Source organism: Nitrincola nitratireducens, assembly GCF_000585235.1.
In the GTDB taxonomy this organism is placed as follows: domain Bacteria; phylum Pseudomonadota; class Gammaproteobacteria; order Pseudomonadales; family Balneatricaceae; genus Nitrincola; species Nitrincola alkalisediminis.
On record NZ_AONB01000027.1, the window covers coordinates 1 to 49650 of the forward strand.

Annotated in this window: 40 protein-coding genes, 2 tRNA genes and 3 pseudogenes; 24 read left to right on the top strand and 21 right to left on the bottom strand. The window is 46.2% G+C overall.

From position 1 onward, the window contains the following. The first annotated feature begins 238 nt into the window (after window positions 1-238). The 3 genes and pseudogenes from carA (at window position 239) to greA (ending at window position 5104) form a co-directional block, all read left to right on the top strand. Window positions 239-1377, top strand: a pseudogene (gene carA, locus D791_RS17050) (glutamine-hydrolyzing carbamoyl-phosphate synthase small subunit). A gap of 29 nt (window positions 1378-1406) precedes the next feature. Beyond that, the gene (carB, locus tag D791_RS17055; RefSeq protein ID WP_036514226.1) at window positions 1407-4628 is read left to right on the top strand and encodes a carbamoyl-phosphate synthase large subunit; all 3222 of its coding nucleotides are present in this window, start codon (window positions 1407-1409) and stop codon (window positions 4626-4628) included. Beyond that, window positions 4625-5104, top strand: coding sequence for a transcription elongation factor GreA (gene greA, locus D791_RS17060; RefSeq protein ID WP_036514228.1), 480 nt, complete (start codon window positions 4625-4627; stop codon window positions 5102-5104). The genes carB and greA overlap by 4 nt, the downstream gene beginning before the upstream one ends. A gap of 58 nt (window positions 5105-5162) precedes the next feature. On the opposite strand, the gene D791_RS17065 is transcribed toward greA, so the two are convergent. Continuing rightward, window positions 5163-5471, bottom strand: a complete 309-nt coding sequence (locus tag D791_RS17065) for a YhbY family RNA-binding protein (protein WP_036514306.1) — start codon at window positions 5469-5471, stop codon at window positions 5163-5165. 576 nt (window positions 5472-6047) lie between these two features. Here D791_RS17065 and ftsH point away from each other — a divergent pair. The 14 genes and pseudogenes from ftsH to pnp all read left to right on the top strand — a co-directional run bounded on the left by ftsH (window position 6048) and on the right by pnp (window position 20795). Then, the gene (gene ftsH / locus D791_RS17070; protein ID WP_081763941.1) at window positions 6048-8075 is read left to right on the top strand and encodes an ATP-dependent zinc metalloprotease FtsH; all 2028 of its coding nucleotides are present in this window, start codon (window positions 6048-6050) and stop codon (window positions 8073-8075) included. Between the two features lie 106 nt (window positions 8076-8181). Then, window positions 8182-9039: a dihydropteroate synthase gene (gene folP / locus D791_RS17075; RefSeq protein ID WP_036514231.1), complete on the top strand. Its 858-nt coding sequence runs from the start codon at window positions 8182-8184 to the stop codon at window positions 9037-9039. Window position 9040: 1 nt separating this feature from the next. After that, complete coding sequence (gene glmM / locus D791_RS17080) at window positions 9041-10390, top strand: phosphoglucosamine mutase (RefSeq protein ID WP_036514234.1); 1350 nt, start codon at window positions 9041-9043, stop codon at window positions 10388-10390. A gap of 47 nt (window positions 10391-10437) precedes the next feature. Then, window positions 10438-11220 (top strand): triose-phosphate isomerase, encoded by a 783-nt coding sequence (gene tpiA, locus D791_RS17085; RefSeq protein ID WP_036514237.1) that lies wholly within the window; start codon window positions 10438-10440, stop codon window positions 11218-11220. 4 nt (window positions 11221-11224) lie between these two features. Beyond that, the gene (secG, locus tag D791_RS17090; RefSeq protein WP_223116361.1) at window positions 11225-11590 is read left to right on the top strand and encodes a preprotein translocase subunit SecG; all 366 of its coding nucleotides are present in this window, start codon (window positions 11225-11227) and stop codon (window positions 11588-11590) included. 13 nt (window positions 11591-11603) lie between these two features. Beyond that, a tRNA-Leu gene (locus D791_RS17095) sits at window positions 11604-11689 on the top strand. A gap of 15 nt (window positions 11690-11704) precedes the next feature. Next, window positions 11705-11781, top strand: a tRNA-Met gene (locus D791_RS17100). 339 nt (window positions 11782-12120) lie between these two features. Next, window positions 12121-12576 (top strand): ribosome maturation factor RimP, encoded by a 456-nt coding sequence (gene rimP, locus D791_RS17105; RefSeq protein ID WP_036514242.1) that lies wholly within the window; start codon window positions 12121-12123, stop codon window positions 12574-12576. A gap of 38 nt (window positions 12577-12614) precedes the next feature. Beyond that, window positions 12615-14105 carry a transcription termination factor NusA gene (gene nusA, locus D791_RS17110; RefSeq protein WP_036514245.1) on the top strand — a complete coding sequence of 497 codons (1491 nt, stop codon included), beginning with the start codon at window positions 12615-12617 and terminating at the stop codon, window positions 14103-14105. Between the two features lie 27 nt (window positions 14106-14132). Then, window positions 14133-16730, top strand: coding sequence for a translation initiation factor IF-2 (gene infB / locus D791_RS17115; RefSeq protein WP_036514247.1), 2598 nt, complete (start codon window positions 14133-14135; stop codon window positions 16728-16730). Window positions 16731-16739: 9 nt separating this feature from the next. Then, window positions 16740-17152: pseudogene (gene rbfA, locus D791_RS17120) on the top strand (30S ribosome-binding factor RbfA). A gap of 3 nt (window positions 17153-17155) precedes the next feature. Continuing rightward, window positions 17156-18112: a tRNA pseudouridine(55) synthase TruB gene (gene truB, locus D791_RS17125; protein ID WP_036514250.1), complete on the top strand. Its 957-nt coding sequence runs from the start codon at window positions 17156-17158 to the stop codon at window positions 18110-18112. Between the two features lie 119 nt (window positions 18113-18231). After that, window positions 18232-18501 carry a 30S ribosomal protein S15 gene (gene rpsO, locus D791_RS17130; RefSeq protein WP_036514252.1) on the top strand — a complete coding sequence of 90 codons (270 nt, stop codon included), beginning with the start codon at window positions 18232-18234 and terminating at the stop codon, window positions 18499-18501. A gap of 185 nt (window positions 18502-18686) precedes the next feature. Beyond that, window positions 18687-20795: a polyribonucleotide nucleotidyltransferase gene (gene pnp, locus D791_RS17135; protein WP_036514255.1), complete on the top strand. Its 2109-nt coding sequence runs from the start codon at window positions 18687-18689 to the stop codon at window positions 20793-20795. Between the two features lie 74 nt (window positions 20796-20869). Here the strand turns inward: pnp and D791_RS17140 are convergent, their stop codons facing one another. The 3 genes from D791_RS17140 to rsuA are packed head-to-tail and all read right to left on the bottom strand — an operon-like array spanning window position 20870 to window position 23311. After that, a complete protein-coding gene (locus D791_RS17140) occupies window positions 20870-21526 on the bottom strand; it encodes a YciC family protein (protein WP_036514258.1) in 657 nt (218 codons plus the stop codon). After that, a complete protein-coding gene (locus D791_RS17145) occupies window positions 21523-22599 on the bottom strand; it encodes a class I SAM-dependent methyltransferase (RefSeq protein ID WP_051514650.1) in 1077 nt (358 codons plus the stop codon). Before D791_RS17145 ends, D791_RS17140 begins: the two co-directional genes overlap by 4 nt. Then, window positions 22586-23311 (bottom strand): 16S rRNA pseudouridine(516) synthase RsuA, encoded by a 726-nt coding sequence (gene rsuA / locus D791_RS17150; RefSeq protein ID WP_036514261.1) that lies wholly within the window; start codon window positions 23309-23311, stop codon window positions 22586-22588. Before rsuA ends, D791_RS17145 begins: the two co-directional genes overlap by 14 nt. A 135-nt stretch (window positions 23312-23446) precedes the next feature. Here rsuA and D791_RS17155 point away from each other — a divergent pair, with 135 nt between their 5' ends. Further along, complete coding sequence (locus tag D791_RS17155) at window positions 23447-24286, top strand: 6-carboxytetrahydropterin synthase (protein WP_036514262.1); 840 nt, start codon at window positions 23447-23449, stop codon at window positions 24284-24286. A gap of 61 nt (window positions 24287-24347) precedes the next feature. On the opposite strand, the gene D791_RS17160 is transcribed toward D791_RS17155, so the two are convergent. The 11 genes and pseudogenes from D791_RS17160 to dksA all read right to left on the bottom strand — a co-directional run bounded on the left by D791_RS17160 (window position 24348) and on the right by dksA (window position 35726). Beyond that, window positions 24348-25529 (bottom strand): acetyl-CoA C-acetyltransferase, encoded by a 1182-nt coding sequence (locus D791_RS17160; RefSeq protein WP_036514266.1) that lies wholly within the window; start codon window positions 25527-25529, stop codon window positions 24348-24350. A gap of 223 nt (window positions 25530-25752) precedes the next feature. Then, window positions 25753-26601 (bottom strand): pantoate--beta-alanine ligase, encoded by an 849-nt coding sequence (gene panC / locus D791_RS17165; protein ID WP_036514267.1) that lies wholly within the window; start codon window positions 26599-26601, stop codon window positions 25753-25755. Between the two features lie 3 nt (window positions 26602-26604). After that, window positions 26605-27395: pseudogene (gene panB, locus D791_RS17170) on the bottom strand (3-methyl-2-oxobutanoate hydroxymethyltransferase). Between the two features lie 42 nt (window positions 27396-27437). Beyond that, complete coding sequence (gene folK / locus D791_RS17175) at window positions 27438-27932, bottom strand: 2-amino-4-hydroxy-6-hydroxymethyldihydropteridine diphosphokinase (RefSeq protein ID WP_036514269.1); 495 nt, start codon at window positions 27930-27932, stop codon at window positions 27438-27440. Then, on the bottom strand, window positions 27929-29386 hold the full coding sequence (gene pcnB / locus D791_RS17180) for a polynucleotide adenylyltransferase PcnB (RefSeq protein ID WP_237748698.1): 1458 nt from the start codon (window positions 29384-29386) through the stop codon (window positions 27929-27931). The genes folK and pcnB overlap by 4 nt, the downstream gene beginning before the upstream one ends. A gap of 500 nt (window positions 29387-29886) precedes the next feature. Further along, on the bottom strand, window positions 29887-31242 hold the full coding sequence (locus D791_RS17185) for a sigma-54-dependent transcriptional regulator (RefSeq protein WP_036514271.1): 1356 nt from the start codon (window positions 31240-31242) through the stop codon (window positions 29887-29889). A 14-nt stretch (window positions 31243-31256) separates the two neighbouring features. Continuing rightward, complete coding sequence (locus D791_RS21225; RefSeq protein WP_237748699.1) at window positions 31257-32606, bottom strand: sensor histidine kinase; 1350 nt, start codon at window positions 32604-32606, stop codon at window positions 31257-31259. Continuing rightward, a complete protein-coding gene (locus tag D791_RS21230; RefSeq protein ID WP_237748700.1) occupies window positions 32578-34179 on the bottom strand; it encodes an SLC5/6 family protein in 1602 nt (533 codons plus the stop codon). The genes D791_RS21225 and D791_RS21230 overlap by 29 nt, the downstream gene beginning before the upstream one ends. A gap of 4 nt (window positions 34180-34183) precedes the next feature. Next, a complete protein-coding gene (locus D791_RS20125) occupies window positions 34184-34351 on the bottom strand; it encodes a hypothetical protein (protein ID WP_157682421.1) in 168 nt (55 codons plus the stop codon). Further along, the gene (gene gluQRS / locus D791_RS17195; RefSeq protein WP_036514273.1) at window positions 34352-35236 is read right to left on the bottom strand and encodes a tRNA glutamyl-Q(34) synthetase GluQRS; all 885 of its coding nucleotides are present in this window, start codon (window positions 35234-35236) and stop codon (window positions 34352-34354) included. 58 nt (window positions 35237-35294) lie between these two features. Further along, entirely contained in the window at window positions 35295-35726 is a 432-nt protein-coding gene (gene dksA, locus D791_RS17200) for an RNA polymerase-binding protein DksA (RefSeq protein WP_036514275.1), read from the bottom strand. A 252-nt stretch (window positions 35727-35978) separates the two neighbouring features. On the opposite strand from dksA, the gene D791_RS17205 reads away from it, so the two are divergent. Beyond that, a complete protein-coding gene (locus D791_RS17205; protein ID WP_036514277.1) occupies window positions 35979-37151 on the top strand; it encodes a pyridoxal phosphate-dependent aminotransferase in 1173 nt (390 codons plus the stop codon). Here the strand turns inward: D791_RS17205 and D791_RS17210 are convergent. Both D791_RS17210 and D791_RS17215 read right to left on the bottom strand, forming a co-directional pair. Next, entirely contained in the window at window positions 37146-37466 is a 321-nt protein-coding gene (locus tag D791_RS17210; RefSeq protein WP_036514280.1) for a Rieske (2Fe-2S) protein, read from the bottom strand. The two genes, D791_RS17205 and D791_RS17210, sit on opposite strands and share 6 nt — an antisense overlap. Window positions 37467-37468: 2 nt before the next feature. Then, a complete protein-coding gene (locus D791_RS17215) occupies window positions 37469-39010 on the bottom strand; it encodes a bifunctional aminoglycoside phosphotransferase/ATP-binding protein (RefSeq protein ID WP_036514283.1) in 1542 nt (513 codons plus the stop codon). A 45-nt stretch (window positions 39011-39055) separates the two neighbouring features. Between D791_RS17215 and mrcB the strand changes: the two genes are divergently transcribed. Together mrcB and D791_RS17225 are read left to right on the top strand one after the other, a co-directional pair. After that, complete coding sequence (gene mrcB / locus D791_RS17220) at window positions 39056-41416, top strand: penicillin-binding protein 1B (protein ID WP_036514285.1); 2361 nt, start codon at window positions 39056-39058, stop codon at window positions 41414-41416. A gap of 10 nt (window positions 41417-41426) precedes the next feature. Continuing rightward, entirely contained in the window at window positions 41427-42071 is a 645-nt protein-coding gene (locus D791_RS17225; protein ID WP_036514288.1) for a tetratricopeptide repeat protein, read from the top strand. Here D791_RS17225 and D791_RS19315 read toward each other — a convergent pair. Then, a complete protein-coding gene (locus D791_RS19315; protein ID WP_051514651.1) occupies window positions 42061-42666 on the bottom strand; it encodes a hypothetical protein in 606 nt (201 codons plus the stop codon). The two genes, D791_RS17225 and D791_RS19315, sit on opposite strands and share 11 nt — an antisense overlap. Window positions 42667-42680: 14 nt before the next feature. Beyond that, window positions 42681-43976: a glutamate-1-semialdehyde 2,1-aminomutase gene (gene hemL, locus D791_RS17235; protein WP_036514291.1), complete on the bottom strand. Its 1296-nt coding sequence runs from the start codon at window positions 43974-43976 to the stop codon at window positions 42681-42683. Window positions 43977-44144: 168 nt separating this feature from the next. On the opposite strand from hemL, the gene argC reads away from it, so the two are divergent. Together argC and erpA are read left to right on the top strand one after the other, a co-directional pair. Further along, window positions 44145-45179, top strand: coding sequence for an N-acetyl-gamma-glutamyl-phosphate reductase (gene argC / locus D791_RS17240; RefSeq protein WP_036514294.1), 1035 nt, complete (start codon window positions 44145-44147; stop codon window positions 45177-45179). Window positions 45180-45243: 64 nt separating this feature from the next. After that, on the top strand, window positions 45244-45591 hold the full coding sequence (gene erpA / locus D791_RS17245; protein WP_036514297.1) for an iron-sulfur cluster insertion protein ErpA: 348 nt from the start codon (window positions 45244-45246) through the stop codon (window positions 45589-45591). A gap of 80 nt (window positions 45592-45671) precedes the next feature. Here the strand turns inward: erpA and D791_RS17250 are convergent, their stop codons facing one another. After that, window positions 45672-46775: an anhydro-N-acetylmuramic acid kinase gene (locus D791_RS17250; RefSeq protein WP_036514300.1), complete on the bottom strand. Its 1104-nt coding sequence runs from the start codon at window positions 46773-46775 to the stop codon at window positions 45672-45674. Beyond that, window positions 46772-48088, bottom strand: a complete 1317-nt coding sequence (locus D791_RS19320) for a M23 family metallopeptidase (protein ID WP_051514652.1) — start codon at window positions 48086-48088, stop codon at window positions 46772-46774. The genes D791_RS17250 and D791_RS19320 overlap by 4 nt, the downstream gene beginning before the upstream one ends. Before the next feature lie 160 nt (window positions 48089-48248). On the opposite strand from D791_RS19320, the gene tyrS reads away from it, so the two are divergent. Further along, window positions 48249-49541, top strand: a complete 1293-nt coding sequence (gene tyrS, locus D791_RS17260; protein WP_036514303.1) for a tyrosine--tRNA ligase — start codon at window positions 48249-48251, stop codon at window positions 49539-49541. Window positions 49542-49650: the final 109 nt, after the last annotated feature.

A 49650-nucleotide genomic window follows, 5' to 3' on the forward strand; every position in this document is an offset into this window, starting at 1 on the left:
TTTTTTAAAACACTTAAATAAATGAATTTTAATGGTGATTTCAACCTGCTGAAAGCAATAGCTAAAAGAGCGTTGGACTATTTTCACTATCTCGACTAGAATACAGCCGGTTTGCCAACAGGTTTTGGCAAAATACAAAATTCTAAATAGCGAGGCGGGCCTCTGGTTTTGTCTCGCTTTTTTACAGCTATACTTCACACTTTGATTATTTTTTCAGCGCACATGCGGGGAGGTTCCATTGACGCGACCAGCCATTCTTGCTCTTGAGGACGGAAGTATTTTCAGGGGGATCGCGATTGGCGCCAACGGGGAGACGACCGGGGAGGTTGTGTTTAATACCTCGATGACGGGTTATCAAGAAATATTGACTGACCCTTCATATTGCCGTCAAATTGTGACGCTCACCTATCCTCATATTGGTAATACGGGTATCAACTCTGAAGATCAGGAGTCCAATCATATTTGGGTATCAGGTCTTGTCATCCGGGACTTGCCTTTAATGGCAAGTAACTTTCGCAGTGAAATGGCGTTGGATACGTACCTTTCTGAAAAAGGTGTTATCGCTATTGCCGATATCGATACACGTCGTTTGACTCGCTTACTACGTGAAAAAGGCTCATTAAATGGCTGTATTATGGCTGGTGACATTGTCGACGAGTCAATAGCTGTCGAAAAAGCTAAGGCATTTCCGGGTTTAAAGGGAATGGACTTGGCAAAAGAAGTGACAGTGGATCATTCCTATGAATGGACCTCTGGTGAGTGGAAGCTTGGTGTTGGTCATGTATCGCACGATGATCGAGAGCATGAGTTTCATGTTGTTGCCTACGACTACGGCGTTAAGCATAATATTTTAAGAATGTTGGCGAGCGCGGGTGTAAATTGACGGTTGTTCCTGCCCAAACGCCTGCAAAAGATGTTTTGGCCCTTAATCCTGACGGTGTATTTCTGTCAAATGGTCCTGGTGATCCAGCACCCTGTACCTATGCAATTGAAGCCATAGCTCAAATTCTTGAAACAAAACGCCCTGTATTTGGCATATGCTTAGGTCATCAGCTTTTAGCGTTGGCGTCAGGCGCAAAAACAGAGAAAATGAAGTTTGGCCACCATGGTGCAAATCATCCTGTTCAAGATATGTCGACGAACAAAGTCATGATCACCAGTCAAAACCATGGCTTTGCTGTGTCAGAAAGCGATCTGCCGAGCACACTTGTAGCAACACACAAGTCGCTTTTCGATGGCTCATTGCAAGGTATTGCCCGTACCGACTGTCCAGCTTTCAGTTTTCAAGGGCACCCAGAGGCGAGCCCAGGGCCACGCGATGTTGCACCCTTATTTGATCATTTTATTGATCTTATGCGTGCGCATAAACAAGCCTAAACAGAATCTAAGACAACTGGTTACTACAGATGCCAAAACGTACAGATATACAGAGTATTCTTATCCTTGGAGCAGGCCCTATTGTTATAGGTCAGGCATGTGAGTTTGACTATTCCGGTGCCCAGGCTTGTAAAGCACTGAGAGAAGAGGGTTATCGCGTTATTCTTGTGAACTCTAACCCTGCAACCATCATGACTGATCCGGCAATGGCTGATGCGACATACATCGAGCCCATCAATTGGAAAACAGTTGCCAAGATCATAGAGAAAGAACGTCCTGATGCCTTGCTTCCGACAATGGGCGGGCAAACAGCCCTTAACTGCGCGCTTGATTTAGATCGTGAAGGGGTTTTGGCTCAGTACGGCGTCGAAATGATTGGTGCTACGCAGGACGCTATAGATAAAGCCGAAGATCGGGAGCGTTTTGATAAAGCCATGCGCAGTATTGGCTTGGAATGTCCTCGCTCGGCCATTGCACATAGTATGGAAGAAGCACTGCAAGTTCTTGATTCTATCGGTTTTCCAGCCATTATTCGTCCTTCATTCACAATGGGTGGATCAGGTGGTGGTATCGCCTATAATCGTGAAGAGTTTATCGAAATCTGTGAGCGTGGCCTTGATTTGTCGCCGACCTCAGAGTTGCTAATCGATGAGTCATTGATTGGTTGGAAAGAGTATGAAATGGAAGTTGTTCGTGACAAGAATGACAACTGTATTATTATCTGTTCAATTGAAAACTTTGACGCTATGGGTGTTCACACAGGTGATAGTATCACCGTTGCACCGGCTCAAACATTGACTGACAAAGAGTATCAATTGATGCGTGATGCATCGGTTGCCGTTTTACGTGAAATTGGCGTCGAAACGGGTGGTTCTAACGTTCAGTTTGGTATTTGTCCAACCACTGGTCGGATGGTGATCATCGAGATGAATCCTAGGGTCTCTCGTTCTTCAGCGCTGGCCTCAAAAGCAACAGGCTTCCCGATTGCCAAGGTTGCGGCAAAACTAGCTGTAGGCTATACGCTGGATGAGTTGCAAAATGAAATCACGGGTGGACGTACCCCAGCTTCATTCGAGCCCTCAATTGACTATGTGGTTACTAAGATACCGCGTTTTACGTTTGAAAAGTTCCCACAAGCCAATGACCGCTTAACCACGCAAATGAAATCTGTTGGCGAAGTAATGGCGATAGGTCGAAACCAGCAAGAGTCTCTGCAAAAAGCGCTGCGTGGGTTGGAAGTAGGCGCAACAGGTTTTGATCCTATTATTGATTTGAATGCAGAGGATGCTAAAAGCGATCTTGTTAGAGAGTTGCAGCAGCCCGGCAGTGAGCGAATTTGGTATATAGGTGATGCGTTCCGTTTAGGCATGAGTGTTGATGAAATCTATAAGCTCTCAGGTGTGGATCCTTGGTTCTTGGTTCAAATTGAGGATCTCATTAAGGATGAAGCAAAGGTCGCTCAAAGCACCTTAACAGACCTAAGCAAAAATGATATTTATCGACTTAAACGTAAAGGTTTTTCAGATGCGCGTTTAGCGAAACTCTTAGGGGTTACTGAAAAGCAATTTAGAAAACAGCGTCATTCGTTCAATATCCGTCCAGTCTTTAAGCGAGTGGATACCTGTGCAGCTGAGTTTGCAACCGATACGGCCTACATGTATTCAACCTATGATGAAGAGTGCGAAGCCGCTCCTTCTGATCGTGAAAAAATCATGGTCATTGGTGGTGGTCCTAACCGTATAGGTCAAGGTATTGAGTTTGATTATTGCTGTGTTCATGCTGCATTAGCTGCGCGTGAAGACGGTTATGAAACAATTATGGTCAACTGTAATCCAGAGACGGTTTCAACGGATTACGATACATCTGATCGTTTGTACTTCGAGCCAATTACATTAGAAGATGTACTTGAAATTGTTGCAGTTGAAAAACCGAAAGGCGTTATCGTTCAGTACGGTGGGCAAACACCTTTGAAGCTGGCGGTTGCCCTCGAACAGGCGGGAGTGCCCATTATTGGAACACCGCCAGAGGCAATTGATCGCGCAGAAGATCGTGAACTGTTCCAGCAAATGCTAAAGCGTTTGGGCTTAAAACAGCCTGAAAATGCGACCGTACGCAGTTTAGAACAGGCCGTGATCGAGGCTGAGAAAATAGGGTATCCGTTAGTTGTTCGTCCATCGTATGTGCTAGGTGGTAGAGCAATGGAAATTGTCTATAAAGAGTCTGAGCTGCGCCAGTATATGCAAAATGCAGTTAAAGTCTCAAACGATGCGCCTGTGCTGCTTGATCACTTCTTAAATGCAGCGGTTGAAGTTGACATAGATGCCGTTTGTGATGGTAGTACCGTCGTTATTGGTGCGATTATGCAGCATATCGAGCAAGCAGGTGTTCACTCAGGTGATTCTGCTTGCTCATTGCCGCCGTACAGCTTAGCGGCAGATGTGCAGGATGCCATGAGAGATATGGTCCGTAAGATGGCCTTAGAACTCGGTGTTATCGGCTTAATGAACGTGCAGTTGGCTTATCAAAATGGTGAAATTTACGTCATTGAAGTGAACCCACGTGCATCAAGAACAGTTCCTTTTGTGTCCAAGTGTATAGGTGTTTCGCTTGCGAAAGTGGCGGCATTGGTAATGACGGGTAAAACCTTACCTGAGCTTGGTTTTACTGAGGAAATTGTTCCTAAATTCTTCAGTGTTAAAGAAGCTGTTTTCCCGTTCAATAAATTTCCAGGCGTTGACCCTATCTTAGGCCCAGAGATGAAATCCACGGGTGAAGTCATGGGGGTGGGTGCTAGCTTCGGTGAAGCTTTCATGAAGGCTCAAATAGGTGCAGGTGAGAAAATGCCTGTTAAGGGTAAAGCCTTTATCTCCGTTCGTGATGTAGATAAAGAAGCTGTTGTTCCTGTAGCGCAAGATCTTGTTGGATTAGGTTTCAAGTTGATCGCGACGTCGGGGACTGCCACTTTGCTTGAAAAGGCAGGTTTACAGGTTGAGCGTGTTAACAAAGTCATGGAAGGTCGTCCAAATATCGTTGATTTAATGAAAAATGGTGATATCGCCTATGTCATTAATACAACAGAAGGTCGTAAGGCAATCGCGGATTCAGCGGCTATCCGTCGTGCAGCGATTCAGCACAAAGTGCCTTATACAACGACTCTTGCGGGAGCGGCTGCTGTAACTGAAGGCTTGAAGTTTGGTGAGGAAAAGGTTGTTCGTCGCTTACAAGATTTGCATGCAGGAGTGTTTTCATGAGTCGTGTTCCGATGACGGTGGCCGGAGAGGCTGCTTTGAGAGCAGAGCTTGAGCAGCTTAAAACCAAAGATCGTCCAAAAGTAATTGCGGATATTGCTGAAGCGCGTGCACATGGTGACCTGAAGGAAAATGCTGAGTATCATGCCGCTCGTGAGCAGCAAGGTTTCATCGAAGGGCGTATAAGGGAGTTAGAATATAAGCTCTCTTTGGCGCAGGTTATTGATGTTTCTAAAATACCTCACACTGGAAAAGTGATCTTTGGTGTAACAGTGAGCCTTGTTAACCTCGATACTGATGAAGAAGTGTCTTATCAGATTGTTGGAGATGATGAGGCGGATATTAAGAAACAGAAAATATCCGTGAACTCACCCATTGCAAGAGCCTTAATTGGGAAAGAGGAAGGCGATGTGACGGCTGTCAACACCCCAGCGGGAATGACAGAGTATGAAATTACACGTGTGACGCACACGGTCTAAAACGTTTGTAGCCACCCCATTTTCATTTGGGGTGGCAATTATAAGTGATTCAGCGAGCTTATACTGAACGTATTAAGTTCGACAGTTTTGGGTTAGGTGCGCTTGATTTTCTGTACAACAAGGCTAAGTTGCCAATCTCTTGCACTAATGTCGCTTCGACAATCTCGCAAAGCTCTTGAATAAGCTGCTTTTTAAGTTGGCGATCTCCAACTGAGAAGCGCACTTTAATGAGTTCGTGATCCTCTAACGCTCGGTCAACCTCTAATTGGATGTTTTCGGACAAGCCATTGCCCGCGACCATGACAATCGGATTAAGTTGATGTCCAATCGTGCGAAAATGTTTTTTTTGCTCAGGCGTTAAGCTCATACTAAAATGTTTATCTCGTAATTCGGGTTGAGGCATTCTATGCCTAATAATTGTCAGAGTAGCATTCTACAATACTCACTGATGAGTGAGTAGTCGTGAAGCTTTAAAGTTAGCCCTTTCCGAGTTATTGGTTCTGTGTATTTGACCTGCTAGGACTGGAACGTTTACGGAATATGAGTATCTAAGTACTGATTGCAAACGAATTCAATCAACGTATCCATGGTATAGGTGGCTTTGCTGGGTCCTTTTATAAGGGGGGTTGTAATTTAAAATTAATCCCTCATATAGTTAGGCTGGCAGGTGTGCGTTGGTAGTGGGTTCGTTACAGCGTGGGGTGAGGTAAGGAGTGCTTTGCTTGTGTTGTTTTTCTGATCCTACTCCGTATTATCTTCGTAAAGGAATCAGTTAATAACGATAATGTACGAGAGTTAAGGCAGACGCAGCGCTCAATTAGATTAATTTATCAACTCGATTGATCAATTAGTCATAGGAAAATATCAGGTAGATCGAATGACCTGTGTTATGATGACTTTATGGTCATTAAAAAGATAAACTGAGGGTGGACCTTTGAACGATATGGCAAAAAACTTAGTGCTGTGGCTCGTCATAGCAGCGGTTCTTCTGACCGTCTTTAATAATTTCAGTACAGAGCCTGATGCCCGGACGCTGAGTTACTCAGAGTTTGTAACTGAGGTTCAGTCAGGAAGAGTCTCTAAAGTCGTGATTGATGGTTTTACAATCACTGGGCAAAGGCCAACGGGTGAAAGCTTTGTCACCATTAGACCAGCCGTGCAGGATCCAAAGCTAATTGACGACCTGTTAGCCAATAATGTTGCTATTGAAGGTAAACAGCCTGAGGGTCAAAGTATTTGGTCTCAGCTCTTGGTAGCGGCCTTCCCAATCCTGATTATTATTGCAATTTTTATGTTCTTCATGCGTCAAATGCAAGGCGGCGGCGGTGGCCGAGGCGGTCCAATGTCGTTCGGCAAATCCAAAGCTAGAATGATGAGTGAAGACCAAATTAAAACAACCTTTGATGATGTCGCAGGTGTTGAAGAGGCAAAAGAAGAAGTTGCTGAACTTGTTGACTATCTTCGAGATCCTGGGAAGTTCCAGCGTTTAGGTGGACATATTCCACGAGGTGTTTTGATGTCCGGTTCTCCTGGTACCGGTAAAACCTTGTTGGCAAAAGCGATAGCTGGAGAAGCAAAGGTTCCTTTCTTCAGTATCTCAGGCTCTGACTTTGTTGAAATGTTTGTCGGTGTCGGTGCATCTCGCGTTCGTGATATGTTCGATCAAGCAAAGAAACATGCACCTTGTATCATCTTTATCGATGAGATTGATGCCGTTGGTCGTAGTCGCGGCGTAGGTTTAGGTGGTGGTAACGATGAGCGTGAACAAACGCTAAACCAATTATTGGTTGAAATGGATGGATTCGAAGGAACAGAAGGAATAATTGTTATTGCTGCAACGAACCGCCCTGATGTACTGGATCCAGCGTTATTGCGTCCAGGTCGCTTTGACCGTCAAGTGCACGTCGGCCTGCCTGATATTCGTGGTCGTGATCAGATTCTCAAAGTTCATATGCGCAAAGTACCTCTGGGTGATGATGTACGCTCGGATTTGATTGCACGTGGTACACCAGGCTTCTCGGGTGCAGACTTAGCTAACCTTGTTAACGAAGCGGCACTGTTTGCTGCAAGAGAAGGCAAGCGTATTGTCGGAATGGAGCAGTTTGAGAAAGCCAAAGACAAAATCATGATGGGCGCTGAGCGTAAATCCATGGTGATGTCATACAAAGAACGGTTGAATACGGCTTATCATGAATCAGGTCATGCTATTGTGGGCCGCTTGATGCCTGAACATGATCCTGTATATAAAGTGTCAATTATTCCGCGTGGTCGAGCATTGGGTGTCACGATGTTTCTTCCTGCAGAAGACCGTTACAGCTTTAGTAGACAAGGCATTATTTCTCAAATATGTTCACTCTATGGTGGCCGTATAGCAGAGGAAATGACTCTAGGAAAAGAAGGTGTTACGACGGGGGCTTCGAATGACATTCAGCGTGCAACAACCTTGGCTCGTAACATGGTGACGAAATGGGGCTTAAGTGAGGAGCTCGGTCCTTTGCTGTATGCTGAAGAGGATGATGATCCTTTTGGTCGTGGCATGGGTGGTGGAGCCAAGGCTAAGTCAGAAGAAACTCAGCGTAGAATTGACGCCGAAGTTAAAAAGATTATTGACACTTGTTATGCAAAAGCCTATCAAATCCTCACAGATAACCGTGACATTCTTGAGACGATGACGCAAGCGCTCATCAAATATGAAACGATAGGCTCGAAGCAGTTAGATGAGTTGATGGCAAGAGAGCCAGTCACCGCGCCAGAGGGTTGGGATGAGGCAACTGAGCGATCCAATTCAGAGCCATCTAAGCCTTCTGCAGTTGAACCTGATTCTTCTGTACAAGCAGACGAAAAAGAGTCTGATTCTGATGATCATGACTTGACTGAGTCTTCTGATTCCAATGAAGATCAAGAGTCTCAGGGGGCAGGTGAGTCAGCAGGGCCTGTAGATCCTTGGACAGGAAAGCCTGGTTCAAAATAGAAATTGGCTTCTAAACAAATAAAAAGCTGGCTTAGGCCAGCTTTTTATTTATAAATTAGTTTTGTGTATTGCCAATACGTTGTGAGTGAGTGGCTAAGGCATCAAGATGAAATCAATCCAATGTGGAACTAAGAGGCTTGCTCTAGACGAGCCTAAGGTGATGGGAATATTGAATGTTACTCCCGACTCCTTCTCTGATGGTGGTCGTTACTATCGGGATGACTGTCTTTCTTTGGATGCAGTGCTAAGGCAGGCCAGAGAAATGGTGATGAATGGTGCTCAGATACTCGATGTGGGTGGTGAGTCGACTCGACCGGGTGCTGCCGAGGTGAGCGTCCAGCAGGAGTTGGATAGAATTGCTCCAGTTGTTGAGCGTTTAGTGTCTGAGTTTGATGTGGTCGTTTCAGTTGATACCAGTCAGCCAGTGGTGATGTCGGTCGCTGCTTCGCTTGGCGCAGGTTTGATTAATGATGTGAGAGCGTTGCGTGTAGAGGGGGCGCTTGAGGCTGTTGTTAAAGCAAAGCTACCTGTTTGCCTGATGCATATGCAAGGTGCGCCGGCTACGATGCAAGAAAAACCTGAGTATCAGAATGTTATGGATGATGTTTCGCATTCTTTGCTTAAATATGCCCGCCGTTGTGAAGAGGCCGGGGTGGCGAAAGATCAGATTATTCTCGATCCAGGTTTTGGTTTTGGGAAAAGTTTGGCGCATAATTTACAGCTCTTAAATCGTTTAGATGAGATTTGTGAGCTGGGTTATCCTGTGTTGAGTGGTACTTCAAGAAAATCAATGGTGGGTGCGATAACCGGAAAAGAACCTCAGCAGCGATTAGGGGGGAGTCTTTGCTCCGCTATTCTTGCTGTTCAAAAAGGTGCTTGTATTGTGCGTGTTCATGATGTGGCCGAAACTGTTGATGCTCTAAAGTTAATGAAAGCGGTTAGACGTGAAGCCTGGGAGGTGTAGTTTGGTACGTAAATATTTCGGAACGGATGGAATCCGGGGGGCTGTTGGTACCTTTCCTATTACACCCGATTTTGTTTTGAAGTTAGGTTGGGCGGCAGGTTGTGTGTTTGCGCGTGAAGGTCGTAGCAAAATTGTTATCGGCAAGGATACGCGAATATCGGGCTATATGTTTGAGTCTGCATTGGAGGCGGGTTTATCAGCGGCAGGTGTCGATGTTTTGTTGACAGGGCCTATGCCCACTCCGGCTATTGCGTATCTCGCTAAAACATTCCGAGCGGATGCTGGAATTGTCATTAGTGCATCTCACAATGCTTATCAAGATAATGGAATTAAGTTTTTTTCCTCTAAGGGGACTAAGCTTCCTGATTCAGTAGAGTTGGCAATTGAAGCGCAAATGGATTTAGCAATGACGACGGTGTCTTCAGATATGCTGGGTAAAGCAAAGCGTATAGATGATGCGGCAGGTCGTTATATAGAGTATTGCAAAGGGACGATTAATGGTGCTCTGAGCTTAAAAGGGATGAAGATCGTCTTAGATTGTGCGAATGGTGCAACCTACCATGTCGCCCCCTCTGTTTTTAGTGAGCTGGGTGCTCAGGTGATTGAAATAGCATCTTCACCGGATGGATTGAACATCAATAAAGAGTGCGGTGCTACAGATGTGGCTCGTCTGCGTAAAGCGGTTGTGAGTGAGTCAGCCGATATTGGTGTTGCTCTGGATGGAGATGGCGATAGGCTGATTCTTGTTGATCACACGGGTGCTGTAGTTGATGGTGATGAAATACTGTTTATCATTGCCATGATGATGCATCGGAATGGTGAACTGGCGGGTGGAGTTGTCGGGACGCTGATGTCAAATTTTGGTTTGCAAAAAGCATTTTCCGACTTGGACATTCCGTTTTTACGTGCAAATGTAGGTGATCGGTATGTGCTGGAGCTGTTGTCACAAAAAGGTTGGCTTCTTGGGGGGGAGGGCTCGGGTCATATAGTATGCCGTCATTTAAGTACAACGGGAGATGGAATTGTTGCAGCCCTCCAGGTTTTAAAGGCCATGAATGAGATGGGTAAAACATTATCTGACTTGAAGTCTCAAATGACTAAGCTTCCTCAAGTGATGATAAATGTTCCACTGCCTAAAGGTATTAATCCTCTAGAAATGCCAGCTATTCGTCATGAGGTGGAGAAAGCAGAACAAATCCTTAACAATGCTGGGCGTGTTTTACTGAGACCGTCTGGTACTGAGCCGCTTCTTCGAGTCATGGTAGAGGGTGTTGATTTTGATCAGGTGACACGTATAGCGACAGAGTTGGCCGAAAGTGTTGAAACTTATACGCGTAGGCTTGAAATCTAACAGAAACTCCGTTAATATTTGCGCCTCATTTGAAAAGGGAGCAACTCATGCGTAAAGCAATAGTGGCTGGTAACTGGAAAATGAATGGTTCTTTGGTGTCAAACGAATTGCTAATTAACGCAATTCTGAAAGGTGCTGATAAGCTATTGACAGATTCCGTTGATGTTGTATTATGCCCGCCCAATGTTTACCTGAGTCAGGTTGGTGAGTTGCTCAAGAATAGCTCTGTTATGTTTGGTGCGCAAAATATATCGTTGCATCAAGGTGATGGTGCTCATACGGGTGAAGTTAATGCTCGTATGGTTAAAGAGTTTGGTGCGCAGTTTGTTATTGTTGGTCACTCTGAACGTAGAGCAAATCAATATGAAACTGATGCAAATGTGCTTGATAAAATTAAGCATGCTCTTCACTATGGTGTAACTCCTCTTTTCTGTGTTGGTGAGACATTAGATCAGCGCGAAAGTGGTAAGGTTGAATGTGTTATATCCGATCAAGTGCTGTCAGTGCTTGAGGGTCTGACTGAGCAAGACGCAAGTAAACTTGTTGTAGCGTATGAGCCAGTCTGGGCTATTGGAACTGGGTTAACGGCGACGCCTGAACAAGCTCAAGAAGTGCATAGCTACATACGTAGTCTGTTTTCTTCTAAATATGGTCAGGGTATAGCTGAAAAAGTCCGTATACTCTACGGTGGAAGTGTAAATGCTACCAATGCATCAGATCTTTTTAAAATGAAAGATATAGATGGTGGATTGGTTGGTGGTGCATCTCTAAAAGCTGATGAATTCTTAGAGATATGTAGATCTTCTGCAGATCTCGTGGTGAGTGATTAAAATGATTGAAACACTGGTTCTTATCGTGCATGTACTGCTGGCTGCAGCGATTATCGCTTTAGTTCTGCTTCAGCAGGGCAAAGGCGCTGAAGCAGGTGCATCATTTGGTGGTGGTGCATCTCAAACTGTGTTTGGGAGCACAGGTTCCGGTAGTTTTATGGTAAAAATTACGGCACTAGCGGCAGCAATCTTGTTTTCCACAAGCTTTGCGTTAGCGTATTTCGCAAAGGAGCGGGCTGCGAACGTGACTGAGGTGGGTATTCCTTCAGCAAGCGTGATTGAATCTGCTGCTGAACGAAATCAGTTGCCTGTGTTAGAGGTACCAAGGTCTGCTGATTTGCCCTCAAGCGATATGCCGCAAGCAGATTGATAGTAACGTTTTAGCCGACGTGGTGAAATTGGTAGACACGCCATCTTGAGGGGGTGGTGAGCCTAGCTCGTGCCGGTTCGAGTCCGGCCGTCGGCACCATTTTTAAAGTTTTGATGCGGGGTGGAGCAGTCTGGTAGCTCGTCGGGCTCATAACCCGAAGGTCATAGGTTCAAATCCTGTCCCCGCTACCAATTTTAGCGTAAAGCTAATCGTTTATGAGTAAAGTAGATTTAACTGTACTGGTATAAACCAGTGTTTAATTTTATATACTTGCTCGCTTAGTGTGCAATTGCTATACTATTTGCACTGTGTTAGCTGCTTTCCATTTCATAATATTTAGAGACTATAAACGCTGCATCTTGTTTTTTAAGTTTGCGTGTTTTTTGCCTTAAGTATTATGGCAGTATGAAACGTAAAAGCCCCCAACGTGGGGCTTTTTAGTAGGCAAATTTAGGCTAAATGCCTGTCAGAAATGGGTCCGCGCGTGACCCATTTTTTGTTTCAGGGCAAAGGTCATAATGAGGTAGTGTGTGTCGGCAAAACTGAAACAACTGGAAACTCTAATTGGTCCAGCCGTAAGTTCGTTAGGTTTCGAACTTTGGGGTATTGAGTATCAATCCGCAGGTAAAAACAGCACTTTGCGAATATTTATAGACAGTCCTGATGGGATATCTGTTGATGATTGTGCAAAAGTGAGTCATCAAGTGAGTGGCGTCTTAGATGTTGAAGATCCAATCAAAGAGCAGTATCTCTTAGAAGTATCCTCGCCTGGTATGGATCGACCTCTTTATAGATTAGAGCACTATCAACTTTATGTTGGACATACTGTTCAAATTCGACTCCGTGTTCCTTTTGAAGGGCGACGCAAGTTCAAAGGTATACTAAATGGTACTGAGGGTGAAGACGTGTTGCTGGTTGTCGATGATGAGGAATACATACTTCCTTTAGATATCATTGATAAAGCAAACGTAGTGCCACAATTTTGACGTATTTATGATTTTGCAGATTCAAGTGAGACACAATAATGAATAAAGAAATTTTGCTGGTTGCAGAAGCGGTATCGAATGAAAAAGATGTGCCGAAAGGTGTTATTTTTGAAGCGATTGAAGTCGCACTAGCAACAGCAACCAAAAAACGTTACGACGAAGATGCTGACATTCGAGTCGTCATTGACCGCCAAACTGGGGACTATGAAACATTTCGTCGTTGGTTGGTCGTTGATAACTCTGCTGTACCAGCCTTGGGTACGGAGCTTACGTTGCAAGAGGCGGAAGAAATCAATGCGAATCTTCAGCCAGGTGATATTCATGAGGAGCAAGTGGATTCGGTTGCCTTTGGACGTATTGCCGCTCAAACCGCTAAGCAGGTAATTGTTCAAAAAGTGCGTGAAGCGGAAAGAGCGAAAGTTGTAGATCAGTACCGTGATCGTCAAGGGGAATTAATTGCAGGCACGGTTAAAAAGGTAACCCGTGACAATGTGATTATTGATCTAGGCAATAACGCTGAAGCTTTGCTTCCGCGCGAAAATCTTTTGCCAAGAGAAAGTTTTAGAATGGGTGATCGGGTTAGAGCTGTTTTGGCTGAGGTGCGTGCTGAAGGTCGTGGACCGCAGCTAATATTGAGCCGGACGAGCCCAGAGATGCTGATTCAGCTTTTCAGCATTGAGGTACCAGAAGTTGCCGAAGATGTTATTGAAATTCGTGCGGCCGCAAGAGATCCTGGTTCTAGAGCCAAGATTGCTGTTAAAACAAACGATGGGCGCATTGATCCTGTTGGTGCGTGTGTCGGCATGAGAGGCGCACGTGTTCAAGCCGTTTCCAATGAATTGGGTGGCGAGCGTGTCGATATCGTGCTTTGGGATGATAATCCCGCTCAATTAGTTATAAACGCCATGGCACCTGCTGAAGTTGCATCGATCATCATTGATGAAGACAGTCATTCGATGGACGTAGCCGTTGCAGAAGATGCCTTGGCGATGGCGATTGGTCGAAGTGGTCAAAACGTTCGTTTGGCAAGTGAGCTGACGAAATGGAAGCTTAATGTCATGAGCGAAGCGGAAGCTCAAGCAAAGCATCAGTCAGAAGTTGGCAATGTGATTCAGACCTTTATTCAGCACTTAGATGCCGATGAAGAGCTTGCGCAAATTCTGGTCGATGAAGGCTTTACCTCATTAGAAGAGGTTGCTTATGTGCCTGTCGACGAGATGCTACAAATTGTAGGCTTTGATGAAGACTTAGTTGAAACCTTAAGAGCGCGTGCTAAAGATGCGCTGCTTAATTTAGCTATTGCTTCTGAAGAGCAGTTGGGTGATGCAGAACCTGCTGAAGATCTTCTTAATATGGAGGGGATGGAACGCACACTTGCCTATCAAATGGCATCTGTGGGAATCATCACGATGGAAGATCTTGCAGAGCAATCAATTGACGATCTACTTGAGATCGAAGGCATCACAGAAGAGCAGGCCGCACAGTTAATCATGACTGCTCGTGCGCCTTGGTTTTCCGAAAGTCAGTAAATATCAACGGAGAAGAGGAACCCATTTATGGCAGAAGTAACCGTTAAACAACTTGCCGATGTGGTTGGTGTATCCGTTGAGCGATTGCTCAAGCAGATGCAAGATGCCGGTATCAAAGGTAAGAATGAAACATCTAATGTGACTGATGCTGAGCGCCAGTCACTGTTAAACTTTTTGAAAAAGTCTCATGGTGAGCAATCAACCGGAAATGAGCCGATCAAAATTACACTTAAGCGTAAAACAACATCGCAGCTGAAAGTTTCAGGTGCGTCAGGAAAGCGTAAAACGGTCAATGTCGAAGTGCGTAAAAAACGCACATATGTGAAGCGCGATGAGCTTGAAAATCAAGCGGCTCAAGATGCCCAGCCAACGGCTCCTGAAGTCGAATTGCCCATTGAAGCTGCAGTGACAGAGATCGCCGTTAACGCTGCTGTTTCCAATACTGTTGCCCCTGTAATAGAAGAGCAAGTTGCCATCACTGAGTCTGTTGAGCCAGTAATGTCAGACGTAGTTGAGCCCGTGTCCGAAGAAAAATCCGCAGGAGTGGAATCAGCTCGCAACGAAGTGGCTTCTAATACAGATGATGCAGTTCCTGTTAAAAAGCAGCGTGCGGCTGATGATGCATCATCTGATAAAGAGAAAAAAGCACCTTCTAAAACGAAAGATGCGCGTGGTAACAAGGAACGAGGCCGCAATAAAGATGCGGATGAAATCCCTAGGCGTGGTAAGCCCATTGCGGCAAGAGCGCCTTCGGTTGGCGAGGAGGAGATGCCTAGAGGTACTCGTCGTCCAGGTAAAAGTCCAAAACGTGCAAATGCACGTGGACGAGTTCAGAACCAGCATGGCTTTGAGAAACCGACAGGTCCTGTCGTACATGAAGTGACCTTGCCAGAAAGCATTACAGTTGCCGAGTTGGCAAAGAAAATGTCTGTTAAGGCGGCTGAAGTTATCAAAGTTATGTTCAAAATGGGGGCTATGGCCACCATTAACCAAATTCTTGACCAAGATACAGCTATTTTAGTTGTTGAAGAAATGGGTCACAAAGCAACGGCGATGCAAGAAAATGCAGTTGAGGATGCGTTGCTTGAAAGCATGCAGGCTCACGAAGGCGAAGAAATGCACCGTGCACCGGTTGTGACAGTGATGGGTCACGTCGACCACGGTAAGACCTCTTTGCTTGACTATATACGTAAAGCTAAAGTCGCCGCAGGTGAATCAGGTGGGATTACTCAGCACATAGGTGCGTACCATGTTGAAACTGAGAATGGCATGGTGACCTTCTTGGATACACCTGGACATGCTGCGTTTACTGCGATGCGTGCGCGTGGTGCCAAGCTTACGGACATCGTAATCTTAGTCGTTGCGGCTGATGATGGTGTAATGCCACAAACAGAAGAGGCCATTCAGCACGCGAAAGCGGGCAATGTGCCGATTGTTGTTGCGGTGAATAAGATTGATAAGCCAGATGCGGATTTAGACCGCGTGCGCAGTGAATTGGCTCAGCGTGATGTTATTTCAGAAGAATGGGGCGGTGATGTGCAGTTTGTGCATGTTTCGGCAAAAACCGGTGAAGGTATTGATGCGCTGTTAGATGCAGTCCTTCTTCAGGCGGAAGTATTGGAACTAAAAGCCATACCTACCATTCCTGCTACCGGGGTTGTCGTTGAGTCTCGTTTAGATAAAGGTCGTGGATCTGTTTCCACCTTATTGGTACAAAACGGTACCCTTCGCAAGGGTGATATCGTTTTGGCGGGCCTCTATTACGGCCGTGTGCGTGCCATGTTGGATGAGAATGGTCGCTCAGTAGACACAGCAGGGCCTGCTATCCCCGTCGAAATTCTCGGCTTGGATGGAACGCCAGATGCTGGTGATGAGTTTGCCGTTGTGTCTTCTGAGAAGAAGGCGCGTGAAGTGGCGTTGTTCCGTCAGGGCAAATTCCGTGAAGTTAAACTGGCTCGTCAACAAAAAGCGAAGTTGGAGAACTTGTTTGCAAATATGCAAGCAGGTGATGTTAAGTCACTGAATATTGTTCTTAAAGCCGATGTTAGAGGTTCTTTGGAGGCCTTAACACAGTCTTTAGAAGATCTGTCGACAGACGAAGTGAAAGTTAATATCGTGTCCAGTGGTATTGGTGGTTTTGGTGAAACCGATGCGAACCTGGCGTTAGCTTCATCAGCAATTTTAATTGGTTTTAACGTCCGTGCGGATAACCAAGCCAAAGCGATTGTTGAACGTGAAGAGCTTGAACTTCGTTATTACAGTGTTATTTATGACATCATTAACGATGTGAAACAAGCAATGGCCGGTCTGCTCTCACCTGAATATCGTGAAGATATCGTAGGTATTGCTGAAGTGCGTGATGTATTCCGTTCGCCGAAGCTGGGTCAGATTGCTGGCTGTATGGTTATCGAAGGAACGGTGTACCGTAACAAGCGCATCCGGGTTCTACGTGACAACATTGTTATTTATGAAGGTGAATTAGAGTCTTTACGTCGCTTTAAAGATGTTGTTTCCGAAGTCAGAAATGGCATGGAGTGTGGTATCGGCGTTAAGAACTACAATGATGTTCGTGTGGGTGACCAGATCGAAGTCTTTGATACCATCGAAGTGAAACGTACTTTATAACGGAGAACTATGGCTCGCGAATTTAAACGTACCGATCGAGTGTCCGACCAGATCCAGCGGGATCTGGCGATGCTGATTCAGCGCGAAATTAAAGACCCACGCTTAGGCATGGTGACGATCAGTTATGTCAAAGTCAGTAAAGACCTTGGTTATTCTGATGTTTATATAACCGTTATGCCGTTAGGTGATCAGACGCAGGAGCTTGCTTTAGAGCAATCTCTTGCGGTTCTAAATCATGCCGCTGGTTTTTGCGCAAAGAATTATCGAAAGGCATTAAACTAAGAGTGATGCCGCAATTGCGGTTTCACTTTGACGCCAGTGTTGACCGAGGCCGTCGTTTGCACAGTTTGATAGAGCAAGCCTATCAGCAAGAGCAAAAACGGGTGGTGCCTGACACGGATTCAGACAAGCCCGAGGAGTAAGCTTTGGCTCGTAAACCAAAAGGCCGTCGTATTGACGGCATTTTTTTATTAAATAAGTCGGCGGGCATGAGCTCTAATAAAGCGCTGCAGCAGATCAAGCATCTTTATGGGGCTGAAAAAGCGGGGCATACCGGTGCGCTTGATCCTTTAGCAACAGGTATGTTGCCTATCTGCTTGGGTGAAGCGACTAAGTTTTCTCAGTACCTGCTCGACTCTGATAAATCCTATGTTACGACCGCTAAATTAGGTGCTCGAACAACGACCAGTGATGCCGAGGGTGAGGTGATTGAAACTCGTCCAGTGCCAGATAACTTAACAGCAGGCATTGTTGAGGCCTTACTTGTTGAGCATTTTACCGGTGAGATAGAGCAAGTCCCGTCTATGTATTCGGCTTTAAAATTGAACGGTCAGCCCCTATATAAACTGGCTCGTCAGGGCATTGAAGTTGAAGTTAAATCGCGTAGGGTGACCATTCATAGCATACGCTTGCTGGATCTGAGAGAGGATGAGCTTGATCTTGAAGTAAGTTGCTCTAAAGGAACCTATATACGCAGTATTGTTGAAGATTTAGGACAGTTGTTAGGCTGTGGAGCTCATGTCAAAGCTTTGCATCGCTTATCGACTGGGCATTTCACCGTTGATATGATGCGTACTCAAGCTGAATTGCAAGCTTATATTGATGAGCAAATGTCCGAAAATCCAGAGCAAAGTTACATACAAAATGCTTTGGATACGTTATTATTACCGGCTTGGAGTGCGATTGCTGACATCCCTGAACTCACCCTAAGTGCTGATCAAACAGAAGAGATTCTGTATGGTCGTCGAGTTCGTCTTGATGTAGCCGTGTCTTCAGAGTTTCGGTTGTTTGATAGGCCCACAGGCCGTTTTTTAGGCTTGGGTGAAACAGACGAAACGGGACTTTTAAAAGGCAAACGCCTCATCCGCAGTGATGACCTATAAAATATGCTGTGATTGCCGCGGCCGTCACAGCTTTGACGCAGTTCTGGAAATATGCCTGGTTCTGCGCGTCTATTAACCAGCAACCCTTGGGTTGTGAGCATATTGTTAAGGAGATTCAAATGGCGTTAAGCGTTGAAAAGAAAGCAGAAATCGTTGCAAGTTATGCGCGTGCAGAAGGTGATACAGGTTCTCCTGAAGTACAAGTCGCTTTGTTAACTGCAAATATTGAAGGTCTGCAAGGTCACTTCAAAACCAACAAGCAAGACCACCACTCACGTCGTGGTTTGATTCGTATGGTAAACCAACGTCGTAAGTTGTTGGACTATTTGAAGAGAAAAGATGTTGACCGTTACCTTAAGCTGATTGGCCGTTTAGGTCTGCGTCGCTAAGATACCGTGTTACCTCGGGGCCATACAGTGTATGGCCCTATTTTTATGGTCAGTCCTGAATGTATATGAATCATCCGGCCTGTACTCAGATAATGACTGGACAGTCTTTATCTGAGTACTGGTCAAAAGAAGGGTATGATTGAATCGCTCAGCACTGATCTCAGTTTTGTTAAGGAGAATTTATCGTGCAAGCGATTACGAAAACATTCCAGTTTGGTCAGCAAAGCGTTACGTTAGAAACAGGCAAGGTTGCACGTCAAGCAACTGGCGCTGTGATGGTCACTATTGATGAAAAAATTCAGGTTCTTTGTACCGTTGTCGGTGTAAAAGAGGCTAAGCTAGGACAGGATTTTTTCCCGCTGTCTGTTCATTATCAAGAGCGTTACTACGCCGTCGGCCGTATTCCAGGTGGCTTCTTTAAGCGCGAAGCACGTCCTACGGAAAAAGAAACCCTCACTTCACGTTTGATCGACCGTCCAATTCGTCCTTTATTCCCTAAAGGCTTCATGAATGAAGTTCAAGTTGTCTGCCAGGTGATGTCCGCTGATGTTGGTACGGACTCGGATATTGCGGCCATGATTGGTACCTCTGCTGCTCTAGCGATCTCTGGTATTCCATTCGAAGGTCCAATTGGTGCCGCTCGCGTTGGTTTCACAGAAGAGCGCGGTTATATCTTAAATCCAACCTATGCAGAGTTAGCGGATTCTGAACTTGACATGGTTGTAGCGGGAACCTCTGATGCAATCTTAATGGTTGAATCAGAAGCAAAAGAATTAACGGAAGACGAAATGCTGGGTGGCGTATTGTTTGCGCACCAAGAGTTCCAAGTGGTGATCAATGCGATCAATGAGTTAGCAGCTATTGCGGCTAAACCCACTTGGGATTGGACACCCGTTGAGAAAGACTTGAGCTTGACTCAGCAGGTCAAAGATCTTTTGGGCGCGCGCTTGAATGATGCGTACCAAGTAGCAGATAAAGTGCTGCGCCAAGATACAGTACGTGCTTTGCGTGATGAAGTCGTTGCGACTTTGGCTACGGATGCAGAAACAGCGCCATCGGCTGATGCGGTCAAGAAAGTCTTCTCTTCTGTTGAGAAAGAGACCGTACGTGATCGTATCTTAGAAGGTCAACCTCGTATTGATGGACGTGATACCAAAACGGTTCGTCCAATCAGTGTTGAAATTGACACGCTCAAAAGCGTTCATGGTTCATCTTTGTTTACACGTGGTGAAACTCAGGCAATCGTGACCTGTACCCTGGGTACAAACCGTGACATGCAGATCATCGATGCTATCGAAGGTGAGCGTAAAGACGGTTTCATGCTGCAGTATAACTTCCCATCCTACTCCGTAGGTGAGGCTGGCCGTATGGCAGGTCCTGGTCGTCGTGAAATTGGACATGGGCGTTTGGCGCGTCGTGGTATTCAAGCGGTATTGCCGTCGAATGAAGATTTCCCGTATGCCATCCGTGTTGTATCTGAAATCACTGAATCCAATGGTTCCAGCTCAATGGCATCTGTTTGCGGTGCATCACTTGCATTGATGGATGCGGGTGTTCCGTTGAAAGCGCCTGTTGCGGGTATTGCCATGGGCTTAGTAAAAGAGGGTGAGCGCTTTGCAGTGTTGACCGATATCCTCGGTGATGAAGATCACTTAGGTGACATGGACTTTAAAGTTGCAGGTACTGATAACGGTATCACGGCTCTGCAGATGGATATCAAAATCACAGGTATCACTGAGCAAATTATGGAGATTGCGCTGGAGCAGGCTTTAGACGCTCGTAAGCATATTCTGCGTGAGATGGCGAAGGTCATTGGTTATAGCCGTCCTGAGTTACCAGAGAATGCGCCTGCCATGACTCAGATTAAAGTAAATCCAGAAAAAATCCGTGACTTGATCGGTAAAGGCGGTGCGACTATCCGTGCTTTAACTGAAGAGACCGGTGCGGCGATTGATATTGAAGACGATGGTACAGTTCGTATTTATGCGGCTAGCCGTCCTGCTGCAAAAGCCGCTCTTGAGCGTGTATTGGCAATCACGGCGGAAGCTGAAGTTGGCAAAATCTATGAAGGTACCGTTGTTCGTATTGAAGAGTTCGGTGCGTTTGTGAACATTCTCCCTGGAAAAGATGGCTTAGTTCATATCTCTCAGATCGCTAACGAGCGTGTGAAGGCCGTAACGGATTACATCAACATGGGTGATGTTGTTAAAGTCAAAGTGTTGGATGTTGATGTTCGTGGACGTATCAAGCTTTCTATGAAAGATACGCTTGAAGATGAGTCTGTTGCTGGTTAATTCAGTAGCCTCTTGCGTCTAAATAAAAAACCTCACTCCTTGGAGTGAGGTTTTTTTATGAAAAAAACGCTGTTTTACGAATTGTCTTGAGAGAGTGTGTAGAGTCTAAAGCCAAAAATAGTGATAAGAATTGAACAAAAATCAATCACAAGTGATAGCAGGATACTAATGCCTGATGAGCCAACGGCTTTTTCTATTAGCATTTGCAGTAGAAAGAGGGAGACAAAAATAAATAAATAGCCTTGCAGCAATGTCCAGAAAAACTCTTTAGACTGCCCCCAGCTTTGCTTAAGGGATGTACTTGCCCCTTTGCCCTCTAGCACGCAGATATAGTCTGCAAACGAAAGGCGCACACCGATAAATACGCCGGGAATGATGAGCATGATCAACCCCGCCATCACCGCCAACCCATTCAGAAGGTAGGTGATCAGTAAGCGCCCCCAGCTACTAATTCCAAGACTAATGGCCTGTAAGGTGGGCAGAGGGTTGCCATCAAGAACCGATTTCATGTAAAAAATGGTTGCCCCCCAGTACAGAGGTAAAAGCGCCAGTTCTAACAGACCGATGAAGACAAAGCTGGATGGGAGTGCCTCCATTTCATCACTGATTTGCCCCATCATACTGAATTTTAGAAGCGCTAGAATAAGTAGAAACGGTAGTTGAATCGCAGCTAATGCCACTAAATGTGATTTGAAAAAGAATAATGCCTGACGCAAGTATTCAAGGGTCATATGGAATCCTTCTGTTTTTTTGGGGCTTGCAGAGTTAAGAGTTTAAAGTGGCCGTTGTCAGCAAAGAGTTTAACATCTCTAAAATACGACACGGCGAGTTTTTCTAAAGCGATGTGTTGGTTCACAACAAAACATGCAATCCCGTTGGGTTTTAACAAGCGCGCCGTTTGGTTTAAAAAACGTTGCGTTAATTCAGATGATGTTGAAAAGCCTGAATGGAAGGGCGGATTGCAGACCACAAGATCAAAAGCGTTGCTTGGCAGTTGAGCGCCGGCATCGGAAGGCACAACCTGTCCTTTATTGCCCAGAGCGATCAGGTTTTCACTGCATGCCAGCAATGCGGCGGCATTATTATCTGTACTGGTTAATTGAATTGGGTAGTGGGCCAGCTCAATGCTTAGATATCCAAAACCACAGCCCAAATCGAGTACGGAACCCTGTATTAATGAAGTATCACCTACCATATCAGGCAATTGATCGATTAGGAAGGCGCTGCCTTTGTCGATTTTTTGCCAGCCAAAGATTCCAGGCTTGGTATAGTAGGTTTTACCATTGTCGAAGGATTGAGCGCGCAGTTCTGCGTAGTTTTGATCGTCAAGCCAGTCGGTATCTGATGTCTGATGGCTTTTGATATGCTCAGACACCCACACACTGCCATTCACTTTACGTTCGACTAAGGGCGTTTGGAAAAGACTGGCCGTTTTACGGCTGAATGTTTTGATGCCTTCTGATTTGTCACCAATTAGAATCAAACACCCATTTTTCTTTAGTAAGCGAAAGGCTTGATTGATGAGATGGTGAACTAGAGGCTTCTCTTTTGAAATACGATAGACGATGCGATCAAATGAAGCATCCGAATGTGTATACAGTGTAAAGTCACCAAATGTGCAAGACCAGCCAGCGCGTTGCAAACTGAGAAATAGGTCGTATCGATTACAGACGACGTCGACGTTTGGGGGGCTAAGGGACACATTGGAAGGCGTATTTTCGTCGGCGAGCCATAGTGTGCGCCCCTGCGATTGAGTGTTCAGGTATTGCATCACCTGTTGAAATGCAAAATCAACGCGCTGCATTGTCTGTCTCAGTTCTCTCTAGGTTAACGTCACGAACTTCCTCTGGTGTAAGCTCTCGATACTCACCGGGCAAAAGGGTTTCATCCAGCTCGATGCGGCCAATTCGTTGGCGGTGCAGTGCCGTCACACGGTTTCCTAACGCTGCAAACATACGCTTGACTTGATGGTAACGCCCTTCTGTGAGTGTCACCCAGCAGTGAGTTGCATCAATGCGTTCAAGGTGAGCAGGCTTTGTGCGTTGTTTTTCCCCCTTGAGGAGAAGGCCTTTTTCAAAATGCACTTCAGCCTTTGCATCCAGCGGATCGGCAAGGCTGACATGGTAGAGTTTATCTGTTTTGTGTTTCGGAGAGGTAACCTGATGCGACCATTTTCCGTCGTCGGTGAGCAGCACTAAACCTGTAGCATCTATGTCTAAACGTCCAGCAATGTGCAGTGCATTTGCTCTTGGAGAGTCAATAAGCGTAAGTACAGTTGGGTGGGTTGGATCGTCCGTCGCGCAGACATAATCGGCAGGCTTATGTAGCATGATATAGAGCGGGCGAGGCTGAGAGAGTAATGTACCCTCCACCTCGACTTCATCGGTCTCTAAAATATGCCGCCCCGAGTCGCGCTCAGGTTCACCATTAACAGATACCAACCACGCATGAATCAGTCGTTTAACATCTTTGCGAGATTGTCCGGTGGCTTGAGCTAAATATTTGTCTAAACGCATAAGGCCTGCTAATTTTTCGAAAAAAGAGAGTATACCTTATCTTAGAATACAGCCAATATCCCTAAAGTTTGTCCCATGAAAGTCATGACCGTTTAGGCTAAAATAGCAGTTCTTAACCGATAGATTGAGGTGGCTGTGAAACTCTTTGTTGATAACCTAACCCATGTTGACTTTTCATACCTTCACCCCCAGCGTGGTTTGGTGGGAGAGTCTTGGGAAGCACAGCTCATCTTAAAAGGTAAGCTCGATGATCAAGGCATGATATGTGATTTTGGTACGGTAAAAAAGCGTATTAAGGCTTGGCTGGATAGTCATATTGATCATATGTTAGTGGTCGCACGTGATATGGCGTCACTGAAGGTGTCTCAAGATGAGCTGGACACAGAAGTTGAATGGTTGTATCCAGACGGGGAGCGTTTCTTTTGTAAGGCACCGCATCAAGCGATTGCACTGCTGCCTGTTGCAGACATTACACAAAAAACGGTGGCAGGTTGGGCTCAAGAACAGTTGTTGGCCTTGTTTCCTGAACAAGTTGAAAGTGTTGAAATCCACTTCGTTGCAGAAAAAATAGAAGGGGCTTTTTATCACTATAGCCATGGACTGCAGCAGCATAAAGGAAATTGTCAGCGTATTGCGCATGGTCACCGTTCTCGTATGGAGGTTAAGCTCGATGGTAAGCGTCGACAAGACATTGAGCTGTATTGGTCTCAGCAGTTTGCGGATATTTATATTGGCACGTTGGCGCACCGAGTAGAGTCCATTGAAGGCGTCAATCGATATGAGTATGTAGCACCTCAAGGGGCTTTTCAGTTGGAGTTACCGGCTCGCTATTGCTATGACTTGACAACTGAGACAACCGTAGAGCAAATAGCGCTACATCTGGCTGAACAGATAAAGGATGAGTATTCAGAGTATGAGGTGGAGGTTCGTGCATTTGAGGGTGTTGGAAAAGGCGCGATCGTTGTAATCGACTAAAGAGGTTTTATGCTTGGTGTCGGTCAGCCATCACGTTTTCGATGGCTGACCAGAGAGGCTGTTAGTCGCGCTCTACTGCAAGCGCTGTTCCCATGCCGCCACCAATACAAAGCGTAGCAAGGCCTTTTTTCGCATCTCTACGTGCCATTTCGTGCAGTAATGAAACGAAAATACGGCATCCTGATGCACCGATTGGATGCCCTAAAGCAATGGCGCCGCCGTTGACATTGACTTTGCTTGTATCCCAGCCTAAGTCTTTGTTTACAGACATGGCTTGCGCAGCAAAGGCTTCATTGGCTTCAACTAGGTCTAAGTCATCGACCGTCCAGCCTGCTTTTTCAAGTGCTTTTTGGGTTGCACAGATAGGGCCAGTACCCATGATTGCAGGGTCAACGCCGGAAGAAGCGTATGCAGCAATGCGTGCAATTGGCGTCAGGCCTAAGGCTTGTGCTTTTTCAGCCGAGCACACGATAACAGCGGCTGCACCATCATTGATTGTGGAGCTGTTACCCGCGGTGACCGTGCCATCTTTCTTAAAGGCAGGGCGTAACTTTTCCAGCATATCAATTGTGCAACCAAAGCGGGGTTGTTCATCTGTGTCAAACACAACGGGATCACCTTTGCGTTGAGGAATCAGCACTGGAATGATCTCGTCTTTGAAACGTCCAGCCGTTACTGCCGCTTCTGCTTTATTTTGGGATGCGAGTGCAAATGCATCTTGTTCTTCACGCGTAAACCCGTACTTCTCAACGATGTTTTCTGTCGTAATGCCCATGTGATAGTTGTTAAAGGCGTCCCATAAACCGTCTTGGATCATGGAGTCGACCATCTTCCAATCCCCCATGCGGGCACCATTACGAGAGTTAGGCAGTATATGTGGAGATTGGGACATGCTTTCTTGACCGCCAGCGATGATCATTTCGGCATCGCCGCAACGAATTGCTTGAACCGCCATTTGAATGGCTTTTAGGCCAGAGCCGCAGACTTTATTGATGGTAATTGCAGGAACTTCTTGTGGAATGCCGGCATGAATAAGTGCCTGACGAGCTGGGTTTTGCCCACAGCCAGCGGTTAACACCTGACCAAAAATGACTTCATCTACTTCCGCAGGGTTAATCGCATGCTTGTCGAGTAATCCTTTAATTACCGTGGCGCCGAGTGTGGCAGCAGGCAAGGAAGCAAGAGAACCATTGAATGCGCCTACAGCCGTTCGGCCAGCAGCAACAATTACAACTTCGCGCATGGGTATTCCTCATGAATTGGTAAAAATATCCTACACCGATTCATGCTCGCGTATGATGTTAAGAAAGTAAATCAAACGCCGAGCATTTCGCAGCGATAAACTATGATGTCTAACCGCTATGTGGGTATCTCGGCAGACCCTTTGAGTCTGCGCGAAATACAGCCGTTCTGTCAAGGTGGATGCTGATTAGAAATAGATCCGAAAGATATTTTAAGTGGGCTTTTTAAAGATCAATCTCGACGTTATCGATCAAGCGGGTATGCCCCATGTACGCGGCAGCCAAAATAACCAGTTTAGTATCATCGGCCTGTGCAGCAAGTAAATCTTCCTGTCTGACTATTCGAAGATAGTCGCGCTTGAATCCTGCCTTTTCGAGAAGGGTGAGGGCAGAGTCTTCCAACTCTCTATATGAGCGCTCTCCTTGATGTATCTTATCAGAACATGCCAATAAAACTTGATGCATTTGACTGGCGGCGGTTAATTCTTCGGCAGATAGATATCCATTACGAGAACTTAATGCTAAACCGGAGTCTGCACGGACAATTGGAATGCCCACGATTTCAATTGGGATGCATAAATCCGCAACCATTTTTCGGATAACACGTAACTGCTGAAAGTCTTTTTTGCCAAAAAAAGCTATGTCTGGCTGTACAATGTTAAACAATTTACAAACAACGGTTGCAACCCCGACAAAATGCCCGGGTCGGCTATGTCCACAATAGAGTTCGGAGAGTCCAGGGACTTCGACAAGTGTTTGTGTGTTGCGGCCTTCGGGATAAATTTCCTGATCGGAAGGGGTGAATAAAAACGAACAACCTGCTGACTCAAGTTTGAGTTTGTCTGCATCGAGTGTACGCGGGTATTTATCTAAATCCTCATTTGCACCAAATTGCAGAGGGTTTACAAAAATACTGGCGACAACTATGTCTGCTTTTTTGACGGCTTCCTCAACTAAACGTATATGACCCGCATGAAGGTTACCCATCGTGGGCACCAGTGCAATGCGCAGACCTTGACGACGTAAGGGCGTTAAAACAGAGCGTAGCTCGTCGATTGTTATAATAGTTTGCATGGCTTAGAAACTCTGTGCTTCGCTCGGAAAGGTGCCATTCTTGACCTCATCGATGTAGCGCAAAATAGCGCCTTCAATGCTACTGCACCCTTCCATGAAGTTTTTAGTAAATTTAGGTCTACGTCCAGGTGTGATGCCTAACATGTCATGTAAAACAAGTACTTGAGCGTCAGTCGCAGGGCCTGCACCAATGCCGATAACAGGGATGCTTGCATTGCGGGTGATTTCTTCAGCCAAGAGTGATGGAACGCACTCAAGCAATAGAAGCTAGCGCCAGCTTCCTCTAAGCGTCGAGCATCCTCAATCATTTCAAGTGCCGAGGATTTATCTTTCCCTTGAACTTTGTAGCCACCTAGTTTGTTCACCGCTTGAGGGGTTAAGCCTAAGTGAGCACAGACAGGGATTCCACGAGTAGCAAGCATTTCGATGCTCTCTGCGAGCCATGCCCCACCTTCGATTTTGACCAGATGAGCACCTGCTTGCATGAGCTGAGCTGCGCTAGACATGCACTGTTCAGTCGTGGCATAGGTCATAAAAGGAAGATCCGCCATAATCATCGCGCCCTGATTCCCTTGGGCAACGCAGCGAGTATGGTAGGCCATTTCTTCAAGCGTGACGGGTAGTGTGCTGCTGTTACCTTGTAGAACCATCCCTAACGAGTCACCGACCAGAATCATTTCGATACCAGCAGTACTCATTAAATGAGCAAAGGTCGCATCATATGCAGTCAGAACTGTAAATTTTTTGCCCGCTTCTTTGAGGCTCGTCAGTGTATGCAGTGTGATGTTACTCATAAATCATCCAGACAAGAAATTGTGCAATGCATTAAAACGACATTATATCTGTATTTGCTTGAGTTTGCCCATTGGACAATTCGCTAGATAGTCTGAAAGCGGGGTTTTATCCGGAAAAATAAAATCAGGAGCTATTTCTGCTAGCGGATACACCACAAAATTGCGTTCAGTCATAAAGGGATGAGGGACCTGTAAGCGCTCTGTTTGAATCGATTCGTTACCGTAAATCAGCAGGTCTAGATCCAGTGTACGCGGCCCCCAATGTTGAACCCTGACTCGCCGATGGCGCTGTTCTAGGGCTTGCAGCTCATCTAGCAGCGCATGGGCTTCTAGGTGGGTGTTTATTTCAGCCACTGCATTGACAAAGTCGGGCTGGTCTTGAGGGCCTACTGGTGCAGATAAATACAGAGATGAATGTTGAATCAGTGTCGATTCAGGCAGTTCTCTCAATTCTAATAATGCTTGTTTCACCTGCTCAAGCGGGACGTCTAAGTTGCTGCCAATGCCGATATAGCAGCGAATCGTAGCGGAACTCATAGACTGGGTTTCCGAGTAATGGGTTTGCGGCGACGTTTTTTTCTAGGGCGTTCATCTGTTGACTTGGCAATGCTCATAAGACGGCGCTGTTCGGCGTTTGCGGATTGATAATCTGTCCACCATTTGCCCAAACCTTGTAAGTCTTCACCTGCGCTTTCGCGTAGTACGATTAAATCATAGGCGGCTCTAAATCGAGGATGCGTGATTAAGGTTTCAGCTTTTTTTCCATGATAGCGTGGAAGTCTTAGTTGCAGTTCCCAAATTTCGCGCATCGGTGTCGAAAAACGTCTGGGAATGGCGGTTGATTTTACCTGCATAGCTAATATCTGGTTGGCCGCTTCGTGCAGTGCAGGCAAGGGTGGTAATTCATCTAAGAGCTCTAAATAACGCTGCTGTAAGGGGTACCAGAGTAACGCGGCAAACATAAATGCCGGTGTTACGCTTTTGCCTTGATCCAAACGACGATCGGTATTGCGAAGAATCTGTGAGATTAGCTCGGCAGTTGGGTAATCTGGATTTTCAAGAATTGCATGCGTGGATGGAAACAGGTATCTGAATAAACCAAAGCGCTGTAATTGACGATATGAGGCGCTGCCATGGCCTGTTTGCAAAAGCTTGAGGGCTTCATCGAATAAACGGGCTGGAGCAATTCGGCTAAGTAAATTGTTCAGTCGATAAATTGGCTCGGCTGTTGCGTCTTCGACTTCAAATCCGAGTTTGGCTGCGAATCTTGCGGCTCGAAGCATGCGGACGGGGTCTTCGCGGTAGCGTTGTTCAGGGTCGCCAATCATGCGAATAATCCGGTTTTGCAAATCAGGATAGCCATTTGCAAAGTCGTGTATGCTGTAGTCGCGAACACAGTAGTACAGGGCATTAATCGTAAAGTCACGACGAAGGGCGTCTTCTTCAATACTGCCATAGACATTATCGCGCAGAATTAATCCCGTGTCTGATTGGCGACCATGTTCACCCGTTTCATTGTCATCTGAATCATGTGCTGCTCGAAAAGTGGCAACTTCAATGATTTCTCTACCGAAACGAACATGAAGCAATTTGAAACGGCGGCCGATCAGTCGTCCTCTATGAAATAGTTCGACGGCTTCTTCTGGGTGAGCTGACGTGGCTACATCAAAATCTTTTGGACGTTTTCCTAAGAGTAGGTCGCGAATACAGCCGCCTACTAAGTAGCTTTCATGGCCTGCATCATGAAGTCTGAAAACAACCTTCATGGCGTTGTCATCTAAAAGATGTCGTGGAATTTGATGAATGTGCTCTGGGATGACACGTTTTTCGCCTAAGTGAAGGTCTTGCATCAGCTGTTCTTTCAGCTCAGGCTCTGGAATCACTTTGTTTGGAATCGGTTTTGGCATGCGCTTCACTAGCAAAACGCCAGAGATAAGGACACACAGAACGATTGCTAAAAAAATAAAAAAGTCTAAACCCGTATTAAGCATCTGTTATTTTTGTTCCATTGAGGAGTGAAGTGTCAAGATTACGCTATCTGCACATAATAACAGTTAAAATTTCGTATGGGGATAGTCATGGTAAGGTCAGATGGGTGTGAGGGATCATGGTGTGGAAGCTGAAGACAGACTAGGCAACAAAGTATGTTGTTGTTTTTCGAGCACTGTGAAAAGTGTTTGTCGGTACTCTGTCTTCAGCTAAGCCTCATTGTTATTTTTATTTGAGGCGCTACATCATAAGTGTTTCAGCGTTTTTATTTTTATTGATGCTGATGTGTCTGTTTTTATTCTTATTGCCCTATATAGAGCAGGTATTGTGCCAACTTATTTAAGTTATTGTTTTATATTTGTTATTTTTGTTTTGGTTAAAAAAGCTGGTTTTTTTTCTAGCATTTGTTACGTGTTCTTCAAGGATAAGTGTTACCTGTGTGTAGTATGGTAACACTTTTCATGAAGTGTAACCGATTTGTAACCCCTCCGTTACAGCTCTGTTAACTTAGGCTTTCTTTTTTCGGTTTGCGAGGAATGCCTAACTTTTGGCGACGCTCCCAAAGGCATTTACGGCTGATGCCTAAGTTTTTAGCTAAGTCCGTTTCATTCATGCTGTCTTGATTCTCTAAGACGTAGCGCTGAAAGTAGTCATCTAGGGATAGGTCGGGTTTTGGTTCGTGCAGGCTTTTTTGCGTTTGGATGGGGTCTGCGGGTGGAGTTGTGTGCGCCGCTGAGATTTTTAATCCTAAAATATCCGGTGTGATGAGTGGGCCTTCCGCCAGAATAACAGCGCGTTCAATCGCATTTTGCAGCTCCCGAACATTGCCTGGCCATAAGTGCGCTTTAATCGCTTGCAAGCTTGCAGCGCTAAATTCTAGTTTTGCATTGTGCTTACGATTTTGTTCACTTAAGAAGATTCGTGCCAGCTCGACGATATCATCGCCTCGCTCACGTAGTGCTGGCATGTTGAGCTCCATGACGTAGAGTCTGTAGTACAAATCCTCCCTAAAGCGACCTTCGCTGGCCATGGCTTTGAGGTCTCGATGTGTGGCGGCAATTAATCGGACGTTTACTTTTCGTGCATGGACTGCGCCTACACGTCGAATTTCGCCTTCTTGAAGGAAACGTAAGAGTCGTGCTTGAGCTTCTAGAGGAAGCTCACCAATTTCATCAAGGAAGAGAGTGCCTTTATCGGCCGCTTCAATTAAGCCGCTTCGGCAGGTGTCAGCACCTGTAAAGGCCCCCTTTTCATGTCCAAACAGTTCAGACTCAATTAAGCTGTCGGGTATTGCCGCACAGTTGACGCTAATCATCGGAGCACTCGATCGCTGACTTTTTTGGTGGATACTCCGTGCAGCCAGTTCTTTTCCTGTTCCTGATTCACCCAGAATTAAGACGGTTGCATCTGTCTGTGCGACTTTATTAATGCGTTTTCGTAACTCAACCACGGCATCACATTCGCCTGTGATGAGGTCAGATTCGACACCGAGCGTATCGTCTAGTACCGGCTCGGTACGGATCAGTTTGCTGATCGTATTTAACATCTCGTCATGATCGAAAGGTTTGGCGACATAATCAACAGCACCAAGTTTCATTGCATCAATCGCGGAACGCATACTGGCATAACTGGTCATGATTAACACCGGTATGTTAGCAAAGTTGCCAATCAGATCTGTACCTGCTCGACCGGGTAAGCGTAAATCACTAATAATAAGATCATAGGCGTGAGCATGCATCAGGGTTTCAGCATCATTGACATTACTCGCGCAATCGGTGCTGTACTGATGTTTAACGAGTAGGCGTTTGAGCGCTTCTCGTATCACTTGCTCATCCTCAACAATCAGAATTCGGCTCATACTACGGGGACCTATTAATTCAAATAGCCTACGGAAGAGCAAATAGCACTTTGCCGTAAGGGAAGCTGAATGATTACCTGAGTGCCTTTGTTCTGTTTTTTGTTGGCAGGACTAATTATTTCAATAGTACCATAATGTTCAGTAATAATATTGTAGACTAACGAAAGTCCTAAACCAGTCCCTTTGCCAGGATCTTTTGTGGTGAAGAAGGGTTCGAACAAGCGAGGGAAGTGTTCTTGGGTGATACCTGACCCCTCATCTGTGACTCTGATCTTAAGGCGGTCATGATGAATACTGGCGTCGATTACAATCTTTGCGCGTTCAGTTGAGGCATCACACGCGTTATTAATCAGGTTAACAAAGACTTGCAGTAATAGCTGTTCATCACCATCACAATATAGCCTTTCGTCTACTTGGTTTGTAATTAGCATATCTTTACCGCGCTCATCTAGACGGACAAGGTCAATCGCTTCTTGAATGCATTGGCATAAATGGACGGGTGCAAACTCTGAGTGTCCGTCATTACTCCCTGTATGTGCAAAGCGTATCAATGACTGAACAATACGAGTGATGCGTGATGTTTGATGTAAAATTTGACTGCCTGTGCGCAGGACTTCGGGATCCTCTGTCTCTAATTTTAGATTTTGTGCTAAGCAGGCAATTCCCGTGACGGGGTTGCCTATTTCGTGGGCGACTCCAGCGGCAAAGCGACCCACTGAGGCTAAACGTTCTGTATGAGCCAAGCGGTTGGCCAGTGCTTTATGCTCAGTCTCATCTTCCACTAATAGAATCAACCCTTTCTCAGGTTGATCGTCTAAATGCGTTTTATGCAAGCTGAACCAATGGGTGATGCCGCCTATATCAATCGTGGTGGCGGGTTGGTAAGTGTCATTGGTGCGAGTGAAGTGGCCTAAAAACTCTGACCAAGGATACGGAAGTGCGGCAATGTTAACACCTAGTGTGGCTTCAGCTGAAAGGCCTGTGTAGTTTTCAAGCGCTTCATTCCAAAACAGTACGTATGCATGTTCATCTAAGGTACAAACCCCAATTGGCAGTCTTTGTAGCGTAAATCGATGGTGTCGTCTCATTCTATCGAGTTCGGCTGCAAGTCCTGAGAGGCGTTCATGGTAGTTTTCCAGTTGATTTTCAAGCAAATGGATTTCACGGCTTTTATACCGACCCTTGGAGTTTATTTCGTTGGGTCGTAGCACTGCTGTTGCTTCAGCTGGCCCGAGAAGACCGGATAGATTGTTTTCAAGTATGTTGCGCAGTCTTAATAGATCTAAGGGTTTCAGCTTGTTGCTCATCGGAAGCTTTAAAAGAGCCAAGGCCGCTTCAATCTCCCTCTGCAGATGCTTTCCCAAGTCGTGAGCTTAGACGCTGGGCGATGTCTTCAAGGGTTTCATGGTCTGAGCTAAAACTGGATGGTCGAGGCAGAGCGTTCAGTACACAGGATAACGCCGTATCTTGCTCTTCGGCGTCAGCGGGGACAACAAAAGACACTAAGATCATGGTTAAGGTATTGATCAGTAAAGATAGTAATGCAAAAAGATACCATTTATCCAACAAGTCTCGGGTAATCAGTGATGCATCGGGGAGTAGCACAGGTAAGAGAATTGTGAAAAACCAAAAGGCGGCGCCAGCGATAAGACCTGATAGAAATCCTATGCGGCTTGCTCTTTGCCAATATAGCGTGGCCAACACGCCGGGTAAAAATTGGACAAAGCCAATAAATGTAATGAGGCCTAGGTATGAAAGTTCATAATGATGATCGAGGTAAACATAGGCGGTGTAGCTGCCGAGCATGACAAACAGAATCAGGCTGCGACGAATCCACAAAAGCCATTTATACATACGAATGGAGTCGGGTAATCGAATAATGGGCAGTAAAAGGTGGTTTTGCATCATGGAGGCGAGTGCAACCGTGGCAACAATGGTGATCCCGCTGGCAGCTGAGAGTCCTCCAATAAAGGTAATGGCACCAAACCACTGTTGGTTGAGCTGATTACCTATGCCAAGCAGAATAAAGTCTGGATGACCCAGCGTGCCGAGTCGTTGACTTGCCCAGAGTAAAATTGGCACACAGAGTGCCATAATCAATAAAAACACGGGCATGATGATCATGGATAGGGTTAAGCTTTTTTCCGTTGCATTTTCACCAAACAATAAATGAAACATGTGTGGAGTGATAAAGGCGGCTGCGAAAAAGACGATGAATAGGGTTCTCCAGCTACCGGATTCAGGTGGCTGTTTCATATTTTGTAGAGCTTCTGGGTGTTGGCTTAACCACTCAGATAAGCCTGAAAACCCGCCGTGTATCCAAATGAAGGCAAAAAGAGTCAGCGTCAGAATGGCGGTTAGTTTAACAATAGACTCAAGGGCGATGGCGACGACAAGTCCGTCATGCCGGCTTCTTAAAGAGGCGTGTCGAGCACCGTATAAAATTGAGAAAAGCGCGATAATTAGACAAAATGCGGCTGCTATTTTGTGGCGGGGAACGCTTGAGTCAATCACATGAACCGATTCGACGAAGGCTTGGATTTGTATCGCCAGTAACGGCATGCTTGCGATTAGAATAAACAGAGTGATTAGGCTGCCAATAAAGGCGCTACGAAAGCGAAATGCAAACAAGTCGGCAACAGAGCTTAATTGGTAGCTGCGCGTGATCCTGAGCAACGGAATTAGAATTAACGGCGCAAGGATAAAGGTTGCGGTGGCACCAAGATAAGAGACTAGATAGGAAAACCCTGTCTCGGCCGCCATGCCAAATGCACCGTAAAATGTCCACGCGCTTGCGTAAACACCCAGAGAAAGAGAGTGAATGATAGGATTCTGAACAAGACGCTGAGGCAGAATGCCTCTCTCGGAGGCGTAGGCGGCTAAGAACAGTAAAAGTAGATAGGTGATGCTCAGCGTTGCAAGTAGATAAATGCTCATGGTTTCATCGCAGTTTGAGCCAAGCAATAAAGCTTGAGATAACAATAATGATCAGCCAAATAAAAAATGGCCATAGCCATCCAGTCCCTCCAAATAGCCATATATCCATCAGAGATGGCAAAATAAAAAAGCCGCTGAGCGTCAATAAAAACAGTAAGCGATGTTGATACATTCACGTCTCTTGCTGATTGGGTAAAACACAGGTGGCTGGAATCTGTTCAATGTGCCAGTTTTTGACTGCCCAGTCGATGATCTCATGTCGATTCGCTTGATGCATGTTTTCTGGTGGATTTTGGCCCAAGCATTTGAGTGCACAGCATAAGTTTTCCACCACCTTGTTATTTGAGATCGCTGGGGCTAGATTTTGCTTGCTGAGTTTCTGACCGTTTGCATAGGTGGCCAGTGGAATGTGAGCATACTCTAGTTTTTGGAAGTTGAAGTGCGATTGTAAGTCGCGTTGTCTAAAGGTCTCCTGCAGCAAATCAGCACCACGAACAATGTGAGTAATCTGTTGCTCATGGTCATCAATGACGACGGCCAGTTGGTAAGCGAAATACCCATCTCGACGTTTTAAAACAAAATCGTCGGGTCTTGGATGAAGCAAAACCTGCTTGCCTTGTATTCGATCTGTGAATTCAGATCCGATCGTGTCTGAGCGCAGTCGAAGTGCAACGCGTGCGTCAGCGTTTGGGGGTGTTTCCCTGCATTTGCCATCGTAAAGGTGGCGTGCATTTCGAGCGTCCAACTCGCTTCGTGCGCAGCCGCAAGGATAGGCCTTTTGCTGGTCTATGAGTTGGTTTAGGTGGGCTTCGTAGAGGTCAAGGCGTTGGCTTTGATAGACAATCGCATCATCCCATTCTAAGCCGTGTGCATCTAAGGTCTGTAGAATCCAATCGTTGGCGTCTTTGACAACACGGGGTGTGTCTACATCTTCAATACGAATTAACCATTTTCCTGCGTGATGGCGCGCATCAAGGAAGCTGGCAAGCGCGGCTAACAATGATCCAAAGTGAAGTGGCCCTGTAGGAGACGGCGCAAAACGACCCGTATATATCATGCGTTGTTTTGTCTATACAAGTACGGGTCAGAAATGCGAACACTGACCCGTCTTAGGTTTAACCTCCAAGCTGCTTTTCTTTAATCTCAGCTAAGGTTTTACAGTCAATACAAAGTGTTGCCGTCGGACGCGCCTCCAGACGACGTATACCGATATCAACACCACAGGCTTCACAGTAGCCATAGTCATCATCTTCGAGGCGCTCTAGCGCTTCATCGATTTTTCGAATTAATTTACGCTCACGATCCCGTGTTCGTAGCTCAAGGCTGAACTCTTCTTCTTGGCTTGCACGGTCAGTTGGATCAGCGAAATTAGTCGCTTCCTCTTTAAGATGAGTGATGGTGCTGTCAACTTCTTCCATCAACTCTTGTTTCCAGGCCTGCAGAATTTCGCGAAAATGCTGTTTCTGCGCATCATTCATGTATTCTTCACCCTCTTGCGCCTGATACGGTGCAGGGTGATGTATTTGAGAGTCGTTGTTGGTTGGCATAGTACAGCCTCACATCGCTTGCAATAATGAAAGGCATTACCAAAGATGAAATGGCCTTTCCGTTATTAGCTTAATACTAATCTACTTAAGATCTGTATTTTAGCATTAAGCCCTAAAAGGCGGTGAAATTACCAGAACCGACATCATTTAACCAGACCTAGAGCAATGAAAAATTGATATTCTCTGATATGCACTATGCTGGTGCGGTACGTTGAGGTTAGTATTCCCGTTTTTAGATGTGCAGGTAGAGTTATGCAAAATCAATGGAGCCTCCGCTCAAAAGAAATCGAGTCCTTTAAAGTGATGGACTTATTAAAGCGGGCCCGAGAGTTAGAAGCCTTGGGGCATGATGTTATTCATCTTGAGGTGGGCGAACCCGATTTTCCGACAGCGGGCCCTATTGTCCAAGCCGCTGCTGCCGCGTTAAATGCAGGTAAAACGCAATACACACCTGCAGCAGGTATTCCTGAGTTACGAGAAAAAATTGCGCAGTTTTATGCAGAGCGCTACAAGGTATGCATCACACCTGAGCAAGTGTTGGTGACACCAGGTGCGTCCGGTGCCCTATTGTTGGCGTTCTCTTTGATTGCCGATGTTGGGAAAACGATCATGATGAGTGATCCGAGCTACCCATGTAATCGTCAGTTTTTACGTCTGCTAGACGCTCGGGGGCAATTGGTGCCCACTGGGCCTGAACAGCGTTTTCAGTTGACGCCGGATTTGATCGCCCAGCATTGGCAGTCGTCTACGGCTGGGGTTTTGTTGGCTTCTCCCTCTAATCCAACTGGAACACTGGTTGATAAAGCTTCCTTGCATGCTATTGCAAATCAAGTCCATGCACTGGGCGGGCAACTGATCGTGGATGAGCTGTATCATGGTTTAACCTACGATACAGATGCTGATACGGTTTTGTCGGTCGATCCGAGTGCTATCGTGATTAACAGTTTTTCAAAGTATTTTGGAATGACGGGGTGGCGGCTCGGGTGGCTTGTTGCGTCAGAAGAGGCGGTTAAAGAGATGGAGAAAATGGCACAAAATCTGTTTATCTCGCCACCGACCTTGTCTCAATATGCGGCTCTCGCAGCTTTTAGTGAAGAGGCAATAAGCGTATTTGAACAGAGGCGTCAGGCATTTGCCCGTCGTCGAAATCTGCTGGTAGAGGGGTTGACGCGTTTGGGGTTTGGGGTGCCTGTCGTACCTGATGGTGCATTTTATGTGTATGCCGATGCATCTCATCTCACCTCAAACAGTTTTGACTTTTGTTGGCAGTTGCTTGAAGACGATTTTATTGCTGTTACACCGGGTGCTGATTTCGGTCACTATCAAGCAGAGCGTTATATACGCTTTTCGTATACAACGAGCTTTGAACGTATTGAGGCTGCCTTGGAGAGATTGGCTGTTCGCTGCGCGTCCTCTAAATCATGATATGAGAATGTAAACTTGATGATCCTGGATAGAGGTTTGGCAAGCGCGTAGCGATTGGTGGCGGCACGGACCTGCTATGCAGACACCGGTTTCCGGTTTGAATAATGCGCCGTGAGTGGCGCATTGGATGAACTGCTTTTCAATGTCCATCAGTTGATTGGTTTGCCATTCCAACCGAATACCTCTATGCGGACAGCGGTTTTCGTATACGTAAACCGCATCTTTGCGTCGCATCACAATGAAGGCTTGTTCGTCGTAATCCAGGTTCACGGCTTGGTTGTCTGGAAAGTCCTCTAGCTGGCCGATATTAAGCATGCTTATCGACCTCCTTGAGGGAGTAGCAAGTTTTGTGCGCGCAGCTGTGATAGCAGCTGTTCTATTGCCTCATCATCCTCAGTGTCCACAGGGAGAGTGATGCGTTTTTCGTCTTCTGTTAGCGGTTGTTGAGTAGTAACTTGTTGATGCATGATGTGAATGTCAGCATCGGACGGGTCTTTACCCTCCTCATTGCGACGAACAAGTCGAGCTTCAACCAAATGAGGTTTGCAGGTGCAGCTAATAATGCGTACTGGCAGTTTCAGTCGTTGAGCAAGTTCGATGTAGCTTTTGCGGGTAATGCGTCGAATAAATGTGGCATCGACGACAACCGTTTGCCCTGAACGTAACAGCTGTTCAGCTAGATCGCGTAAGCGGTGGAAGGTGCGTGTGTTCATGTCGGCGCTATAAAGCTCGATTTCTTCACCTTGCAAACTTAATTGATGATGCAATCGTTTGCGTTCTACATCAGATCGAATACGGATGGCGCCAATCTCTTCAACCAGTTGTTTGCTTAAGTAACTTTTACCACTGCCGGAAACACCATGCATCAAGTAAAGTGCTGGAGGTGGCGGAGTGCAGTAGCGTTCAGTTAGGTGCAGGTAATGTCGGAAGCTGGCGGTATCGGGGTGCTCGCCCAGTAATGCAACTTTAGCACGGACCATAGAGCGGTAAGCTTTGTAGAGATTCAGTAATCTGATGCCGCCATAATCCCCATTTTTTTCTAAATACAGATTTAGGCATCGATTTGCCCAGCGAGGCTGGTGATTAGCCTCTAGATCCATCAATAGAAACGCAAGATCAGAGAGTGTATCGATCCAACGAAACTGTAGGTTAAATTCGATGCAATCGAAAAGTCGCAATTGATCATGAAATAAGGTGATGTTTGCTAGATGCAAGTCGCCATGGCACTCTCGAACATGTCCTTGCTTTTTCCGCTCAATCAGCAAAGGAGCGAGCTCTTTAAAGTCTTGTGCGGTTTGGGTATGAAGGCGTAAGAGCAAAACGGAGTCCTCAAGCGCTTGAGGGTTTTGATTACAATGTTCATAATTGTCTGAAATCAGTTGCCAAAGGGTTTCGGGCTCACCCCAAGGGCTGTCTTGTGCCACAATGGGGATTCGCTGGTGAAAATCGGCAATCTGCAATGCCAGTGTGTCAATCCAGCGCGCTTCAAAGAGCTGTTTAGCGAGTTGGCGATCCAAGCGGTGTTCTGGATCAAATTGCGCCATTTTAACAGCGTATTCGATGGGATTTGAGGCGTCACCGATTTTAGGGTCACTATGAGTACCGCTAATCGCAATGACGTCTTGATAAATATCGGGTGCTAATCGCTGATTTAAGCGCAATTCTTCTTCACAACACACACGGCGCTGTTCTAATGATGTAAAATCCAGAAATCCAAAGTTAACCGGCTTTTTAATTTTATAGGCGAACGTGCCGGTCAGCAGAAGCCACGAGATATGAGTTTCAATCACCTCAATGTGGCTACAAGGATGTGGGAAACGATCTGGATTCATTAATGAATGTATCAGTGTTTTTAACATTTTGCTCTGCTGCTGCCTCTTGTTATCAGAGATTATACAAGTCTAATGTCAAAAAAGAGAGTTAAAACCACACGTAGACGTGGTCAGAATCAAAAGAAGTCTACGGGCAGAGCCATATTTAAATGGATGTTTGCTGCATTTTTAAAATTATCCATCTTGGGTGCTGTTTTTTTTGCGGTGGTTTTGATCTATGTCGATGGTCAGGTTCGCGAAAAATTTGAAGGAAAGCGATGGGCGTTACCTGCAAAGGTGTATGCTCGTCCCTTAGAGCTCTATCCCGGGCAGTCTATTAGCATTCAGGACCTTCGCGAGGAGTTGACGGGGCTTGGTTATCGCTTTGTAAATGCGGCACAAGGGCCGGGTAATGTTGAAGTGGCGAACAATCGAGTACGTGTTCTTACACGAGGATTCGATTTTCCGGATGGTGCAGAGCCTCAGCGTCGTTTGATGCTTGAGTTTTCGGGCGAGCGTTTGCAGCGGGTGCATGATGAAGCTCGTAATGAACACCTGCCTTTGGTGCGCATGGAGCCTATTCAAATTGGCGGTATATACCCGCATAGTAATGAAGATCGTGATTTAATTCGGATTGAAGAAGCGCCTCCTTTTCTAAAGGAAGCGTTGTTAGTCGTGGAAGACCGAGACTATTACTCGCATCATGGTGTCTCTATCAAGGGCATCAGTCGTGCACTGTGGGTGAATATTCAAGCGGGCCGCTTTGTGCAGGGTGGAAGTACACTGACGCAGCAGCTGATCAAAAATTTTTATTTAACATCTGAACGAACCCTTTCGCGTAAACTGCTTGAGTTGCCCATGGCATTGGTCATGGATTTCCGTTATGAAAAAGACGAAATCCTAGAGGCCTATTTAAATGAAGTCTATTTAGGCCAGTCGGGGACTCGTGCGGTACATGGCTTTGGTTTAGCATCTCAATTTTATTTTTCACGCCCGGTGACTGAATTGGAGCTGCATCAGGTTGCTCTGTTGGTTGCGATGGTGAAAGGGCCGTCTTTCTATGATCCGCGCCGCAATCCTGAAAGAGCCATGCAGCGTCGAAACCTGGTTTTGAGTATGCTTAGGGATCACGGCTATATTAGTGATAGCCAATTCCAAGAGGTGGCGGCTCTGCCTTTGGGGATCGCGCAAGCGCGTAGTCTTCATAAAGGGGCCTATCCTGCGTACCTTGATTTAGTCAGAAGGCAGTTACGTAAAGATTATCGTGATGAAGACTTGTCTTCAGAAGGATTGCTGATTTTCACGGCCTTAGATCCGTTGGTTCAGTCACGAGCCGATCAGTCGATGGTGACGGTTCTGAATGATCTTGAAAAACGGCATGGCGCAAGAGGGAAGGACCTTCAAGGAGCAATGGTTGTCACAGACCCTCAAACAGGAGAGGTGCTTGCTGTTGTCGGAGGTAAAGATACGCGTTATGAAGGCTTTAATCGTGGCTTGGATGCCGTTCGTCCAATTGGATCCTTAGGTAAGCCTGCTGTTTTCCTTGCCGCATTAGAGCAGGGATACACTCTGGCTAGCGTATTGCAAGACACACCGATTAATATGCGTTTGCCAAATGGGGATGTGTGGTCACCACAAAACTTTGATCGGCAAACCTATGGCAATGTACTGATGCATAGAGCGTTGGCGCGTTCATTAAACTTATCCACCGTTAACTTAGGCATGGCGATTGGTCTACCAAAAGTTGTGGATGTTCTAAAGCGATTAGGGGTTGAGCGAGATATTCAGTTGTTTCCATCAATGTTGCTTGGGGCACAAGGGATGGCGCCAATTGAGGTCGCTGAAATGTATCAAACCTTTGCTTCAAATGGTTTTAGAATGCCTTTGCGATCCATTCGAATGGTGACAACGGCTGATGGCGAAGAGTTGTCGAGATACCCTTTCCAACTACGTCAGCAAGTGGATGCTGCATATGTTCATCTGATTCAGTATGCGATGCAGGAAGTGGCTCGTGAAGGAACGGCTCGAAGTATTTATCAACGTTTACCGACGTCTTTAAATGTCGCAGGTAAAACGGGAACCAGTAGCGATCAGCGTGATAGCTGGTTTGCAGGCTATACGGGTAATCGGCTAGCCGTCGTATGGGTGGGTCGTGATGATAATAGTCAGCTACCGTTTACGTCGACAGGTGGTGCCTTGCCCGTATGGATTGAGTTTATGGCACGTGACAAGCCTGAACCTCTAGTGGCTGCACGTCCGTCTGGTATAGAGTATGTTTGGATAGATGAAGAAACGGGGTTGAGGTCGGACCCTTTATGTCAAGGCTCAAGACAATTACCCTTTATCACGGGTTCTGCACCACAGGTTAGTGTAGACTGTGGTCAGCATCCGTCAGTGAATACACCAACGCCGGTGGAGCCGTCGAGTGGATGGTTGAGAAATTGGTTGCGATGAGGAAAGATAAATGAAACACACTAAATGGATTCTGATTTCTGGGAGCCTGTTATTGGCAGGTTGTGCAACCTCCAATCCGTTCACGAATATTCCGGTTGAAGATAGGACAGGGCGTCCTGTGCAATCAACGCCCCCCGCGCCAGTCGCGACACCGCCAAGTGGTGTGATAGTTACGCCTGTGGACCCAGGTTTGGGTGTTACGCTTCCAGGTGAAATTCCGGTGGTTAGAATGCAAAGAGATTTGCCGCCTGCCGATGAAGTTTGGCAGCCCGTAACTCCGCAACAGAGCGCACCTGCGCCATCAGTACCTTCAAGTTCCGCACCGTCGGTGCCTGAAAATACAGCCGTAGTTGCTTTGCTTGAAGCCGCTCGATCTGACACCAATAGTGGTGACCTAAGAGGTGCTCAGTCGCGTCTGGAGCGTGCGCTTCGCATCTCTCCAAGAGAGCCTGATGTGTATTACGAGTTGGCCGAAGTAAAGCGTCAGTTCGGGCAGTTCTTGGATGCTGAACAGGTCGCCTTGCGGGGGGTAGGGGTTGCTGAAGGGCAGCCAGCTCAGCTTCGAAAACTGTGGATTTTGATTAGCCAAATCAGAACGGAGGCCGGTGATTTGGCGGGTGCAGAAGAGGCAAGGGAGCGTGCCTCTAAGTTTTAGAAAACTCATCTAGCAGTGCGCTAGCGGCTAAAGGGATGAAGGCGGCTAGTGCAAAGTTAAAGAAAATTGGGTTCCCTGCTGTTCCTATCAAAGGAATGAAAGAAAAGAACACAAGTCCTATACTCGCAACGAACGCGCTGCTTAAGCCTTTAATCTTTGCCGTTGCCTTTTTGAACAACAGACTTCCTGCAAATAAAGCCAGCAGAATCGCAATTGAGAGTGCATGTGCGTACAGCACGGCATACCCCATCGCGCGTGATAGTTCAAAAAATGCAATGAGGCCTAAAAGCCAGCGTCCCCATCCTGCCATCGACCAATGCCACTGCTGTCCCGTTGCGAGAAAGACCGTGGCTATAAACGGCAGAGCGACGTACATACTCAGGTTTTCGGTCATTTGTAGAAGTGTCATTTGTTGCGGACCTTGTGTGAGTACGAGATGTGAGAGTGCATAGGCTGTCACAAACAGTGAGCTGAGGGCAAAAACCCTCACTTTGTAGTGAGTCTCAGGCTCTGCTGACCTCAGCCGCTTGAGCAGCCAAACGGCTGCTAAGCTGCTGCTCATCAATAGAATCACATGGGAAACAGATTCAATCATTGAGGCCTCATGAGTTAAACATCGTTGCGCGTTAAGTCTGCAAACACGCGGTCTGCGGCTTGTAAGGTGGCATCTAGATCGGCTTCAGTATGCGCGTTTGAGATAAAACCAGCTTCAAATGCAGAAGGGGCGAGATAAACACCTTGCTTTAACATGCCGTGGAAAAACCGCGAAAAAAGCTGGGTGTTGCAGCTCGTGGCATCAGAAAAGCCTTTGATTTCCGTTGCTTCAGTGAAGAAAAGCCCAAACATGCCGCCTACACAGGTTGTTGTAAATGGGATGTGGTGCTTTGCCGCAAGAACTTTTAGCCCTTCAGTCAAGTACTCGGCTTTAGCGGCCAATTGCTCATGCACACCCTCTTCGCAGAGTGCATTTAGCATGGCTAAACCTGCGGCCATCGCTAGGGGGTTGCCAGATAGGGTTCCTGCTTGGTAGACAGGTCCAAGCGGTGCAATATGAGACATGACCTCTTTTCGACCCCCGAACGCACCAACAGGTAAACCTCCGCCAATGACTTTGCCCAGCGTTGTTAAGTCAGGCTTTACACCGTAGAAGGCTTGTGCGCCACCCAAAGCCACTCTGAATCCGGTCATCACTTCATCAAATATCAGGAGGCTTTGATACTGATCGCACACTTCACGGAGTCCTTCAAGGAAGCCTGGAACCGGTGGAATGCAGTTCATGTTGCCAGCAACAGGTTCTACAATGATGCACGCAATTTGATCGCCCACGTCAGCAAAGGCTTGGCGAACAGAGTCAATATCATTAAATGTCAGAGTGATGGTGTGCTCAGCTAGTGCTGCAGGTACGCCGGGCGAATTGGGTTCTCCAAGAGTGAGCGCTCCTGAGCCTGCTTTAACCAGCAGTGAGTCAGAGTGGCCATGGTAACAGCCCTCAAATTTAACGATTTTGTCACGCCCAGTAAAACCACGAGCCAAGCGAATAGCACTCATGGTTGCCTCGGTTCCTGAGCTGACCATCCGTATCATTTCCATCGAAGGAACCAGCTCACATACCTTGTCGGCCATGCTGGTTTCAATGGCGGTGGGTGCGCCAAAGCCAAGCCCATTGTCTAGAGCTTCACGAACAGCATTGATCACAGGAGGGTAAGCATGACCAAGAATCATGGGACCCCAAGAGCCTATGTAGTCGATGTAGCGCTGATCATCTTCGTCATAGATATAGGCGCCTTTTCCACGCTTGAAGAAGATCGGTGTGCCACCAACCCCCTTAAATGCGCGTACCGGGGAGTTTACGCCCCCTGGAATATGAACTTGAGCGGCTTGAAAGAGATCATCGGATCTTGACATGAATAAACTATCCTTTAATAAGTATTCTGAACACCATTAGTCTGTCTATAATAGTGATTATTGAATCAGATTTGTATGATATGGGTTTAAAAGCTGTCATAACCTATGTGTATCATACAGAGTTAAGAGCATTACGCTGCACAACTGACATTAGATTGAGAGGTTAGGGTGATTAAAGTAGGTATAGTAGGTGGCACGGGGTATACCGGGGTTGAGTTACTCAGGGTTCTGGCAAATCATCCTTTTGCAAAGGTCGAAGTGATTACGTCACGCTCCGAAGAAGGTGTTTTAGTGGCCGATATGTATCCTAACCTCCGAGGTCATTTGGATATTGGATTTACCGTTCCGGATATTGAAACGCTGGCGGCCTGTGATGTTGTTTTTTTCGCTACCCCTCACGGTGTAGCCATGAGCATGGCGCCAGAGCTCATTGATAGAGGTGTGCGGGTCATCGATCTGGGCGCAGACTTCAGGATTAAAGACATTCCTTTATGGGAAAAGTGGTATAACCACACGCACACTTGCCCTGAATTGGTTGAAAAGGCGGTATATGGTTTACCAGAGGTCAACAGGGAAGCGATTCGCACCGCTCAATTAATTGGTTGTGCTGGTTGCTATCCTACCGCTGTTCAGCTCGGTTATTTACCCTTGTTAGAGAAGGGTTGGGTTGATCACAGACGTTTGATTGCTGATTGTAAATCAGGCGTGAGCGGAGCAGGTCGTGGTGCAAGTGTTGGGGCATTATTGTGTGAGACCAGCGAGAGCATGAAAGCCTACGGCGTACCTGGACATCGCCATTTACCCGAAATTCGTCAAGGCTTGGCGAGAGCGGCCAATAAGCCAGTCGGGCTGACCTTTGTGCCTCACTTAACACCAATGATACGTGGTATTCATGCAACGCTTTATTCGGTACTGAAAGACCCTGTTGACTCAGGACTGCAAGAGTTGTTTGAAGCGCGCTATGCTAATGAGCCCTTCGTAGATGTCATGCCAGCCGGTAGTCATCCAGAAACTCGCAGCGTAAAAGGGTCGAATGTCTGTAGAATTAGTGTGCATCGGCCGCAAAATGATGACACAGTTGTGGTGTTGTCTGTGATTGATAATCTTGTTAAAGGAGCATCGGGTCAGGCGGTTCAAATCATGAATATCATGTTTGATCGACCTGAAAATGAAGGCTTGACCCAAGTTGCATTGATGCCTTAGGTAATACTTGACTGCTTTGCTTGGTTTTGTAAGAATGCTCTGTCCGCAATGAGGTTATCGAGCAATGACAGAATCGACTGAAGAAACAACTCTTTATTTTACGCAATCAGCCGCTGCAAAAGTCAGGGCATTGATTGAAGAAGAGGAAAATGAGAGTCTAAAGTTGCGTGTGTTTATTACGGGCGGCGGTTGTGCTGGGTTTTCGTATGGCTTTACGTTTGACGAAGAGGTTGCCGAGGATGATACGGCAATCACGACCGATGGCGTGACTTTGTTGGTGGATCCTATGAGCTTTCAATACTTGATTGGCGCTCAAGTGGATTACCAAGAAGGGTTGCACGGTTCGCAGTTTATGATCAAAAACCCGAATGCGGCAACGACTTGTGGCTGTGGATCCTCATTTTCTATCTGATCGTCTTTGATAGCCCATTTTCCTTGTTGGAGGATGGGCTAGTATTCTTGCTCTAACTCTTTTTACCTATTTAATGTCCTCTACGGATAGTAGATCCCTCCGAGTATGCGCTTCCCTTTTGCGCCCGTTACATCAGGTAAGTTGCCTGTTTTGTGGTGCAGTGTACGCCATGCGAGCCAAGCAAACGCGCAGGCTTCGACCCAGTCTGCATCCAAGCCTAATGAGTCGGTTTTTAGGGTTGGTCTCCCTAAGTGCTGTTCTATGCGTGATTTTAAGAAAGCGTTGTGTGCCCCGCCGCCGCATAGAAAGATATCGGCCTTGTCATCTTTTTCTAATCGTTTTATTTCATCGCAAATACTTGAAGCAGTGAGTTCAGTGAGCGTTGCTTGTACATCTTCGGGCAGGATAGGTGTTGCGATAGTGCTGATGACGTTTTCTAGCCAGTCAAGATGAAAAGCCTCTCGCCCTGTGCTTTTAGGCGGTGTTAGTTTGAAGTAATCATGGCTTTGCAGAGTTTGTAACAGCTCTGTATGAATGTGGCCAGAGTTGGCCCAGTCTCCATGTTCATCAAAATGCCGTTGCTTATGCTGATGTATCCACGCATCCAGTAGCACGTTGCCGGGCCCTGAGTCATAGCCTAAGACTTGAGCACTTGGATCGGCGGGTAGAAAGGTTAGGTTGGCCATTCCTCCAATATTAACAATAATCCGATTCTGTTGATCTGAGCGAAACAAGTGATCATGAAACGCAGGTACTAAGGGGGCGCCTTGCCCACCTGATGCTAAGTCTCGCCGTCTAAAATCGGCAATGGTTAAGATGCCTGTTCGCTCACATATAATGTTCGGATCACCCGCTTGTAAGCTAAAGCCCTGCTCTGGATAGTGGCGCAGTGTTTGTCCATGGCAGCCAATGGCAATGATATCCTTCTCTGCTACAGCATATTTCTCCAGTAAGGCGCGTGCATTACTAGCAAATATCTCTCCTAATAATGGATCTAAATGAGCGAGTGCTTCTATTTCGGATTGGCCTGGTTGGGTGAGCCTTAATATTTTCTCTTTTAAATCAGATGGGATGGCTTCACGGTAGGTTCCATGCAGTTTGAATGTTGTATCAAAACTGACTAAAACACTATCGATACTGTCTAGGCTGGTGCCTGACATGATTCCGATAAAGTAATGACTCATGGGTATTGAGGCTCGTTGTAAGGTTTATAGGAAGCAAGCAAAGGTTCGGAAGATGGCTCTAGAAGCTGGGTGAGTTTCACAACATTTTGTTCAAATAACGCTCGCTCTGCTTGAGGGATCGTGACTAGATCTTTGCTTTTTGCGGTTAAAGGGTTTTGGTGTTCACCATGGATTCGGAACTCATAATGAAGGTGGGGGCCTGTGGCTAAGCCAGACATGCCAACATAGCCAATGAGTTGGCCTTTTGTAACAGGGGTGCCCACTTGTGTGTTTTTAGCGAAGCCATTCATGTGAGCGTATAAAGTTGAAATTCCTTTGGGATGCTCAATGATGATGGTATTGCCAAATCCACCATCGGGCCCTCGAAACGTAATTTTTCCATGGCCAGTTGCATAAATGGGGGTGTTCATAGGTGCTGCGTAATCAACGCCTCGGTGAGGGCGAGCGTAACCAAGTAAGGGGTGTAGACGGTTGCGTTGGAAAGGTGAGCTAATTCGAGCATGTTCTAAGGGTGCCGATAAGAATGTATGCGCTAAGCCTGTGCCATCCGCTTTAAAAAAGCCAGTTACGCTGTGCTTTGATGTGTGGTGGTAGAGTTGTAAAAATGCAGTCTCTGATTTGAACTCAAAAGCTAATAGTTGTAGGGGTTCGGTGGGCGCTAGGTGTCGTGGTTGTTCTGATATCAGTAAATTAAGAGCGTAAGGTGACTGATTGAGTAGATCAAGGTCAATGTAGTTATCGAGGGCATCCAGCAATTGACGGTAAATTTTCCTATCTAGACCCATGCTACGTAATGCAGGATAAAGACGTCCATTGATCTCAAGGTTGAGGCGGCGAAGTTGCGGAGAAGCCGGGGCGTTATTCACTTGAACGTGCCACTCATCTGATGTGCGAATAAACTCCCACTCAGTATCCTTAGAGAAAAACTTCAGTGTTAAAAGGGTAGAGGCATCAAAAACAAGCGACATACGCTCAATGAATGAATGTTGGCGTTTGATATCTTCGAAGCTTTGTTCTTTAAGTAAGGACGCAATATCAGATGCGCTGATACCTGCTTTACTGAGTGCTTCATGAAGATCAGTGTTCTCATCCAGTGGGTAGCTGACCCAAGCGGAATTCGGATGAGTATGTGCGGATGTTTGTGAGAGAGGTAAAACTGAAAAAGTGGTGACGTGTTTTTCTTCAATGAGTATTTCGGTTTCAACTGAGCTTGAGTTATCTGTAGGTTCAAAATTTATGTTTTGAAAAAATAGGATCACTGCTAGCAAACACAAAATGAAAGGAACTAAATAGGTGCGTAGCTGAGATGTCATGAGGTTTAAGTGATTCTCGAATGCTAAAAGAGGATGCTGGTGGCTAAAAAATAATCAAAAAATACAATTTATACTCTCAAAGGGATAGGTTGTTTGTCAATCGGGTCCGCGACCCTGTAAAATCGTGGGTTAACCTTAACTCAATTGGATAGATAGGAAGATGAGTAAACCAACTTTGATCGAAGATTTAAAATCGCGTGGGCTAATCGCTCAGACCACCGACGAGCAAGCATTGAAAGAGCACCTTGAGAAGGATGTGGTAACTTTGTATTGTGGCTTCGATCCGACGGCAGATAGTCTTCATTTAGGTCATTTGGTTCCTTTGCTGATGTTGAAGCGCTTCCAGGATTATGGACATCGTCCTATTGCGTTGGTGGGCGGGGCTACAGGCTTGATTGGTGACCCGAGCTTCAAGGCGCAAGAGCGTCAATTGAACTCTGCGGACGTGGTGGCCAATTGGAGTAATCGTCTTAAGCAGCAAATCAGTCAGTTTATCCGTTTTGATGATAAAGACGGTGCCATCATGGCGAATAATTATGATTGGACGGCAAGTGTTGATGTGCTGACCTTCTTGCGTGATATCGGCAAGCACTTTACGGTTAACAAAATGATCGCGAAGGAGTCGGTTAAGCAGCGTATAGAGCGTGAAGATTCCGGTATTTCCTTTACTGAGTTTACTTATCAGATTCTGCAGTCGTACGATTACCAAGTATTGAATCAGCAGCATGGCTGCTCGCTGCAGATTGGCGGTTCTGATCAATGGGGTAATATTACTGGTGGCATTGATCTTGTTCGTCGCATGAATGGAAAGTCAGTTCATGGTCTGACGTTGCCATTGATTACAAAATCGGATGGTACCAAGTTTGGTAAAACAGAGGGTGGCGCTGTATGGTTGGCGCCGGAAAAAACCTCTCCTTATGCGTTCTACCAATTCTGGTTGCAAACACCTGATGCGGATGTGTACCGCTTTCTGAAGTTTTTTACCTTCTTAAGTGTAGAAGAGATTGAAGTTCTTGAGGCAGATGATAAGGCGTCAGAGGGTAAGCCTAAAGCGCAAGGTGTTCTCGCTAATGAAGTTACACGCTTAGTGCACGGTGATTCAGCTCTGCAGGCAGCTCAGCGCATTACTCAGGCTTTATTTTCAGGCGAGATGGATAGCTTGAACGAAAGTGATTATGAGCAATTGAAGCAAGACGGGTTGCCTGCTTCAGCGTTGCCTGCGAACTTGAGTGAGTTGTCTTTGACAGGCTTGCTGGTGGATGCGGAGGTTGCAACCAATGGTAAGCAAGTTAAAGATGCATTGCAGCGTAACTCGGTGATGGTGAATGATTTGGCATGTGGTGTGGAGCAAAACATGCAAGCATCCCAAGTATTCTCAGAGTCGAATGCCCGCTTTGGCCGTTACTATCTGGTCAAGTTGGGTAAGAAGAAACATCACTTGTTTTACCGATAGAGTCTTATTGATTTAAAGAAGTTACTCTTTTTTTTAAAAAGTAGTTGACCTCTCCTAAAAACCTCTTTAATATTCGCGCCTCGCTTGAGAGACAAGCCTTCCGGGGGAG

Coding starts and splice junctions, on each gene's coding strand:
- D791_RS17185 (WP_036514271.1), bottom strand. CDS start 31,242: ATGAGCCGAATTCTGATTGTTGAGGATGAGCAAGTGATACGAGAAGCG.
- dksA (WP_036514275.1), bottom strand. CDS start 35,726: ATGCCAACCAACAACGACTCTCAAATACATCACCCTGCACCGTATCAG.
- D791_RS17065 (WP_036514306.1), bottom strand. CDS start 5,471: ATGAGCTTAACGCCTGAGCAAAAAAAACATTTTCGCACGATTGGACAT.
- gluQRS (WP_036514273.1), bottom strand. CDS start 35,236: ATGATATATACGGGTCGTTTTGCGCCGTCTCCTACAGGGCCACTTCAC.
- D791_RS17215 (WP_036514283.1), bottom strand. CDS start 39,010: ATGTTAAAAACACTGATACATTCATTAATGAATCCAGATCGTTTCCCA.
- nusA (WP_036514245.1), top strand. CDS start 12,615: ATGAATAAAGAAATTTTGCTGGTTGCAGAAGCGGTATCGAATGAAAAA.
- panC (WP_036514267.1), bottom strand. CDS start 26,601: ATGCAAACTATTATAACAATCGACGAGCTACGCTCTGTTTTAACGCCC.
- tyrS (WP_036514303.1), top strand. CDS start 48,249: ATGAGTAAACCAACTTTGATCGAAGATTTAAAATCGCGTGGGCTAATC.
- infB (WP_036514247.1), top strand. CDS start 14,133: ATGGCAGAAGTAACCGTTAAACAACTTGCCGATGTGGTTGGTGTATCC.
- mrcB (WP_036514285.1), top strand. CDS start 39,056: ATGTCAAAAAAGAGAGTTAAAACCACACGTAGACGTGGTCAGAATCAA.
- D791_RS21230 (WP_237748700.1), bottom strand. CDS start 34,179: ATGAGCATTTATCTACTTGCAACGCTGAGCATCACCTATCTACTTTTA.
- tpiA (WP_036514237.1), top strand. CDS start 10,438: ATGCGTAAAGCAATAGTGGCTGGTAACTGGAAAATGAATGGTTCTTTG.
- rsuA (WP_036514261.1), bottom strand. CDS start 23,311: ATGCGTTTAGACAAATATTTAGCTCAAGCCACCGGACAATCTCGCAAA.
- D791_RS17225 (WP_036514288.1), top strand. CDS start 41,427: ATGAAACACACTAAATGGATTCTGATTTCTGGGAGCCTGTTATTGGCA.
- D791_RS17140 (WP_036514258.1), bottom strand. CDS start 21,526: ATGACCCTTGAATACTTGCGTCAGGCATTATTCTTTTTCAAATCACAT.
- D791_RS17145 (WP_051514650.1), bottom strand. CDS start 22,599: ATGCAGCGCGTTGATTTTGCATTTCAACAGGTGATGCAATACCTGAAC.
- folK (WP_036514269.1), bottom strand. CDS start 27,932: ATGAGTTCCGCTACGATTCGCTGCTATATCGGCATTGGCAGCAACTTA.
- D791_RS17160 (WP_036514266.1), bottom strand. CDS start 25,529: ATGCGCGAAGTTGTAATTGTTGCTGCTGGCCGAACGGCTGTAGGCGCA.
- hemL (WP_036514291.1), bottom strand. CDS start 43,976: ATGTCAAGATCCGATGATCTCTTTCAAGCCGCTCAAGTTCATATTCCA.
- pcnB (WP_237748698.1), bottom strand. CDS start 29,386: ATGCTTAATACGGGTTTAGACTTTTTTATTTTTTTAGCAATCGTTCTG.
- D791_RS17250 (WP_036514300.1), bottom strand. CDS start 46,775: ATGAGTCATTACTTTATCGGAATCATGTCAGGCACCAGCCTAGACAGT.
- greA (WP_036514228.1), top strand. CDS start 4,625: ATGAGTCGTGTTCCGATGACGGTGGCCGGAGAGGCTGCTTTGAGAGCA.
- folP (WP_036514231.1), top strand. CDS start 8,182: ATGAAATCAATCCAATGTGGAACTAAGAGGCTTGCTCTAGACGAGCCT.
- D791_RS20125 (WP_157682421.1), bottom strand. CDS start 34,351: ATGTATCAACATCGCTTACTGTTTTTATTGACGCTCAGCGGCTTTTTT.
- D791_RS19320 (WP_051514652.1), bottom strand. CDS start 48,088: ATGACATCTCAGCTACGCACCTATTTAGTTCCTTTCATTTTGTGTTTG.
- erpA (WP_036514297.1), top strand. CDS start 45,244: ATGACAGAATCGACTGAAGAAACAACTCTTTATTTTACGCAATCAGCC.
- carB (WP_036514226.1), top strand. CDS start 1,407: ATGCCAAAACGTACAGATATACAGAGTATTCTTATCCTTGGAGCAGGC.
- D791_RS17210 (WP_036514280.1), bottom strand. CDS start 37,466: ATGCTTAATATCGGCCAGCTAGAGGACTTTCCAGACAACCAAGCCGTG.
- ftsH (WP_081763941.1), top strand. CDS start 6,048: ATGGCAAAAAACTTAGTGCTGTGGCTCGTCATAGCAGCGGTTCTTCTG.
- D791_RS19315 (WP_051514651.1), bottom strand. CDS start 42,666: ATGATTGAATCTGTTTCCCATGTGATTCTATTGATGAGCAGCAGCTTA.
- D791_RS17205 (WP_036514277.1), top strand. CDS start 35,979: ATGCAAAATCAATGGAGCCTCCGCTCAAAAGAAATCGAGTCCTTTAAA.
- rpsO (WP_036514252.1), top strand. CDS start 18,232: ATGGCGTTAAGCGTTGAAAAGAAAGCAGAAATCGTTGCAAGTTATGCG.